Source organism: Methanomassiliicoccales archaeon, from assembly GCA_035527755.1.
Lineage (GTDB): Archaea > Thermoplasmatota > Thermoplasmata > Methanomassiliicoccales > UBA472 > UBA472.
On the sequence record DATKZX010000004.1, the window covers coordinates 57,002 to 113,235 of the forward strand.

Here is a 56,234-nt window from a genome sequence, read left to right on the forward strand (position 1 = left end):
TCCCCCCATTATTCGAGACCGGGGTAGAGCACATACATGTGGGCCTACATGACAATGGGACAAAATAGATCCATCCAGATGATTCCGGCCCGACAGCTTGACCCCTTCGATAACCGCGGGGTGTTCCTTGTCCTGTCCGTTGTCGATCAGCACCGCCTGCGCCCTGAGATAGCTCTCAGGAGTACCGCAGTCCACCCAATATCCGGAGAAGCGGTGGCCATAGAGCCCTTTCTCCAGGACCAGAGGGAACACGGACCTCTCCAATGAGATCACTCCTTCACCGATTAGGTCCACGATCTCCGGTTCGAAACAGTATATTCCGGCATTTATGAGGTCGGACCTTGCCGTTCCCGGCGTCGGCTTCTCTTGGAAATCGATCACGCGATCGTTCCGCAGACCTACAACTCCGAAGGCTGTGGGATCGGGCACCTGCCATAGCGCCAATGAACCCATCCCGCCCTTTGCTCTATGAAAGTCCAGAAATCCCTGCATGTCCAACGAGCTGACGATATCTCCATTGCAGCACAGGAATGTCCCATCCAGATACTGGCGTACGTTCCTTATCGCCCCTCCAGTCCCTAGGGGCTCGGTCTCGTTCACCAGTACTACCTTCCTTCCGCAGTCGTTCCTACGGAAATATTCCTCCAGGGCGTCCTTCATATAGCTGACAGCCAGGACAACTGTGTCGACCTGCTTCGGCAGGGAATCTATGATGTGCATGACCAGCGGTCTGCCGAGAAGGGGTACCAAAGGTTTTGGCGTAGAATATGTTAAAGGCCTCAACCGGGTGCCCATGCCCCCGGCCAGGATCAGTGCTTTCATTAAAGGTATCAGAGAGGGGAGATGCTGACGACGTTGTTCCCCCGCAGGATGACCATGCCCAATCGTCGGACCTGGTCCGCATTGCGTTCCTCGGTATCTTCCAGCACCATGTTCATGTACTCGTCGTAGCCGGTGAGCTTTCCTTCCAAGACGCGGCTGTCTTTGAGCAGGAGTGACACCTTCTTGTTCAGGGTCTTCTCCATTAGCGCTAGAGGCATTACCATGTTATCACTCTGGTAGGCATTGTACCCCTTTCATTTAAACCTTTTCGCCTGGTAACGACAGAGCCATCATGCCTTAAAGGCCAATGGCCCATCGCCTAAGATGTCGTTTCGAACGTAATCGACGTAATCCTCCTGCAGGACCAGGTCTGAAACGCTCACCAAGCTCACGCCACCTCTGTATGACGACCACGCCAGGGGGGCGGTGAAAGGAGGTATACGGGTGATGGCCCAACCGTCCAGGGCCCTAGTGTTCACTGTTTTATTTTTAATTCCATCCACTCCTTTATTTCTTCCTTCCTAGTACTTCCGATGCCGAAATATTCTGAGAACTTGCGGTTTGTGCTGAGGGATAGCGTCTGTCCCACACGCTTACTGGTGATCAGACCGGTCTGCCTCAGTATCTTGACCCGCTCATAGACACCGGACCCCAGCATCTTTGCCAGATCGCTCTGCAATATCGGCTGATTGTAGGCGATTATGGCCACTGTCTTCAGTACGTCCGGGGACAGTTCCTGCTCAGCGAAGGGCAGGGAGTAATGGTTGAACTCCGAACGCAGCTGCATGGAATAGCGCTGGCCGATCTTGACCACCTCTATGGCCGAACCGCGCTCCTGATACTCGCCCTCCAACCGCTTTAGTTCACGCCTGACGGCGTCCGGGCTGAGATCGCACATGTCAGCAATATCGCTGGCCCGCAAGGGCTGCGATGCAGCGAATAACACGGCCTCCACAGCTCCCTTCTCCAACTTACATCACCATTTCCATCGAGGGCAGGGACACCTTGACCTCCTGTCCGTCGACCAGCTGGCCTATGTCCCAGGGCAACTTGATCTCCAGATATATCTGACCGTATGGCAGCTGGTCCTGCCACAGCGATATCTTGCCAGTACGTGCCAGGAACAGCAGGGAGACGAATACTTTGATGCGGTCCTCCTTATCACCCTCGAACAGGTCCTCTAGGGCGATGGGGCCGTTGCCGCACCTCATGATCCGGGCCCAGGTGTCAGTGATGTCCTGTTCCTGATCGTCGTTGTGGCTTTTTCCGTCGAACTTTCCTTGCGCCTTAAGCAGTTGCTCCCGAACCCTCTGCCGGTGCAGTGCCACCTCCACCTCCTGTTGGGCGGTATCAAAGGCATCCAACAGTTCGACGAGCGATACTGGACGAGAGCAGTGGTGGCGTACGACCTCGGTCAGTTCCACGCCCTCCGGCACGGTCATTTCGATGTCCGGAAGGGCCGGTTCCACGAACTGTTCCATATTGTCCATGTCCCAATCGGCGAAGAATACCTCCTCGCGGCGATCGTTGAGATTCAATACCTCCTTGGACTGCATGTGCAGAATGCTCCAGGCCATGTGCATGAGCTTGCCTGCTACGATGAAATCGACCTCTTCCGAGTGCATCTTCTGCCCATAGAGCTGGGCGAACTTCATCAGGTCCACGTCCCAAGGATCGAGGTCGTTGCTCAGCACAAGCTCGAAGACCAGCTGCAGCGAGCGGTCTAGAGGTTCCCGTCCGGTCAGCTGCAGTTCGTCCTCGGCCGAGTGCAACAACCCCAAGTAGCGGTCTATCTTCTCCCCACCGCGTCCCTCGTCGATCAAAGCCTTGTGGAACATCAGGTGTCCCAATACGTTGTCCAAGCTCCCACTCTCAATCATTCCCCATCCCTCCTAACCTTCTCCTCAGGTAACCCGATCACGTTCTCCAGCTCGCTGAGATCGCCGATGTTCGGCTTGACAATGACACAGCTGATACCCCCGGCAGGCTTGGTCACGCCGATGATGTGGTCGGCCTTTTTCAGAGTGACCTTTCTTAGGGATATCTGCACGAACTGAGCGGTGGCACTGCTCTTCTTAACCCGGTTTGCCACCATCTCTGCGTTTACTGCATCCAGGAACATGTCCACCTCATCCAGCAGATAGAATGGTGAAGGCTGCCATTCCTGGAGCGCGAAAATGAACGCCAAGGCGGTCAGGCTCTTCTCTCCGCCGCTCAAAGCCTCTAACCTCAATACCTTACCGTTACGTGGCCTAGCCTTGATTATCAGACCGCCCTGGAACGGTTCCTGCGGATTTTCCAATAGAAGCTCCGCCTCCCCGCCCCCGGACAGTTCCGCGTATACCCGACGGAAGTTTGTGTTGACAGCGTCGTACACCTTCACCAGGTTGACCTTCTTCTTTTCGTTCAGCTGGCCTGTCAGTGCCATCAGTTGGTCCCGCTGGTCCTCCAATCTCTTGGTCTCGCCACGTAGCTCGACGTGCCTGGCCTTCTTATTATCGTAATCTTCAATGGACCTCAGGTTGATCGCCCCCATACCATTAAGGGCGTTCTCGCATAGCGCCATCTCGGAGCGGATGTCATCCAAGGATGGTAGAGGAAAATGGACCGTAAGGTTGTGCTGGGCGATCTCCTGCTGCAGTTCCCTCAACCTCTCTTCCCCGGTCTTCAGTTTAGTGTTCAACCCGATGAGGAAGTCATTGGAGGTCTCTAACTTGACCAATACCTTTTCCCTGTCTGCCTGGGCCTGTCCCTTGTGACCGAGCAGCTTCTCCTTGGCGTCCCTCAGGTCGGTGATCTCCTGACCCATGGAATCCTCGATCTTCTTCAGGGCGGACAGCTCGATCTTGAACTTGTCCTCCCTCTCCCCGGCGACCTTCGCCTGAGAACCTAGCTGGCGCAACTTTTCCTGCCACTGCGCCTCCTGCTCGGACATTTCCTTCGAACGCTGCTCTCGAGCATCGTTCCTCATCTTTAGAGATTCGTGGTCGGAACGCTTGGTGGATAGTGATTGAGAGGTGCTTACGATCGCAGCCTGTACCTCTCTCAATTTCTGCGAAAGTTCCGCAGGAGCGATCTCCAGCAACCGATCGGACTGGACATCCCGTTCTTCCTTGACCTTGACCAGTTCCCCATCCAACTTGGTGACCTGCAGGCCAAGCTCGGCTGCTTGCGATAGAGAGCGTTCCCGCTCCGCTTGCTTGGCCACAGCGCCCTCGGTCACCCTCTTCAGGCGAGCCTTTTGTTCGTTCAACTGCTTCTGCAGACCTTCCAGCTCGATGCCTTTGCCCCGATCGGCCCCGCTGATCTCCCGGATACGGGACTCCAGATCGGCCACCTCTTGCCGCAGGGTGAGCAGCTCGGTACCCACCTTGTCCGCCTGGTCTGTGGCCTTCCTCAATTCATCGGCCACTTCGTCCGTTTTGCCCTTTCCGGAGCCGAACTTGAGCTTACCGCCCGCAACGGTCCCGCCCACCATCGCACCCGAGGCCTCTATGAGCTCCCCGGTGACAGTGACCAGCCGCACGCCGCCCATGAGCCTTCGGGCCTGCTGAAGGGTATCGACCACGACGGTGTCCCCAAAGACGTACCAAAATGCGGCACGATATTGCTCATCGAACTTGATCAGGTCGATGGCGAAACCGGCGGCCTCCCTCTCGGCTAACAGGGCTTTGCCTCTGGGCTTGCCATCCAGCATCTTGTTCAGCGGAAGGAATGTAGCGCGGCCGAGGTCGCCACGTTTCAGATAATTGATGGCGTTGGAGGCCACTTCGTCGTCCTCTACGATTATGGACTGCATACGTCCGCCGGCAGCGGTGTTTAGAGCCACCTCGTACTTGGGGTCCACATCGGCCAGTTCGGCGATGGTGCCGTGAATGCCTTTCATCTCGCCGCGGTCCCTGGCCTCGAGTAGGCTTTTGACCGCCCGGTTATAACCGCGCGCCACGTTCACCGCGGCCTCTTCTTCGGCCTTCAGATGATTGTATTCCCGGGTAAGATTGCGCACCGCCTGCTCCAGCTCGACCGCCATTTTAGTGAGCTGTCCTTCCCGGTTCTTTTTAGAGTAAAATTGCTCCTGCATCGATTTCAGAGAGCCGGAGGAGTCTTTCCCCTGCTTACCCAGCTCTTTGATCCTCCAATCGAGGTCCTTGACCTCGAATTCCGCAGTTCCCTGATCGGTGCGCAGGACCTCGAGCTCGGCACCAAGGTCCTGGGATAATCTCTCCAGCCTCTCCTTCTCCAGTTTCTTGGCATGGAGTATCTCGGACATCTCCCGGATGCGCTTGTCCTGCTCCTTTACTTCCTTTTCCAGTACCGATAGTTCACTATCATAGGAGCTGAGCTCGCCCTGAAGCTTTTCCTGCTCCGACTGTAACTTCTTAACCTTGGCCTCCAAGGTCATGAGGTCGGCCGCGGCTGCGGAAAGGGCTGCGATCTGCCCCTCCTTATCTTGGAGCATCACCTCTCTTTCCTGAAGCAGCTCCTGGACCTCCTCTTCGACCTCGGTCATCTGATCTCGGGACCGGTCACGCTGGTCGGCCGCTCTGGCCACCTCCACCCGCAGCCCGTCCATCCTCTCCTTGAGGTTCAGGAACTCGTTGCCGCCCTTGGCCTTCAGCTCCTCCTCCTTCTTTTGGAACTGCTCCTCGATGGAACGTATCTGAGCCTCCAGCTCGGTCCTTCGCACTTTTAAGGCCTCGATCTCCTTGTTGTAGGATCCGATCTGCTCGCCTATGGTGCGTATCTCCAGCTCCGCCCCTTCCTTTCGCTTATGGGCCAGACGGGCTTTCGCCAGCGCCAAACGGTCCTTCATCTCCAGGTACTTGAGCGCAGCTCCACGTTCCTGTTCCAGCTGACGGATCTGCTTGTCCAGTTCACCGAGGATGATGGCGATGCGTTCGATGTTGTCCTGTGCGGAGCGTTTCTCCCCATCGGCCTTTAGTATGTCCTCATCGAACTTGGCGATGCCGGATATCTCATCCAGGACCCGTCTCCGTTCCAGAGTGGACATCTCTACGATACGGGTGACATCGCCCTGCTGGACCAGGTTATAGCCTTCGGCGCTGATGCGAGAGCTGGAAAGAAGGTAATCGAACTCCGTCAGGGTGGATTTGCGATCATTGACGTAGAAGTAGGAATTGTAACCATCACCGGAATCGGACAATTTGACATACCTGGTCAGTTTGACCATGTCCTCGTCAAGCGGTATCATACGGTCGGCGTTATCGAAGACCAGTGATACCCTGGTATGATTGGCGGGCTGCTTCACATTACCGCCGTTGAATATTAGATCGGAAAGTTTGCCGGCGCGGATGGCCTTGGAGCTCTTGGGCCCAAGAACGAAAAGTATGGCATCTGATATGTTAGACTTGCCCGAACCGTTGGGGCCAGTGACCGCGGTGAACCCGCTGAGCATCGGTATGGTCAGCTTCTTACCGAAAGACTTGAAGTTCTCTAATTCGATGTGCTTAAGATACATGCCACACTCTCTGAGGAGTGCGAAGGTGCTCTATCCCACTCGCCTTCGCTCGAGTGCATCCCATCCCGAGTCCGACATGTGTCGGACATATAAAGTATATTTTGTGGTATATAAATAATTTGTCTTGTTGATATTAATACCCAGAGATGCACAAAGAGCATGATCGCTACTACCTGTTCGAAGAGATCTCTCACAGATCCGTAAAACCCCAGACATTGGCCAGTGAAAAGTGCGTGAATAAAATCTTGAAGTGACGATGTGTCAGACAAAACGTACAATGAGGTAGAGACCTCCCGGTCGTCGACCTATTTACCGCCGAACCAGGACCGGGCCACTTGGACCAGGCGTTCCTTCCGGAAGTATTGACGGATCTCGGGGTCATCTATCCGACGTTCACGGTTCACGAACGCAGTCATAAATCCCATAGGCAAGGCCAAGCCCTGGTAATGCGGAGGGAAGCGCAATCCGAAGTACAATCCAACGGTGACGACGAGCAACGGATGGTAATCCAGGCGGTACATTCCTCTCCCCCAGTGGAAATACCCTTTCCAAGCCCCCTCCTTATTGAATCCCAGACGGGTCTCGCAATAGCCCGTGGTGGTAAGCACTTTCTGCCTCTTGCCCATCTTGTATGATTTGACCAGCAGCACCGTGTCGGGGGAGATGCTGACCGGATATCCGCCAACGGATACTAGGAAATCACGTCGGTACAAACGGTTGTCATTGAAGCCGATGATGATGTCCCCTGAGGGCTGGGTCGGCACACCTTGCTTTTGACCGTCGACCTCAAAGCTCTCCTCACCGCAGACTATCACCAGCTCCTCGTCCATATCCAGAGCTTGGGCGAGTTTCAGAAAGTAATCGGTGTCCAGGTCCACCGTGGCGTCCACCTTGGACAGGTATTGGAACGGGTGCCCTCCTTCTTTCTCCAGAATGAAGGACAGCCCATCGTTCACCCCACGAGCGAAGTTCATGTGGCCATGCCCGGGAGCGTATGTCTTTTGAGGAATGACCGATACCCAATTCAGATCTGAGAACAGTTGCTCGGCTGCGGTCAAACTGCCATCAGAGCTCTCACCGACCACGATGACCCAGAGGTCAGGACGTAGCTCCTGCGATAGTACGGTCCGTCGCAAACGGTCCAACTGCTCCCGCTCGTTTCGGATGGGGGTTATCAGGGCCAACCGCTTTCCGGACATGGTCTCTCCATCGTCCGATTGAGCACCTGGGTTCATATAGTTGTCGAGGCCAGGAGATGTTTTTATACATTTAACGTGGATAAAGGGGGGATGCTCGTGTCCATAGTCCTCAAGATCAGGAACGAAGAGGATAACATAGCAGATGCCCTGGATTCCCTAGTGGTTCAGGAAGGTCCCATTGAGATCATCGTCGTCGATGGCAACAGTACCGACGACACCCAGAACATCGTGAGAGAGTACGGGTCCCGCTTTCCGTTCGTGCACCTGTATGTGGCCGGAGGCACCAGAGGGGACAGTCTGAACTTCGGTTTGTCCAAGGCGACCGCCGACATCATCGCCCTGACCGACGGGGATTGCATCGCCAACCCCAACTGGGTGAAGGAGATACGCCACTGCGTTGTCGATAGGGGAGCGGACATGGTGGCAGGAAAGAGCATCAACATCGGCCTGAACGCGTGGGAGAAGCTGGACCGAGTGGAGCTCTACAACAAGGGCTTCGATTGTACCTGGCCCGGATGCAATCTGGCCTTCCGTAGGAAGGTCTTCGAGACGGTGGGGGGCGTAGATCCCTGGTTCATCACCGCCGAGGATATCGATTTTAACATCCGGGCAACAAACGCTGGATTCAATCTGGTGTACAATCCCAAGGCCATCATCTACAATCGTACACGGGGAACGGTCTACGGATTCTTCAACCAGGCGTTCTGGAACGGGGCTGGAAGGAAACAGCTGACCCTGAAGCACGGCTCCCTGTGGACCAAGTACGATCCCTTGCGAATGTTCCGTCAACATATGACCTTCTGGGCCTTGATGAGGCTGGTGTGTGCTTGGATGGGCTACCTGGCCTTCAAGTTGTTCGGGGAACTTCACCCCAATAGCAAAGCCTGACAAGCATTATTAGCCAGTTCGGGTTATTACCCCGGGAGTTTGAATAAAATGGACATCAGTGTCATCATTCCTACCATGAACGAGGAAGAGTCCATCGGCCAGGTCATAGACAGTGTGAAACTGGCCTTGAAAGGCTGGAATTATGAGATCCTGGTGATCGATACCAACTCCAAGGACCGCACCCGAGAGATCGCCGGAGAAAAAGGGGCGACAGTGGTGGAGGAACCCCGGCGAGGTTACGGTCGAGCGTACAAGACCGGTTTCGAAAAGGCCCAGGGGAATGTGGTGGTCACTTTGGATGCCGACTGCACTTACCCTGCAGAAGATATCCCGCAGTTATACAACATGCTTTTTGACCAGGACCTGGAATTCATCACCACCAACCGTTTCGCGAAATTGGAGAAGGGAGCCATGACCACCAAGCACCGCCTGGGCAACTTCCTCTTGACATTCACTTCCAACATGCTCTTCGGGGTCAAGATCAAAGATTCCCAGAGCGGGATGTGGACCTTCCGTAGGGAGGTGCTCGGACGCATCGTCCTCACCGACGATGGCATGCCCATGTCGGAGGAGATCAAGATAGAGGCCTTCCGCAAGGTTCGAAGCCGGGAGGTACCGATCGCCTATAGGTGTCGTGTGGGCGAGGTAAAACTCTCTAGCTGGAAGGACGGTAAGAAGAATCTTATGTTCCTTTATAAAAAACGTTTCGATCGCGCTCACAGGTAGGTGACGGCGGTCCTTAGAGCCTCTCGGAGAACGTCCTTCGCTCCAGGGGTGTAAATGCAGGCCGAGGGATGGTAGGTCACCATCACCTTCAGTTCCAGACCGTTCAGCTCCACATCGAACAGTTTATTGGCCGAATCCTTCATGACCACCTTTCTACCCAGTAGGCCCTCGGCGGCGCTGATGCCCAATGCCAGCACTAGACGTTTATCTGCCAGTTCCTCTAACAGATACGGGCGGCAGGCCAGCGCTTCCTTCGGAGAGGGGCGACGGTTCTCCGGCGGTCGGCATTTCACCGTGTTAGTGATCATCACTTTCTCCCTGTCCAGGCCGGCCTCCTGCATCAGCTTGTCCAATGTTCTTCCCGCCCGTCCTACGAAAGGTCTTCCGATCTCGTCCTCGTTGGCCCCGGGAGCCTCCCCTACCAGAGCCACCTTCGACAAGCGATCGCCCGATGGCGGCACCACTTGAATACGTCCATGCCATAGGGGGCAAAGACGACATCCCGGGTCCAGCGACATTTAGTTCCCCAAAATATCGCTGGCGGCGATCAGGGACCTCATGTCCACGCCCATCTTGTGCAGGACCTCCCTTCCACCCTCCTCACGATCCACAACCGAGAAGACGGTGTCGACCACCGCTCCCGCTTGGCGGAGGGTGTCCACGGCATATACCGCTGAACCGGCCGAGGTGATTACGTCCTCCACCACTAGGACCGTCTCGCCCGGGGAAAGTTGCCCTTCGATGAGCTTGCTGGTGCCATGGTCCTTCTTCTCCTTGCGTACCATGACGAAGGGTATGCCGGTCCTCAGGGACAGGGCCACGGCCAATGGGATCGATCCCAGGGCGACCCCGGCGATCCGCTGGAAGCCGTGGTCAGGCCCCATGTCCTTGGCCATCAGCTCCGCTGTTAGCCCCAGGACCTTGGGGTCGGTGGTGGCCCTCTTGATGTCGATGTAGTATCTGCTCTTCTTGCCCGATGCCAGGGTGAAATCCCCGTATAGGATGGCCCCACAACCTACCAGCGCGTTCTTCAATTCCTCGCTCATATGATCACCAAGGGACCTTCTTCAGTCCCAGCTTGAAGCCGATGATGTTGACCCCCCGATGCAAGATCGGGGTTATCAGAAGCACTGCCAGTAAAGACACCCAGCCATCGTTCCGCCAGAAATTGTCCAGGAACCAGTCCGGGAACAGCAGCAGCACCAACAGTATCGATCCCAACAGGAAGTTGTATTGGTCCATCAGCGGTGCCTTGTTCCCTCGACCGATGTTCAACCGGCGCTTGATCATGGACCCGACCAGGTCCCCGGCCAGAGAACCCACCGCCAGCACTATCACCACTACCAGGTTGGTGGGGAAGCTGCCGAATCCGAAGAAATCCAAACGGTCGAACGGGAACGCCAAGTAAAGCTGGATTATGCCAAGGGATATCCCGGCGCAAATGCCCCCTATCAGACCGCGCCAGGTCTTTCCGTCGCCAAGCAGGCGCTTTCCCCTCCACGAGCGTCCCATATCCACTGGCAGGCCGCCACCGAACACCACCGCTGCCGAGTTGGGCAGGAAGGAAGGCAACATTAGCCAGAATCCTAGGAGAGCCAGTAGGAGGAGGTCCATAGGCGCGAATTCCCCCAGCCGGTTATGAACCTTTCGACCCCTCTCTTTCGCGGAAGAACTGCTGGATATCCTGCAGCGGCCTTTCCGTGGGCACCAGGTCCAAGCGGTCGGAGAACTGGGTTATGCGGCGGTCCAGGACCAGAGCGGCCCCTACGTCGCTCTCCGTGCGTATCAATCGTCCAATGGCCTGCTGCAGCTTTCTTATCGCCGGTCCCTTCACTGTGTATTCCCAACCCTTACGGAACCTCAGTTCGTAATAGTGCAGAAGCGCCCTCTGCCGGGCCGTGGGCCTGGGATATGGAATGCCGATGACAATGGCCAGTTCCAACTCGTCCTCGGGGAAGTCGATGCCTTCGCTGATGCGTCCTCCCATCACTGCGAATAGGACCTGACCTTCGATCCGTCCTTCTTTGAAGCGGGTGACCACGTCCATCAGCTCCAGCTGGGCCATGCCCCTCTCCTCGAGATGCACCTTACGGGAAATGCGTCGGGAGACGCCGTCATTGACAAAACGGTCCATGAGCGAATACGATGGAAAGAACACCACAGTGTTCCGGCGCACACCGTTGCATACCTGGACAACGTGATCCTCGATGGTAGCGACCATGTCCGGGCCTGATTGCATCTCCTCGTACTTGGTGGACACGTCCTCGACGTAGAACACCCGGCGATTCTCCTTGGGAAAAGGCGTGGGGAAGATCATCAGACCGGTCTCCAGGGGCAACCCTATGGAGTCGCGGTACTCGTTGAGGGGAACGAGCGTTCCGGACATGTGAACGCTGCCTCCGCACCCTAACAGTGATGATGTGGTCACCACCGGATCTATGCAATATGCCCTCAGGCAAGGATTATCGCCGCCCATGACCAGTTTCACGAAGCAATCCTCGTCCAGGGTGAACCAATAGCTTAGGAACGCCCCCAATGAATAAGTGAGGGAACGGGGAAGGCGGCCTTGGGAGAAGCGGGACTCACGGATGATCTCTCCCTGCTCCATGAGCAATTTGGACATGGCCATGAGCGAGTGGGAGGATGCTGTGAAAGTGGACATGAGATTCTCCTCCAGGAACGAAGGGGGGATCAGACCGTCCTCGTCTATCAGGTAATCACGCAGCGCTTCGTCCAAAACGAGGGAGCATGCCTCGCACACGTCGTGGACCCTGACGCCCTTGGCCAATTCGGGGTCCCCGAACTCCTCCACCTCCTTGATCACCATGTCCAGCATATATCTGGACAGCTGGAAGCTCTCGATCTCACGGGTGTAATCTGGGAGATTGTGCGCTTCGTCCACAATGAGCAGCACATCCTCCATGGAACAGTCCATCCAATCCATGAGGGAGTTGCGGATGAAGGGCATGAAGAAATATGCGTATGGCGCCGCAACCACCCTGGCCTCTTTGACCAGCTCCTTCATCACCTCGTGCGGGCAGATGTTCAGCGAGTCGCAGTGATCGATCAGCTCCTCGGCCGTGGGCAGCGTACTCCTACAGTGGTCCAATAACTGGTTCATATCCAGTTCCTGAAGCCCTTTGAAGAATCGGCAACCACCAGGTCGGTCTTCCAGCACCCTTCGTCGCTTGTCCCGGCATATCCTTGAGAGCTCCTCTGGCGTTCCGGCGCTCAGCTCCTTGTCGCGACGGACGAGAGGGCAGGTGCCCCCCCGACCCTGTATGGCCACACCGAAAATGGGAGCCTTCTCGTTGATCTTACGCAATTCCAGGATGACCTGTTTCTCTTGAGAGTTCGTCCTGGTCAGATAAAGTACTTTTTTGCCACTGGCCAGGGCCGCTTGGAGCGTTCCGGCCAAGGCACAGACCGTCTTGCCGCTCCCAGTGCCGCTTTCGAGCACCAGGTGCCCTTGGTCCAGCATGGTCCGCTCCACAGTCCTTACGAACTCAGCTTGGTTGGGACGGGGAGCATAAGGGAAAAGTTCCACGTCCGTCAGATGACAGCTTGGATAAATATGGTTGTCATAGGTTCACCGAAAGTGAACCCGGCCCTTCGATCACTTGGCTCTCTGCCAATGGTCGTCGGGGATCTCGTCGTACACCGACGCGGAGTCGTCCAGCATCGCGCCCATTATATTGTTGGCGTTGATGAGCTGAAAAATTCTTTCTTTTCGGAATAGCCAATAATGAATGCGCCATTCCCGCCCGTCGTACAGAGTGGTCTCTTCCCTCTCAGTGGTAAGTATTCCGGTGTCCTCCAACTGATAGAAGGCGTCCCTGTCCTCCGGTTCCAGGATATTGTCGATTATCCTCTCGCTATAACCAAAGAAATTCAAAACGTGTTGGGCCATGGACCGGGCCTGTTCATCGGGCATGCCATCGCGGTCTATCCCGTTCTTAATTGCCAAGGACAGGTCCTCGACGGTCAAAGTAGTGCATTTTCCATCAAAACATATTTCAAAAGAAGCTTCCAAATCAGATCCTCCATTGCTTCCCAAAATCTCCAAATTCCCTGCACTCACATTTTCCACAATGGTGAAGGGGGCCGATTTTCGCGCCCCCTTGCTACCTAAAGGAAAAGATCGAGATGTACCACTTTTAATGCCTCTCATCTAGAAATCCCTCAGTATAACGCTGATGTTGAAATGCAATTGAAAAAAACTCACACTTTCTACATTATTTATAGTTTTGTTATTCGCCAAGAACCTCGGGTCGCCTAATATATATTATTATTTTATATATAATTAAAAAACATATTAAAATATTGCTAAATTAAACATTGAATGGCCTATGCACAAAATATACATATCAAAGGTTGTAGAATGTTAGCAGAATTTTCGGTCATACCGATAGGCTCAGGGACGAGCCTTAGCATGTACGTAGCGGAGTGTTTACACATTGTGAACGATAGTGGGTTACGATATCAGTTGACCCCCATGGGCACGATGATCGAAGGGGATGACGAGAAGGTCATGGCCGTGATATTGCGTTGCCACCGACGGGTTTTGGAGATCAGCGACCGGGTGGCGACCAACATTAAAATTGACGAACGAAAGGGACGTCACGACGAGATGGAACGAAGAGTGAGCAGCGTGATGGAGAAACAGGCCTGGCAATAGAAGAAAGGGTTTGGAAGGTCGAGGGCGGTTACCCTCAGATGTTCATGTATTCCCTATTGCGCATGTGGCTGAGGACCAGGGATCGGGCGTCCTTGAAGTTCGGCAGGGCTTTGAGCTCCTCCACCACCTTCTTGCCCACTTCCTGATCGACGGATATGAGCATCAGCGCCTTGCCACCCTTGTCCGCCCTTCCCACGCCCATGCGGGCGATGTTGATCTCCCGCTGTCCCAGCAGGGTGCCGATCTTACCGATCATGCCCGGCATATCGTCGTGCTTGGTCAATAGGAAGTCGCCCTCCAGTGGCATGTCCAGGTCGAACTCGTCCACACCTATGATGCGGCACAGGTCCGAGGGGAACACGGTACCGCGCACCTCTGCCTTGTTGCCGTTGGATGATATGCGCACCACCAGCATGTTGGTGTAATGGCTGCTCTCGTCCACCTTGGCCTCGACGACCTGTATCCCCTTATCCCGGGCAATGCTGCTGGCATTGATGATATTGGTGTTCTCGCCCACCATGAGGGACAGTACACCGACCAGGGCCGAGACCGTCACCATTCGGGTATCCAGGTTGGCTATCTCCCCGTGGCATTCCACCTCGATCTTCTTGATCGGTCCGTCAGAAAGCTGGACGCAGAATGCTCCCATCTTTTCGGCCAGGCTCATGAAGGGGGCCACCTTTGGGTCCACCCGGCTTATCGGGACATTGACCGCGTTGGTGATCTTGTTGTCCACCAGGAACATCTTGACATGTTCGGCCATCTCGATGGAAACCTTCTCCTGTGCCTCCTTCGTAGAGGCACCGAGATGCGGAGTTACCACCAAGTTATCAAGGGTCATGAGCTTGGAGCCTTTCGGCGGTTCGGTCTCGAACACGTCGAGTGCCGCTCCGGCGATGCGGCCGCTCTTCAGCGCCTCGTACAGCGCATCCTCGTCTATTATGCCGCCGCGGGCGCAGTTGATGATGAGCGCCGAAGGTTTCAGCATCTCCAGCTGGTCCTTGCCGATGAGATGGTGGGTGGTAGGGGTCAACGGCGCGTGTATGGTGACGAAGTCCGCTTCCTCCATGACCTTCTCCAACGGCAGTATCCGTACGCCCAGCTTGACCGCCATCTCCTGAGATATGAACGGGTCGTACCCGACCAGTTTCATCTGGAATGACTTGGCCCGCTTGGCCACCTCACCGCCGACACGCCCGATACCTACGATGCCCAGGGTCTTACCCAGGAGTTCGACACCGGTGAACTTGCTTCTCTCCCACTTCCCAGCCTTGACCGACGCATCGGCCCGCGGGATGTTGCGGGCCAGGGTCAACATCATGGCCATAGTATGCTCCGCGGCCGAGATGATGTTGGCAGAAGGAGTGTTCATGACCAGGATGCCGTGGCGGGTGGCCGCGTCCACGTCCACGTTGTCCACGCCCACGCCGGCCCTGCCTATCACGCGGAGCTTCTTACCGGCATTGACCACCTCGGCGGTCACCTTGGTGCCGCTGCGGACGATCAGCCCGTCGTACTCCCCTATGATCTTGAGCAGATCCTCGTGCGGTATCTTCGGTCGAACGTCGACCAGGACACCGGAGTCTCTGGTAAGCATCTCCAGGCCTTCTTTGGAAAGTTCATCGGTGACTAATAACTTCATGCCATCTCCTCCATTACCTCATCCATCACGTTCAGCAGGTCCTGTATGTCTTTCTCGGACAGGTCACCCATGTGGCCAACGCGGAACGTCTCATTCTTTACGCTACCATATCCAGGCGATATCTCAAATCCCTTTTGCCTCAGGCGCTTATCGAACTCTTTGAAGTCCATGCCGTTCAATTTCACCACGGAAATGGTGTTTGAACGGTAGCCCTCCTCGGCGTAGAGGCCCAGACGTTTGGAGGCCCATTCCCTGACCATGTCAGCCATCCGCTGATGGCGGGCGTAGCGGTTCTGCACCCCTTCCCTCAATATCTTGTCCAATTGGTAGTCCAACCCATACATCAGGGATACTGGTGGGGTGGTGAGCGGAAGGTCCTTGTCCGCCAGTCTCTTGTACTGCATCAGATCTAGGTAGTAACCGCGATACTTCACTTTGGCCGCCTTTTCCATAAGGCGATCGGAGGCGCAGACCACAGCCAATCCGGGTGGTAGGGCCAATGCCTTCTGGCTACCGAACACTAACGCATCCAGGTCCAGCTTGCGCGGCTTCAGGTCCACCGCACCAACCGAGGTCACTCCGTCGACCATGATCAGAGCCTCGCTCTGCTCCCTGATGCCCTCAACGATCTCGAATAACGGATTCAGTACTCCGGTGGATGACTCGTTCGATACTACGGTCACCGCCTCCACGTCCTTCTCCAACTTACCGGCCACGTGTTCTTTGCGCAGGGCCTTTCCCCACTCGGCGCTGATCTTCTGCACCTGTTTACCGTTCTCTTGAGCGATCAATTGCCAGCGGTCCCCGAAGGAACCGTTGGACAGCCCGGCCATCTTGTTCTCCACTGCGCTTCGCACGCAGCCCTCCAAGAACCCGGAGGCCGAGGCCGGGGCTAGGAACACCTCTGTGTCCACGTCAAGGACCTTGCGGATCTTCTCCACGACCCCGTGCTGAAGGTCCTGGTAGTCCTTGCCTCGATGGACCATCATGGGTCTGTTCATAGAATCGAGAGTGTCCGGAAATACCTCCACCGGACCAACCGTGAAAAGTCTCCTGTTCAATTGAATCCCCTCATAGTGAACGCTTACCATCAAATATGTTTTGCCTGCCGGAACCCTCGGCAGACCCCGATGTCGGTCGGGTGACGTTAGAGGGTAAAAAACAGGATTTGAAATATGTTTCCATGCCCGCTCACTGGCGCAGTAGGCGGTTCAACCGGGCCACGGCCTCGTCCACATCTACTGAATCGATGCCGTAATGGGTCACGAAGCGCACTCGACCGATGCCGAACTCGAAGACCTGCACCCCGATCTTTCCCAATCTGTTGACACAGGTCTCAGCGCTCATTCCAGTACCAGTGATATCAGCCATAACGATGTTGGTCTCGACCGCATCCATATCGACCTCAACACCAGGAAGTGATGACAGCCCCGATGCCAGCCTCTTGGCGTTACTATGGTCGTCCCTGAGCCGCCCTACCATCTTCTGCAACCCCACGATCCCGGGGGCGGCGATGATGCCGGCCTGTCTCATACCCCCTCCGACCATCTTTCGGTTCCTTTTTGCCTGCTCGATGAACTCCGCGTTCCCCACAACCATCGAGCCTACCGGGCATGATAATCCCTTGGACAGGCAGAAACTTAGACTGTCCAGATGCCTCATGTAGTCCTTGACATCGACATCCAGGGCTACAGCGGCGTTGAATATTCGGGCGCCATCACAATGGACCTTGAGGCCATGATCGTGGGCTACCTTGGCCACGGCGGCGACCTCTGCCGGGGTCCACACCGATCCGCCTCCGCGGTTGTGTGTGTTCTCTATGCACACCAACCGAGAGATGGGGTAGTGCAGGTCGGGGATCCGAATATGCTCCTCCAACTGCTCGGGTGAGAACTTACCTCTGGTCCCCGGTATCAGACTGGGGATCGCACCCACCAATGCCGCTATGCCCCCCAGTTCGTAATAGTAGATATGGGCTTCCGATTCCATAAGGACCTCGTCCCCTCTCTGACAGTGGGACATCAGTGAGACAAGGTTGCCCATGGTACCGCTGGCCATCAGTAATGAGCCTTCGGTACCGAACATCTCGGCTGCTATGGCCTGCAGCTGGTTGACCGTGGGGTCCTCGGCTTCCACGTCGTCCCCCAGCTCGGCGGACGGTATGCTATCCATCATCTCCTTGGTAGGCAAGGTGAAGGTGTCGCTCCTAAGATCAATACGGCGCAAATCAACCTCTCCAGCCAGCGCGATAAGGGGCAGTGGATAAATAGTTAGCGACCCGCCTCTATGAAAGGTTGATATGTGCCCTGATCGGTACATTGTTCCCATGAAAGTGGACCTCGTGGATATTTTGGCCTGTCCGGCCTGCAAGCACCACCCATTGAAATTGACGGTGGAGCGGGAGGCTAACGGGGAGGTCATCGATGGTATGTTGGCCTGCGCGTCGTGCGGTGCGCGCTATCCGATCGAGGAAGGCATCCCCAACCTCCTACCGCCAGAATGATCAAAGTTTGGCCAGGGCGACCTTGATGCGGGACATCCCTTCCCTGATATCATCTCGGCTGGCAGCGTAGGACAACCTGAACCTGCCCTCTCCAGCTGGACCGAAGGCGGAACCGGGAGTGATCGCTACGTGCGCCTCTTCTAAAAGATATGCGGCCATTTCCTCAGAGGACATATCGAAATCGTAGGAGGGCATCATGTAGAACGCCCCGCTGGGCATGGGGCAGTTGAGCGCCGGAATATCGTCCATGAGCGAATACACGAGATCCCTTCGGACCTTGAACTCCCCCTTCATAGCCTGGACCGAAGCCTGCGGCCCGTTCAAAGCCTCTATGCATGCCTGTTGCACGAACGACGTCACACAGGTGATGGACTGGGTCTGTAGCTTGTTCAGCTCTTTGAAGATGGGCGCAGGTGCCACGGCCCATCCGGCCCGCCAGCCGGTCATGGCATAGGTCTTCGAGAAACCGTTGACAGTGATGGTGCGATCGAACATGCCTGCCAACGAGGATATGGAAAGGTGCTCCCCCTCGAACACCAATTGATCATATATTTCGTCGGCCAGGACGAAAAGGTCGTGATCATTGGCCAGGTCCGCTACGCCCTTGACGTCCTCTTTTGTCAGCACGGCACCGCAAGGATTGGAGGGGGAGTTCAGCACCACCAACTTCGTCTTTTTGGTTATCTGTTCAGCTAAACTCTCCGGCGTCATGCGGAAAGCCTTCTCCGATGACAATTCCGCATAGCGTACCTTCCCGCCAGCAAGTTTAGCGCAAGCCTCGAAAGTGCCCCAGGCAATGTCCGGTATCACGACCTCGTCGCCGTCGTCCACCATGGCCAGCATGGTCATGAAGATGGCCTGCTTGGTCGGGGTGATAAGGACATTGGAAGCCTCACAGGGAATATTATTGATCCAGCGGCACCTTTGGGACACCGCCTTGCGCAGTTCGGGAATGCCGGCCGAGGGCGTATAGTAGGTGAAATCGTTGTCCAAGGATCGCGCGCAGGCGTCCTTGATGTTGTCAGGGGTATGGAAATCTGGCTCCCCCATCGAGAACGAGATGATGTCGACCCCTTCAGCCTTGAGCTTACTGACCAGGTTGGCGATCTTCACCGTCCCGGATTCGGGGACGTTCTCCATCCTTCTCGCGAACATCACGCCGAGGAACGAGCCCAATATCTTTATGCTTTTCTCAATGCCTGATGCCAATCATCCAGGGGTATTGTAGGAAAAGTGATAAATAACGCCCTGCAGGTAAGCCGATTTGGTGAGTAATATGGTGTTCAAGTTGGACCTATCCGGACTACGCCACGGAACGGACCTGGTGAAACGAGGGTTCGCCAAGATGCAACAGGGCGGTGTGGTCATGGACGTGACCAACGCCGAGCAGGCCAAGATAGCCGAAGAAGCTGGTGCCGTGGCCGTGATGGCTTTGGAGCGGGTCCCGGCAGATATTCGTGCACAGGGCGGAGTGGCTCGCATGGCCGACCCGGTCAAGATACGGGAGATCATGGACACGGTAACCATACCGGTCATGGCCAAGTGCCGCATCGGGCATTTCGTTGAAGCTCAGATACTGGAATCATTGGGCGTGGACATGATCGACGAATCGGAGGTACTGACCCCGGCAGACCCGTTCATGCACGTGGTCAAGAAAGGTTTCACAGTACCTTTCGTATGCGGAGCCAGGGACCTTGGGGAAGCCCTAAGGCGCATCGACGAGGGAGCGGCAATGGTCCGGACCAAAGGGGAGCCGGGCACCGGTAATATCATCGAGGCGGTCAGGCATCAGCACATCATCATGGGCAAGGTAAGGGAACTGAAGGGCATGAACGACTCGGAGCTAGCGGTCGTCGCCCGACAGATCGAAGCCCCATTCTATCTGGTCAAGGAGGTTGCCAGTCTGCAACGCCTTCCGGTCATCAATTTTGCCGCTGGTGGAATTGCCACGCCGGCCGATGCAGCGCTGATGATGCAGTTGGGAAGCGATGGAGTGTTCGTAGGTTCGGGCATCTTCAAGAGCAACGATCCGGCCGTCAGGGCCAAGGCCATCGTCGAAGCGGTCACCCATTTTGATGACCCTAAGGTGATCGCCGAGGTGTCTAGGGGATTGGGGGAGGCCATGCACGGCATTGAGATCTCCACCCTGTCCAAGGAACAGCGGATGCAGGAACGCGGCTGGTGATCATTCCAGGGCGCTCAGCGCCTGGCAAAGGACCAGTGGCACGGTGAGAAGCTCACCGCCCAGGGAGACGACCTCGTCCGCCCTCTGATAAACGGGGCTGAGGAAATCTCCCTCGGTGAACCCGCCGATGACCGCCGTCCAACCTTCCTCTTTACTTTTTAGAACCTTCGATAGATCGGACCGATGTCCCCTAGGCGAGAACACCAATACCTTACGACCATCCACGACCTTCTCGAACGAGGCTTCCAGAAGGCGTATGGAAGCTTTTCCCTCACCTATGGACCCGTTTCTCATCAGCGGGTCGAGGAGCTGGAGGAACTGGAGGTAGTTGGCCGGTACATTTGCTTCTAGGCCGAAAATGAGCAGTTTGTCCTGCCTGGTATGCACCATCACCTCCAATCCTTTCCTCCGTAATGGAGAACGGAGGGACATACTGAGGAATGAATGGACCACATCGGGTCTTCCCCGGCGCGTGTCGGTCAAAACATCCTTCGGCCCGCCCCGGTACCGGTCCAGGAGGATCGTTCGGTCCCCTGACCGATACCATTCCATCTCGGCATCGGCCAGGAGCAGGGTGATCAGGAGATCACTTTGCCCATCGTGTCGGTCTTGACAGCGTCGTTGATCTCCCGGGAGATGCGACGCCCAGTGCTCATTCCCACTTCCACCAGGTCAGAGTAGGGAGAACCGGAGATGAACGGGTTGGAACCGGCCACGATCCTGGAGGATATCTCGAATATCTTGAACTCCAGTTTATCAGTTACGATGCCTTCCAGACAGAATGGTCCGATCATGCCTCCGAAAAGCTCGTAAGCGCGCTTCACCACCTGTTCGCCCATGTCGAACACCTTGGGCAATAAGCTCTCCCTGATGACCACTGGCACATTGCCAGTGACGACGAACGAGGGAAACAGCCCTAGCCTCTTCAGTTCTTCGGACGCCCCCAATTTGTACAGTTCATCTATGTTGCTCTCATCTCGTCGGTCCATGGACATGAGCTCAAGGGAGCCGTCCCTAACTCGGAACCCGTCCTGTTTGATAGGCGAGTAGAAGTAGTGCAAGTAATACCTGGTGCCTAGGATATACTCCTGGATAGTATACTCCTGCTCCATATCCAGTCCCATCTTGAACTCGTTGTAGTCCTTGGCTATGAAGAATCCCCGGCCACCCTTGGCCCCGTGGTATTTTACCAGTACCGGTCGGTCGATGGTCTTGGGATCCTCGATGACGTTCGGCATGGCGATGCCTGCCGTCTCCAGCCATTCCCTCATACGATCCCGATTGGATTCCCACCTCAGAACGTTCCTGTTGCCGAAGGTGGGCACGGGCATGTTCTCGAACTTGTCGGTACCCATATACTCCACGAAGGAGCCGTGCGGTACGATGATGACATTGCGGGCTAACAGCTCATCGACGTTGTCGATCAGATCATTGTAACTATCCAGTTTGATGAACTCGTCCGGCTTGGCCAAGGGAAAAGCATCGTAGTAACGGAAATTATCTTTGACCGTCAACCCCAATGTTTTGAAACCTTCTTTCTTGGCCCCGTTAAAAATTTGCAGGGAAGAGTGTGAGCAGAGGGTGGCCACAGTGAGCTTGTCCTTGTCGTACTCGTCGAGTATCTTGAGAATTTTGCCTTTCGGGACCATTACCTCAAAATTTTCCTGACGAATATAAACCTTTCGAACCTCCTCAATTGAAGAGTTGAATACCTAGGAATTCGAAGAAAACATATACGACCGTCGCGCGGGTAAGCCCGGCCAGGAAGTTAACTAGACCGAAATAGCGCACGTTGAGGGTCTTACCTTCCTTGTTGAATATGGAAAAAAGATACACAGGAACGGTATCGACCATCAAAGGGACGCTCAGAATAACGTACAATCCGATGTAGCTGAACTTCTCTACGAACCTCTCGCATGCGAAAACGAATTTACAATACCATCTCCAACGGTCGCAGAGCTTGCGGATCGGCCCTTCTACGTTCACTCCGATATAGAACACCAATATGCTGCCGACCCCCTTCCCGGCGGCCAGGATCAGGGCCTTGACCACGAAGGGCGTTTCCGGGCTCAGGAAAAGTCCCAGCTCTACGGGTATGGGCAGGATTATCGTCGCCGCTATGGCGTAAATAAAGAATACTGACCCATAGATTATAGGATCGCCCTGGAGCTGCTCCAGGGACGACCATATATCCTCAATGATCCCCATCGGACGAGTAATATACTGCGATTAGAAAAGGTTATTGGAATTCAGACCTCGCCATAATAATTGCTGGGTTATCACAATAATGAGATATCTTTTTATGTTCGTATGGCAATTATGCCAGGGGAGACTTCAATGGTTCCAGATAAAAAGGTGGGAAAGGCAAAGGACGAAGATTGGTTCGCCAAGCTTGATGCCGAGCTCTCGGCTCGTACCGATGCCATCTCTAAGGATAAGGAAGAGATCAACTTCCAAAAGACCACTATTAATCGGACTATCATAGGTGATATCTGGAACGTATTGAACCGTTTCTCCAAGATCAACGTCCAGTTGAACATGGAACCCACCTATAGCGAATTCGCCCAGTTCGAGGAGTTCCCCAATAAGTGGCGTTTCAAGACCGAGTACGATTTTGAAGCGGTCTCCAAGGTCCAATTGGTCGATCGAACCCAGACCCAGGGGCGCATGGGGGATTCCCTCAAGATCATGTATTACGCCGTGGATTCCACGCCCTGCCTGCGCGTAGTCTTCGACTATTGCGAAGGTGAACATTATTACAAATATGCTGGTTGGAAGCGGATATTCGGGCAGTTCGTGGTCTACGATTCCCCTCTGTCGAAGTTCGACATGAACCGGTTCCACGAGCACTTGGGCGATGTCGTTCTGGCATGGTATGAATCCCACCTGCGCAACAATCGGGACATACTGATCTCTCACCTCAAGGAGAAGTATGAACGCGGTGAGACATTCACTGAGTGAGCCATTTTCAATCGGCTCACGATCATCAATTTTTTACTGGCCTCTGCAAAAATGAGGCATTTATCTTCTCATTTTCAATTGTCGGTGAATAATACTATTAAACGTAATGGGCATAATGAGCCTGCCTAATTATCAAAGCAAAGGAGGCATTAAATGGACAAAGAGGAACTCACACCCCATGTGGAAGAAGTTGCCAGGGTGCTCGGGGAAAAGGCAGACAAGGAAGCGATAGAGAAAGAAATGGAGACCTACCTGACCTTATACAGGGTGTCCCTGGAGACGGCCAAGCGTAGCATCGTCAAGAACTTTGGCGGAGATCCTAACGCCCTACAGAAGGGGACCCGGAAGACCGTGGAGACGCTCACTGGAGCGGAGCAGTCGGTGGACCTCATGGTGAAGGTCCTCACCGTCAATCCCAAGTCGATCGAGGTCGGTGGAGCCTGTAAGAACATTGTCTACGGGTTGCTGGGCGATGAGACAGGAACGGTCCCTTACACTGTTTGGGAGACCGACCGTGTACAGCTGAACGAAGGATCTACCGTGCTCATTCGTAACGCTTATACCAAGGAGTACAAAGGATCACCACAGCTCAACCTGGGCAACCGGGCCACCGTTGAGGTCACTGAGGAGAGCCTCGCCGTGGTCGGAGCACCCGCCAGCGGTGCTGGGTCCCTTGAGGCCAAGATCTCCGAGCTGGGCGAGGGCATGAACTATGTCATCGTCTCTGGTAAGGTAGTTAGCTTGGAAGAGAAGGAGATCACCGCTTCAGGAGAGAAAAAGACCATCCTGACCGGTGTGCTGACCGACGACACTGGCAGTGTGGAGTTCACTGTCTGGGGGCAGACCAAGCTGAACAAGGACGATGAGGTGAAGATCATCGGCGCCTACGTCAAGAGCTGGAGAGGCATGCCCAAGCTGAACTTGGGCGACCGAGCTGAGGTCCAGGTGCTGGCAAAGGGATCTTTGGGAGACCTTACCTTGACCAAGGTTCAGACCCTTGAAGAGATAGAACGTGCCGGTGGAGCAATGGACACCTTGGTCCGCGGGACCTTGGTGGATGTGCGTGAGGGCAGTGGACTTATCATGCGCTGCCCTGATTGCCGTCGGGTACTGCAGAAGAGCACCTGCCGGGTACACGGAAAGGTCAAAGGCGTGGACGATCTGAGGATCAAGGCCATCCTGGATGACGGCACTTCTTCTTTGAACGTGATCTTCGCCAAGGAACTGACCGAACAGATGATCGGCGTGACCATGGACGAGGCTATCAAGCTCACCACGGAGGAGAGGAACCCGGACCTGATCAAAGAGATGGCCGAGGAAAAGCTCTTCGCCCGGTCCTTAGAGGTCCGGGGCATGGTGCGCAGTGACGACTTTGGTCCAATGATGATGGCAAAAGAGGTGCACTTCGTAGAACAGGACGTGAGGGAGGAGGGCGCAAAGCTCCTAACTGAACTGGAGGGATTCAATTGATCTCCAGGGAAGTTGCGTGGAGGATATTCGCCGCCGAGTTCAATTCCTCGAGCTACGAGATCAAGGGAGAGGGCGAGAAGGCACCTTCCTTCCTCATCTCGCCACTGGGTGCCAAGATCAACCGCGTATTCATAGTGGGGGTCCTCACCGACAATGAGAACGTAGGCAACGAGAACGAACCGGTGTGGCGGGCCAAGATCACTGACCCTACCGGTACCTTCTACCTTACCGCCGGACAGTATCAGCCTGAGGCAAGCATGGCATTGGCCAAGCTGCAGCCCCCTTGCTTCGTCGCCGTAGTGGGTAAGTTCCGCACCTACTCTCCGGAAGAGGGCAAGTTGTACGTGTCCATCAGGCCGGAAAGGATCGGCAAGGTGGAAGCGGCCATCCGGGACAATTGGGTCCTGGAGACGTGCAAGGCTTCCTCTGACCGAATCTCCGCCATGGAAGAGGCCATGAAGCTGGGAGAGCCTGACGCCGATAAGCTCATGCAGATCGGATTCAGCCTGCCACTGGCCGAAGGCGCCGCGCTCAGCGTCAAGCATTACCACCCTGATGACCTCACACGCTATCGTGCCATGGTGGTGGACGCGCTCAAGTTCCTATTGCCCGAGTACCAGATCGGTCCGGACATGTCAGCGGAAGCCGCGGTCCCTGAAGAGATCGAGATAGCCGAGGAGGACGATGTTGACAAAGAAGCATTGGTCCTGGCCATGATCGAAAGCTTGGATTCTGGCCGAGGAGCGGCTTGGGACGAAGTGGTCAAGAAGTCCAAGGAACAGGGCATCGAACGGGAAGAGCTCGACACGATCGCCAACTCTCTGTTGGACAAGGGATTCGTCTATGAGCCAGTATTGGGCAGGATGAGAAAAATATAAAAAAAATGGGAAAAGGTTTCCCAAACTTTTTTTTCTTTTTTTACCGGAGCTGTGCCATCAACTGGTCCTCGAACTGCCACTGCGCCTGGAAGTGATCGTTTAGGTCCTTGATGATGATATAGTACCAGTAAAACACGATGATACTGATGAGCAAGGTGGCGATCAGGAGTATGACGTTGGGCCTCTCCTTGAGGGTGCTCCAGGAAGGCGTCATCACATTGATGCCCAATTTCTGGCAGGCTACTTGAGTGTACTGGGTGAAAGCGTGCCATCTCTTGTCGTGGTCGAACGGGAACTCACCTAGGAAATACATGACCACCAGGTTGAGAAGGGGTATCAAACTGATGATGGTCCAGAGGACGGGGGTTCTCTCCTTCTCCTTGTACATTGCTTCCTGGTTGATGCTTTCCAAAGCGGATATCTCGTTGGCTATGAGCTGGGCTCTCTGAGTCTCCGCTCCCTTGTCCTTCAGATATGATATGATGGCCATGCGTAGGGCCATTTCCCTTTTGCGATGCTCGTCCATTCTCTTGAGCAACTTATAATTTAGGACCGCATAGAGGATAATGCCGATCGGTATGGCAAGCATGATACCGTAGATACCTATCACTAACACCAATACGACACCGATGATCAAGGCAATGACGATCGCAAGGATCGGCCATAGTGTCCATATTCCGCTCATGATATCATCGGTCATATTTCGGTTCTGTATCGCTCCGGCGATCTGACCTTTGGCACCGCCCCCATAGGATTGTCCTATTGGCATCTGACCAGGAGCGCCAGGAGGCGACTGCTGCCACCCACCCTGCTGGGGCGGTTGCTGATAGTTCTGCTGAGATGGCTGCTGCCACCCACCCTGCTGGGGCGGTTGCTCAGCAGAGGTTTGCTGAGGAGAGCTTATGCTCCGGCCACAGCCCTGACAGAACTGGGCGTCGGCCGAGGCCAACTTCCCACAATAAGGACATGTCTTGGTTCCGTCCATGTAAATCTTCTCCTTAAATTGGCCCCCTGGGGGGGTCTAGGCCGTATATGGCTTCTGGTATATATTTAGAATTTTGCCAGGGGAGAACAAATTACTTTTCGATCACCAGGGCGGCGTATCCTACCACCTGGTCCATCGGATGTATGTCTCCAGAGTTTCCATAATGAAGTAACCGTGCCTTACTGCCGTCGCATGCAAGTAGCATAGTGGCCACCGGACCGTATCCGCACATGCTGATGTCCCTTGCCATGACCGTATTGATGACCCCTTCTGCATCCAGCTCCAGTATGCGGTCCAACACGCGCCCGTCCTCCTGCTTGGCCGTGGATGCGGGAACATAATGTGAGAGATCTGAAGATGCCAGATACAAAACGTCCTTCCCAGAGCAGGCCTCCTTCAGCACCTTGGCCGTCTCCCGGGCCATTACGATATCCTGTTGCCCCATTACCAGAGGAACGATCTTGATATCGGGTGACAGGAATTGTAGGAAGGGGAGCTGAACCTCCAGGCTGTGCTCGTACAGATGAGCTGAACGATCTATCTCCACCACACCCCTTAATCGGGATAGGATCTCTTGATCCACCTTGACCGTGCCGAGCGGTGTCTCGAAATCCTCGTTGCATGCGGATACCGCCCTACCATATCCAGTATGATTAGGACCGATGATGACCACCGTCTCAGGTAACCCGTCTCGAGCCATCTCGGCGTATACGTGAGCGGCTACTGGACCGGAGAACATCAGGCCAGCATGCGGAACGACCGCCCCTACTATCACACGTTCCCCGTCCTTGACCACCTCAGGAAGTGCCCCGGGGCCGAACGGAGAAAGAAAGCATCTCTCCACCTCCTTCAGCAGGGCGGCTCTTGATGCTGAGTAGAATTGTCCGGCGACGGCCGCGTGGCGTACCATAAATGAAAATAAGGAAAGGGAGTTGAAAAGGGTTGGGGTTTACAAACTGGCTTCGAAGTCGTCGATGCCTAGCTTGAAATCCTCGTCCCTGACCATCTGTCCGCGCTCCTTCAGGATCTCGCGGGTCAGTAGCCAGTATACGCAGGCCAAAGAACGTCTCCCCTTATTGTTGGTCGGGATGACCAGATCGACGTTCCTAGTCTCGTTGTTGGCGTCACACAGGGCTACGATCGGGATACCCACGTTCAAAGCTTCGGCGACAGCCTGCTGGTCAGCAGCCGGATCTGTCACCAAGATGACGTCGGGCTCGATGTACCTGCCGAGCACTGGGTTGGTTAGGGACCCGGGAATGAGCCTCTCCTCGAAGTACATGGCGCCAATGGCCTTGGACATTATTCGAACGGGCTTTTGCCCGTACTGTCTGGCGGATACCACCAATATACGGTCGGGCTTGAACCTCGAAAGGAACTTTGCCGCGGCTCTGATGCGGACGTCGGTTTGTTTGACGTCCATTACATACAGGCCATCGGTCCTGACCTTGAAGATGAAATCCTTCATGTCAGCACTCTTTTGCTGGGTGCCAATGTGGACACCGGAGGTCAGATAAACGTCCTCCGGTACGAGAAGCTCGGTCTTGGACTCGTCGCTCATTTTAATAACCTCATGTGTCGCGCTTTACAGTTATTGGGATAATTCCCCTATCGAACTCCAACTGAGAAATGATAATTGGGTCGATCATCCCTTCGGGGATCTCTAGAAGCACAGGCGCGCCTAATGAAATCTGCAGTGACCTGGCACCGATGATGCGCGCCTTCTCAAATCTAGTATACTTCATGAATTCACCATAGGGGGAAGTGTCCCCATATTAGCGAGGGGCTTATAAATTTTTTCACGACCTGTTTGAGACACGCCAGACACGTTTTTCACCGCTTTTGTTGGAGTTACCTGACCGTCCCTGCTCTCACGGAATCCTTCCCCCTTTATATACATTGCCCTAGCGGTATCTTTTAGCGGTGTGGGGTACCAGACCACCTTCCTTAAGGATGGTGAGAAGGAAATCAGGTAATGGTTCGAACTTTGCCGTCATGCCGTTACCCTCGTTGGCGATTATTCCCTTCTCCAAATTGATCAACGCGACATCCCCCTTCTGAAACATCGATAGGACGTCGCATTCAATGACCGGTAGCCCGACGTTTATGGCGTTACGATAGAATATGCGGGCGAAACTGGGTGCTATTATCGCCCCAACTCCGGCGTACTTGAGCGCCAGTGGGGCTTGCTCACGGCTGGACCCACAACCGAAATTTCTTCCGGCCACGATTATGTCGCCGTAAGCGACATTCTTGGCGAACGTGACGTCTAAATCCTCCATCGCGTGCTTGGCCAGGTTCTTGGGGTCATAGTCATCCAGATACCTGCCTGGAATGATCACGTCGGTGTTGACATGATCTCCATATTTCCAAACATTCCCCCTCATTTCCACACCTCCCGCGGGTCGGCAATGGCTCCCTCGATAGCGCTAGCGGCCACCGTGGCCGGTGAGGCCAGATAGACCTCAGAGTCAGGAGAACCCATCCTACCCCTGAAATTGCGGTTGGTGGTGGCGATACACCTTTCTCCCGCAGCCAATAGACCTTGATGCGCGCCCAGACACGGACCGCATCCAGGGTTGGTGACGATCGCGCCTGAACGCACCAGTGAAGACAGTATTCCACTGTCCGCCGCCCATAGGTACACTTCCTTAGAAGCAGGAACCACGATCAGCCTTACGCTATCGGCGACCTTGCGGCCGTGCAACACCCTTTCAGCCGCCAACAGGTCCTCGGCCCTGCCATTTGTGCATGAACCGATGACCGCCTGGTCAATCGGGATGCCGGTCATCTCCTCTACCGGTTTTACGTTGTCGACAGAATGAGGATATGCCACCTGGGGCGATAGCCCCTGTAGGTCGAAATCGATCTCCTTTTCCACCTCTGCGTCGGCATCTGAGACCACTGATTGCCATGGTGTGTCCGTCCTTCCTTTCAGGTAATCCTGGGTCTTGTCGTCTGGGAATGTGACGCCGGCCTTGGCCCCCATCTCCATGCTCATATTGCACATGGTCATGCGACCGGATACGGACATATCGTCGACGACCGGACCGACGAACTCGGTACAACGGTAATCGCAACCGTCCGCTCCCATGCTTCCGATAAGGTGAAGAATGACGTCCTTGGCCGAAACCGGCCCCTCCAGTTTCCCGTTCAAGTGGAACCTCAGGGTCTGGGGGACCTTCATCCACAGCTCCCCTGTGGCCCAGACCGCGGCCATCTCCGTAGCGCCGATACCTGTGGAGAAGGCTCCGAACGCGCCATAGGTGGTGGTGTGAGAATCGGTGCCAACTATCAGCATTCCCGGGAGTACGTGCCCTTTCTCCGGGAGTACCTGGTGGCAAATTCCCTCCCGCAGGTCATAGAAGTTGGGCAGACCGTCCTGCCTGACGAAGTTCCGGACCGACTGGTGGCCTTCGGCGGCCTTGGTGGTGTTGGCTGGAATGCGGTGATCGAAAAGAAGAACGATCTTTTCCGGGTCCCAGACCTCTTTAGCCCCGATCTCTTTGAAGGACCTCAATACGAGAGCGGCGTTCTCGTGGGACATTGCCAGATCGATTTTGGCCGATACTATATCGCCAGGGAATGCCTCCTTTCCGCTGGCCCGGGTTAGAACCTTCTGGGCGAAGGTCATGGCTGCCATGATGTCTCCAACTGTATCGCCGAATATAGTCGTTTCTAACATCTTTGAAAATAATTACAAATACTGGGAAATTAGTGGAAATCATATGGGGAAGAGCAGTAGGTGGTTCGTTTCCCGCTTGCTTGTCAGTGCCATCTGCCTAGCTCTTGCCATAGTTCTGTTCTTAATAGGTAATGGTTATCTTAACCAAAACTTGCTGGGCATCATGGCTGTCTTCTACTGGACATTGGGGGTGGTATTCCTGTTCTTTGCCATCATAGTGTGGTTCTACCGCAGGCCTAGTGGTTCCAGTACCTTTACTCATGAACGTCGTGGGTCCCCGAAGACCGAACACGAACTGAACCGGGATTCCGAAATTCAACGGCAACGGGAATTGGACGTCGTTCGGATCGATTCGCACATGGTGGATAGAAAATGGTAATGTCGCCCGGATGCCTGGGAGGCCCGTGTGTTCATCGGCGCTCAACTATCATGTTACCTCGATATCTTGGGGAGGGTCTTAGACATGAAAAGATGGGTGAGTTGGCTATGGTGGAGATTGGCGGCATCATTGATCTTGTTCCCACTTTCCTACGCTTTATTCATATTAGGATTTGATTATTTATTCTTTGGACCCTGGCTGGCTAGCGCTATTTGCTTCTTAGCTGGGATCGTTGTCTGGTTCTATCGTAGTCCTGATCTATACTATCCTGAAAAGGAAGGTCGGATTATGCCCATGACCGAGCATGAAGCCCGATAGGATTGGGAGAGATCAAAGCAAGACGAGCTCAACAGGATAAGGTTATCCGGATACTGGGTAGACTGACGGTAGTACGGCAGATTTAGAGGGCCAAAAGATTGATCCTTTAGAAAAGAGAGGGGATAGTCATAAATCCGCTCCGGGTGTTCTTTTCTTGACTGGAATGAAGATCACTGTCTACGGTGGGGCGGGTGTTATCGGTGGCAACAAGATCCACGTGAGCTTCGGGGACCAAGGGCTGTTCTTTGATTTCGGCGAACCTTTTGATGTGAGTAAGAAATATTGCACGGAGTTCATCAAGCCCCGCGGGGCTCGGGGGCTTAGGGACTACCTCCGAATGGGGATGCTACCTGCGCTGGACTGCTATAGACCCGACCTGTACCCTGGCGATCTATCCTCTTCGGACATGATCCCGGTGCGGACGGATGCGCTCTTTCTATCTCACGCCCATTTTGATCATTACGGACATGTGGGCTTCCTTCGCCAGAACATTCCGATCGTGGCCAGCCCCATGACCTATGCCATCCTTCGAGCCTACAGCGAGACGGGGAGGGCGAACGCCCCGACCGAGCTCTTTGACCACGTGGTGAGAACGGAGAAGGAGGGGGAGCCAAGGGTCCTCATCTCCCCCCGTGGAAAGGTAAAGGAGGTAAAGGGCCGGTGCTGGGTGCTGACCGGGGATGTCATTGAGGACGACCCTGCTTGGAAGAAGGGGTCGGTGTGCGATATCATCAGAGGTGACGGGAAGATAAATGACATCGAGTACCAGGCCTTCCCGGTAGACCACTCGGTCTACGGCGCCACCGCTTACGCCGTTCGCCATGGGAACGAGGATTGGGTGGTCTACTCCGGAGACCTGAGAATGCATGGCGCGAGAGGGGAGATGAGCGCTGCGTTCGCCGATGCCGCGGGGGAACTGAGCCCGAAGGCCCTGATCATAGAAGGTACCCGTATCGGCCGGGTCTCGGAGGAAAAGGAGATCACTGAGGCAGTGGTGAGGGAGAACTGCCGGGCGGCGGTCGAGGAGGGAAAGGGGCTGACCATAGCCGACTTCTCGGCCAATAACTTCGAGCGCCTGGACACGTTCATAGGAATCGCCAAGGATGCTGGAAAGCGCATGGTGGTCACCCACAGGGACGTGGCCTTCCTGAAGAGCATCGCCAAGGTGGATGGCAACGTGCGCAAGGACGATCTTTGGGTGTACCGATCGCTAAGCTCAGAGGACATCGAGGCTGTGAACGGTCTAAAGGACAAGGGCTGGCAGGTGGCCGACCCGGACGATATTGCCAAAGACCCTGAGGAATACATGCTTTGCTTTTCATTCTGGGACATGACCAAGCTGCTGGACCTGGATTGGAACGGAGGAACATACATCTACTCCAACAGCGAGGCCTACGATCTCAAGCAGGTGGACAATCTGCAGAAGCTAATGAACTGGATAGACCTATTTGGTTTCAAATGCCGGGGATTGGACATGGTCGATGGACAATTAGAGTTCGAGAGGGGCTTTCACTCCTCGGGACATCTTTCCCTGCCCCACCTTTGGCAGATCATAGATACGATATCTCCGGAGGTGGTCATACCGGTCCATTGTTCCGACCCGGAGGCCTTCGCCAGATCATGCCCCGTGGAGACGATCGTACCGGTCAAGGGCCAGCCTATATCTCTGGGCCGTCGTTGATCGATCGGACGAATCGGTCCACATCGAACTTTCTTCGAGCGCCGTTCAAATTCATATATCGGATCTTCCCGAAGATCGGTCGCTCGGCCCAAGCCCTGTCGTGCACCCCTCCGATGCTCCAAGCCGCGCCAGTATAACCGTTCGGGTCGCGCCCGTCCATCTCATATCTATCGTTCAGGGATATGACGATGCGTAAGGCCTCTTCGGGCGTCTCCGTCCATTCCAAGATCTTCTTGGCCCAGTACATACGTAGCCATCCGTGCATCTTTCCCTGTTCGACCATCTGCTTCTGGGCCGCGTTCCAAAGTTGGTCGTGGGTTCTGGAATGCCCTAGTTCTGCCTCGTCGTACAAATATTCGCGGCGATCGCCCATGTGCTCCCTCAGAGTTGCCCTGGCCCAAGCTGGAAATCCATCGATCGAATCGTATCTGAGATTGTAATGACAAAAATTGTCTGAGAGCTCTCGACGGACTATGAGCTCTTCCAGAAAAGCCTCTCTATCACCTTGGGGAGCGGATGATCCCCTGACCGCCAAAGCCACCGCTTGAGCTGATATCATGCCAAAGTGCAGGTAAGGGGATAACCCAGATTGAGCGTCTAAGTTAGGATCGTTACGACCGAAGCTATAACCTTCAAGGCGCTTGGTGATAAAATCGTTCAGGACCATGCGCGCCTCGGATTCGCCACCACGCCAATGCTTTTCCTGATACCGTCCAAGTTGGTCGAACGCTCCTTCGATGTTCACCTCCGGCACATCACCTGGCCAGGAAGGAAATTTTAGGGGGAATGGAGGGAGATGATCGATGTATTCGGAAATATGGGCGGATATCTTTGGACGAAAGGTGGATGCAGCATAATCCTGTTTTGGAGATGCCCTCCAGCATGGTACAATGTTGTGCGCGTCCACCTCTTCGAACCCGCACTCGCTCCTTTCCATCGATGTTTTTCTCCATGCCCTCTTCTCCCTCAGAGGATCGAAATCGGTTACGGTCAGAGATATCTCCCATTCCTCCAGGAAACGGGGGAGGGCGTTCTCCGGTTCTCCCTGTAGCAGGAATAACGGCAACCCTACCCTTTTGGCATTGATTGCCAATTCCCTCAACCCCTGCAGCATGAAACGATAATGCCTCGGACCGGCCAATGAGAAATGAGGAGCGAGACAGAACACAATTCCTAATGGGCGCCCTTCCTGGTGGGCCCTGGCCCATGCATGGAACAGCGCCCAATTGTCCTGCAGTCGCTGGTCCCGGCTCATCCAATAAACAACTGGGCCAGCACCCGAGGAATTACGTGCTGATCGCCATCGGCCCTCGTAACCAGGAACTGTCGCCTGCATGCGGTATAGAATTCTCCCCCGCGACCTTAATGCCTCCTCAGACCGTTCCATTCTGCCAACCTTTTGAGTTGACGGTATGGGCGGTCCAAGATCAGAGCCAATAGGACCAAGGGCAGAGGGACGATGATCGGAAAAGGCGAATTCCATGCGAGCGCCAAGGATAATCCAACGGCCATGGATCCTACGGCCAGTGGTGTATGCATCAGGGCGTGTCTCCTGCGTGCAAGGGACATTTGTTTACTAAAAAGAGGTGGCTGACTGGCGTCGAGGACCGCCGCGGCGACCGCCGCCGATCTGAACGAAGCTTGGACCATGATCTCCTCCAGGTCCTTCTTGGGCTTGGTCCTGACGATCGTTCCTCGAACGAACTCAGGTGAGGAGACATATTTTTTCAACCCCACTTCAATGGCCTTTTGCGGAACGGTTAAACCGGCCAGCTTCTTCTCGCGTCGTTCGTGGGTCAGCCCCATTAACCCCTTTGATGTGGACTTGTCCTGAATGTAGTGGAGAGCCATCCCTAGATGCCTGTAACCCTGGTAGGTATCATTGCGCAGGAACGATTTTCTGGCCATCCAGACGTGAATCATAATGACCCGGTCGGATGCTCTGTGATGTCTTACACGATAGGAATGCCCCGGCCTGTTGGCCCTCTCCCCGTGGCGGTCCGGCTCCACCAGCCCATCCAGGAATGACCTCCTCTCTCCCTCCGACATCTGGAACCGATCGGCGATAGCGTTGCCGATGGAGAGATGAGAACGCCATTTCATGAAACCCGTTACAAAGAGCCAGTATATAAGTGATGAATAAAAAAGGAAGAATGTCAGGACATTTCATCCTGACGAGGTTAGGTTCACTTGGAGAGAAGTAAGAATTACTTCTTCTTGGTCTCAGCCTTCTTTTCCGGCCTCTTGTTCTTATCCATTCGTAAACCACCTCCAGTCCCTGCTGGGGATGAGAGAAATAATTGGGTAGGATATACCTAAGGAATATCATCATACCACGTTCCTATTATCATGAATATAATATTAAATAACAAAAGTGCGAGATTTTAGGCTGTTAAGTAAGAGATATCGATCCAGTTAGAAAAAATTTCAATTCGACAATATTTGTAATGATGTAGGCAATACATTAGATATCACCACTTTATTGATTGATTTTTTCGTTGATTGTCGAAAATTGTCCTAATTAATCATTGTTAATTACAAAACGCTTATCTAACCAAATGATACTGATGCCGCCCAATCGGGCTAACGATCAGGAGAGTTTTACAACGTTCGAGATGTTCGCCGTGGGGGAAGAGTTAGCCCTCCTTAACCTAGCCTTCCTGGTTGCTACCTATGCATTTCTGGGAGGGGCTATAAAATATATCGATCAGGTCTACGATGAAGACATGGGGTCCATCACCATGGCCAAGATATTGGCTGTGCTATCTGGACTCCTTATGGGCGCGAGCATGATCATAGACGGAGGATTCTCGACCGCGTTCTTCATGGCCATGCTCATTAGTTTGGTGCTCACTAAAAAGATCGATAACTGGAGCTTCCTGACGGGGACGATGGTGGCCTTGGCCACCTTCATAGTTGGAGCATTGATCTGGGGGGCGGAGCTGTTGCCCATACCCATAGTGATCTTCCTCATTGCCGGGGCGATCGATGAGATTGCGGACTCCTTCGCTCACAGAAGAGGTCTGGGGCAGGTGGCAGAATATATACTGCACTACCGACCCTTCAGCGATCTGGCCCTGGTACTGTTGATCGTCATCATGCCTTTCGACTGGCACTACCTAGCGCCTTATTTCGCCTTCACCCTATGCTACCTATTCATGGGCGGACTGGAGGATGGACAGATGGCGGAGTCTTTCAAGGGGATATTACGCCGGGCCTCCCAGTTGCGTCCCTGATCTTTGCTAGGAACGTGACACGAAAACGATTATATCGTAGGCGCTGCCATCTTTTAACGATGGATATGGATGATAAGGAATCGATCATGCAGGAACTGCGCAGCATCCCCATCGTGGGAGAGAAGGTAGCGGAACCATTGTACCTTCTAGGTATAAGATCGGTCAAGGAACTGGTGGATAGGTCCCCCGAAGATATGTATGGTGAGTTACGCACCATGAAGGGCTATTATGTCGAGCCATGCATGCTAAACCAGTTCAAGGTGGCGGTCAGCATGGCCGCCAAGATGAAGTAGGGATGCCTGCGGCCGATCATATCTGGCATTCGATGTAGTGCTCCCCCACTTCCTCTTGCCCCTCCCAATCCTCGGCCGTCTCAGCCCCGGATTGTCTAGATCGGTGGTTGTCAGTACTTCCTGCCTCGTCGGTCAGTTGCGGGAATAGGTCACCACGGCTCTCATGGCGCTCCGCTGGATATCTCCTCATCTGTGATTCGCTGACGAAGGTAGGCATATCACCCTGGGGCCATTCTTCATCCACCGGAGAGAATATCATCACCAGGCTTGCCATGATGATCACGAGAACGATGGCGGCCGCCAAGAGACGCCTGACAGCAGGGTGCTCGGGCATGTTAATATCATTCGTCTATCATTGTTTGAACCCCGCCATATCGTTGACCTGGTGGTCAACATCGATCTCGGCGAGTTGTAGACCAAGGTATAAGGCGTTTCTAGCGTTCTCCCATCCCGATGCAGCGCCATTATTTCGTTGCCAAGATGCCTGATGAACCGGGGGCATTGCATAGGGCGGCCGAGATCGTCAAACGGCACGGTGGGAACATCGACCGGATCCAATACGACAAGAGGATCGACCCCTATACTGTGTTCTTCGAAGCCCGCTGCTCCGACGAAGAGTACCTGGCCATGAAGACAGAGCTGGATGCCATTGGCTACCTTCAGGGGCAAATGATGGTTCCCAGCTTTCTCAAGTTCCAGGTGATATTACCAAACAGCAGTGGCGCGTTGTTCGATTTTCTTAATTACACGACCGCCGCAAAGTGCAACATCGATCTATTGGACTTCGATGATCGCGGCAAACACCCGGAGCGTCTGACCGTTTCTCTGACGGTGGAGAAGGCCCAGATGGTGGACCATCTCCTGGAGGACCTCAAGTCCCGTTATCCGTTGGAGATATTGGAATATGATACCACTGGTCAGCACCTGGACGACACGGTGTTCTACATTCGCTTCGCCCAGGAGCTGCGGGGACTGCTCGGACATGCTGAAGATGCGTTCCTGTTGAGATTGCTGTCCGATATCAACCACGTTGCGCAGGAACTGATGAACATGGGCAAGGACCCCAAGCAGGTCTTCTCGGACGTCCTGCGTAGCGGGAAGGACCTGAAGATGACCAGTGGGAAGAGCTTTTACGCCGACCTGCAGGAGCTGGACCTGGAGGGAGCGAGATTGCTCTGTGTGCAGATGCCTTGCGGGGGTAACTCCTACCTGTTGTTGAAGGGGGCGGACGTGACCATAATCGATACCGGCTTCGGAATATACTTCCGTGATCTGGACCTGCTCATGGAAAGAGAGGGATGGGGCGGCATGGGCATGGTACGTCAGGCGTTCATAACCCACGGAGATGCCGATCACTCCGGTTCTGCCGGACTGTTGAACGCGGAGGTCTGGATGCATCCTGATACGGTGGAAGTGATACGACAGTCCAACCGAGCCTATGGTTCGGAGAGCGAAGGGTCCGTACTGGCTGAGATCTACACCAAACTGATCAATCTCTTCTCCGCTTTCTCCGTGAACGAAGAGCCTAGGACGTTCCACACCGAAGCATTAGGAAAAAGGGGCGACTTCACCATATTGGCCAGAACGGATGTGGCTGGCATGGGATGCGAGGTCCTCGAAGGGTTCGGCGGACATACACAGGGCCAGGTGTTCTATTTCCTTCCCACCCAGCTCGTAATTTTCACCGGTGATAGTCTGATCAACTTTGATAGCCTGACCGAAGAGCGCAAGGAGTTCGCCACACTGGCCAAGAACCTCATGACCACGGTGAACGTGGACAGCGTGAAGGCCTCCAAGGAACGCAAGGGTCTGCTGCGACTGATCGATGAGGTGGAATCGGCCAGGAACGATGGCCGAAAGTGCCTGGTCTGCAGTGGACACGGGGCGATCTCCGTGCTCGAGAACGGCCGATTGGTACAGCACGGGAACGTTCGACGATATACCTCGGAATAAAAAGGGAGAGGGAAAATGTTTGGAACGGTCTAATTTCCCACCAGGGTCCCGGCGAACACCTGCCATGCCAACGCGGTCTTGGCCACCAGGCTGAGCACGATGTAGATGTACTCCCCATAGAGGTAGTCCTGCCATTTCCCCTTCTTCCTATATTGCAATATCATGTTTATGGCGAATATGTTGAAGAAGAAGGCTATGGAAATGAAAATACCGTAAACGAAGGCTGGGGGCGATCCACCTCTGACACCGGTGAAGTACATCACTAAAGCGATCCATGGGACCAGACCGGCGAAGCACCCGAATATGAACGAGGTCCAATCGGTTCTCTTGGTGTTCTGGTTGTGCAGCTCCATCATGTACCCGAACAGGTTCATGCAGGCATTCAGCGAGAACAACAGCATGATGGATACAAAATCGAACATGCCACACAGCCAAGCGATGACCACCAGCATGAACGAGGAAGAAACCGCATATTCGAACCAGCGGGCCTTGTTGATGTTCATCTTCAGGTTCTTTACATACCATTTATAGCCGAAGGTCGAGATCGAGAAGTGAGCGATCGCCGACATGAGCAGGAATAGCGCAACCATGGGACCAAGCGGCACGGAGAAGAGCTCGAGCGCAGCTCCGGGGCCTCTCGGCGGGAAACCCCCCGCCGCATCTATGAACGAGGTCGTGAAGACCATCTTTACACTGTAATCTGCGATTGCCAACATGATCGCTGCTTGAATGAAGTGGAATGCCCCCATCACCGCATTGAAGCGCCTCAATTTTTGGAACTTGACGTTATCAATATCATTACTATCCACGATAACCCCTCTAAGAATATCATGCATTCAATTGGTATAAATAAATTCTAATAAATCTATTGAAATGGCAAGTATTATTAATCCTTTGATACGAACTGGCTAAGACCATTCCCTTTAAAACATCTAAAGCGGAGAAAACAGGCTGATGGTCCATTCGGAGATCATTGACCAGCATCAGTGGGAATAGAAAATTGGGGGCCGAAGCCCCCTTATCGTTCGCTACCTTTCAACCCCTCAGGGTGCCAGACCACACCTGCCAAGCCAATATGCTCTTGGCGAACAGGGACAGGATTATGTACCCCCTCTCTCCGACCAGATAATCGGCCCATTTGCCCTTCCTCCGGTACTGGAATACCATGTTCAACGGGAAGATGTTGAACGTGATGAACAAGGACACGATGATAAGGTAGACGAATGAGGGTATGGTGTCCGAGTAGGGAGCGATGGCACCTACGAAATACCAAATGATGACCACCCAGGGAACGAGTCCGGCGATGCATCCGACGTAGAATGGGGTCCAATCCACCTTTTCCCGGTCCTGGTTCCTCCTCTCCATGAGCATCCCGCAGAGGTTCATGACCATGCAGGAGAAGAATATGAGCAGCAGAGCCCCGAAGTCGAATATGCCCACCAGCAGGGCGATGATGACCAGCATCCAAGAGGCGCTGAACGAATATTCGATCCATCGGGCATAGTTGATGTGGTTCTTCAGGTTCCTCACGTACCAAGGATAGAGCCAGGGCGAAGCCAGCAACCAATGGGCGATAGCGGATATGAACAGAAAGGCCGCCACGGATGGGCCGATCGGCAAGCTGTATACCACATCGGTCTTGTTCATCAGCGTCTCGGTCAGTTCATCGTAGAAAAGGAAATTGGATGTGATGTTGATGGAAACGGAATTGCTGACCAACAACATCAAGGACGCTTGGATGAAATGGAACAAGCCCATTATAGCATTGAAGTTCCTCAATTTTTTGAATTTAGTATCATCTGTATCGGCTTCTGCCATAGAAACCCCTCATAAAATAGGATTTACAGCGTATTTAAATGACTTGTTTCTGAAGTGAGTCCCTTTCAAAAATAATATTAATGTACTTTCCCCTCACACTGTCGATTGTTATGAAAGAGAACATTCTACGAGAGGTCATAGAGACCAAGAAGTTCCTGTTCTATGGTGGAAAGGGTGGGGTAGGCAAGACCACCATGGCCGCGACCACTGCAACCTGGCTCGCCGATCACGGATACAAGACGCTGATCGTAGCGACCGACCCGACCATCAGCCTCTCGGCCATTTATGGCCAGCATATCGGTGAGACGGAGATAACCAAGATCGGTACGGAGCGCAATCTGTGCGGATTGAACATCAACCCCAAGAAGGCCATGGGAGTCTTCCAGACCAGGTTGGAGGGCATGATGCAGGGCTTCTCCACCATGTTCGGCAGTGAACTGCTATCCACACCGTGCACTGAGGAGATCGCCGCTTTCGACCAGTTCGTCAGCTTCTTCGAGGATACCGAACATGACAAGGTGGTCTTCGATACGGCACCAACAGGTCACACCCTAAGAGAGCTGTCCATGCCTTTCGACTGGTCGGGATACATCTCCAACCAGATCAAGAATCGTCGAGAGCTGTCGGAAGCTTTGGGCTTCGTTTACGATGAGCAGATGGTGGCCGATCTGGAAGTTGAGAAGGCCCGTTACGACCGTTCGGTCAAAGGGCTTTCGGACACCAGCATCTCCGCCTTCAACCTAGTGCTGCTGCCGGAAAAGCTGCCCATCGAGGAGACCGCCAGAGCCATCGAGGACCTTTCGGGTTTCGGCATCAAGGTGCGCTCGCTCATCATCAACGAGGTCATCCCCAAGGAGGTCCTTCAGGGCAACTGGTTCTTAGAAAGGAGAAGGGCAACACAGGACAAGTACCTGAAAGAGATCGAGGAACGGTTCTCGTCCATAACCCGCAAGGAAGTGCCTCTTCTCGACACCGACGTTTATGGGATGGACATTCTGAGACGGGTGGGAAGAGGTCTGTATGGCGAATAAATTGAAGTTGACCATCTTCTCCGTTTCCTGCTGCCACCCCCAGTATGCAGCCTACGACAAGCAGTACGTGGATAGGTTGAAACAGGCCTTGCAGGAGACCGGATTGGAGGCAGACCTTAATTTGATCACTGCAACAGAAGCGCAATTGGGCGTCCAACACTATTACCTAGCAGAGATCCAGCCTTTGTTCAAAAAGTACGGTTCGGCCGTCGCGCCTGCTCTTTTCATCAACGAACGCCTGAAGCTCTACGGCGGAGTGCCGACCTTGGAAAAGCTGAAAGAAGTGATGATGGAAGCCGCAAATGACCAGTCCCTGATCATGTGGTGAGACATGCCGGAACTGCCGGAGGTGGAGACCGCCCGTCGGCAGTTGCATGAGGAACTGGTCGGCCAGCGGATCGTGAGGGCCGATGCTTTGGACCTGAAGATGCTGGTAGGCGGTAACGCCAAGGAGTTCAGTTCCCGCCTGGAGGGAAGGCTCATCGTAGGCACCGACCGCCATGGAAAGCATCTCTTTCTACTGCTTGATCACGGAGCCTTGCGCATACACTTGGGAATGAGCGGTAGCCTTCACCCGTTCAGATGCGGAGGGGAGACCTCCCATCAAAGAATGGTCCTGGATCTAGACCGTGGCCGGGTCATTTTCGATGATCCGCGACGGTTCGGACGCTTTCAGGTCGTGGAAAATGTCATGACGTTCGTCTCGCAGAAGGGATTGGGACCGGATGCGCTCAGCATCGGAGAGGGGGAATTTCACCGTAGAATATGCAGAAGAAGGAGGGCCATCAAGGCCGTGCTGTTAGACCAGAAGGTGGTCGCGGGCATAGGGAACCTTTACGCCGACGAAGTGTTGTTCCAAGAAAGGCTAGCACCTATGGCATTGGCGTCTCAGATCCCACAGGACCGGCTGATGGGAGCGTGGAGCAGGATGCGAGAGGTGCTTGGTACCGCCATCGAGGCAGGGACCGAATTTGAAAGGTTTCCTGCTGACTATCTGCTTCGACAGAGGAATAGGGGAGGACCTTGCCCCAGATGCGGCCAGGAGCTTAGATCGGCAAAGGTCGGAGGTCGGACCACGATCTACTGTCCCTTTTGTCTATTAAAATAAGCGAATTGAAGAAAATGAGTTTTTTATAGCATAAAGATTGTTGTAATGCTCGGTGGGGAATGGACGAAAGTCTGGTCACTATAGTAAATCTCTTACTTTGTCTGGTCATCATGGCCATTGGTCTATTGGGCTACCGACGGAGCCGGCATGCGCTACCAATGATATTGGCCCTGGTCTTCGGACTGTTCGGGTTGTCCCACGCCCTGGTGCTGATAGGGATATCGAGCGATCTGGAACCCGCGGTGTTCATCATTCGTGGGCTGGCCTATGGACTGGTCATCTATCTCCTGTACCGGTACGTAAGGGTCTTGGACATCTTTTGACGGTTCTGATCGAGACCGTTGACCCCGCGCACACCACATGTTTAATACCGCTCGAAAGGAGTGTTTCAATAGGTGATGTAGTTGGTAACACCATCTGAGGAGATCACCAAGTTAGGCGATATCGCCAGAAGGCACGGAGCTGTTGCCGCCCCCCTAAGCGCGCACGAAGTGGTGGTGGCTGACTGGGTCAGGTTCAAATGCCGCTACGGATGCAAAGGGTACGCTAAACACCTCTCCTGCCCCCCATACGCCCCTGACCCCGAGGAGACCCGCGGGATGTTAGCCGAGTACGATCACGCCTTGTTGCTCAGATTTGACGGAATACCGGGAAGGGAGAATGCCCGGCCGGAGGACGTGCCCGAGGATTTCCACCCTTGGTATAGAGATCTAATACTCTGGGTGAACAAGACGGTACACCTCTTAGAGAAGACCGCCTTCTATGATGGGTACTACAAGGCATTCGGTTTTGGGGCCTACCCATGCATATATTGCGAGCATTGCGTGGCCGAGGAGAGCGAAGGGTCGGTGGACGAGAGCGTGCGTCGAAAATGCCGGCATATGGACCTGGTCCGCCCGAGCATGGAGGCGGCCGGCATGGACGTCTTCGCCACCGCAAGGAAGGTGGGGTGGTCCTTGAGCACCATACCCTGCCAGGATATGCAGTATGGCAAGGTGATCAGATTAGACATCAGGTCAGTAGGCCTGGTGCTTCTGGAATGATGCCTCGAACAGCATAGGAGCGGCTGCTCAGCGTAAAATAGTAATGGATGGTAACGGTTGTTGTCCTGAGGACGCTAGTGACATGGCTGAAGAGAGCGACGGTCGGTCCGGGGACAAAAATGGATCTTTGCCCAAGGAAGTGGCTGCCGGACTAAAAGAAGCGGGAGGGCTGGAAGGTCTGCGGTCCGTCATGCCCGACGAAGCGATCTTGAAGCCCCTGGCCGAGCGGCATCAGGCCCTTTCCGATCCATTGCGGCTCTCCATCCTGTACTTTTTAAGAGGAAGTGAACTGTGCCCCTGCGTCCTGAAAGATATAACCGGATTGAGCGATTCCAAACTGTCCTACCATCTAAGTATTCTGGAGAAGGCTGGCATGATCGTATGGCGTCAAAGCAAGAACTGGCGGGTGTATAGCCTGACCGATCTGGGTAAGGCCTCCGTACCCTGATCTAAACTGAATCGAACACGGTCTTTAGGGGTAATATATAAATCGAAGGCGAACCAATCGACAGTCCATGACAACAAGCGGTGGATCTTCTGCCGGTTCTATGGAACCTCTTTATGCTAAAATAGAGGAAGCCGCCATGCAGGCAGGCTCCGATATGGTCGGCTTTGCCAACATGACCCCGTTGAAAGGATTGCTGGTCGGGGACCCTACAACCTTCGAGTTACCTTTCGCGGTCACCTTTGCAGCGGAGATACCCAAGGTGGCGGTTCAAGCTTCCATGAACAAGCCCAGCGAGGAGATGCGGGAAGCCTACAAGATGTGCAACAAGAAGCTCAAGGCCACCGGAGAAAAGGTGGTGGAGATCCTGACTGCTGCCGGTTACAAAGCACGCTTCATCGACCCGGCCCAGAGAGTGGTCCCTGAAAAGCTGCTGGGACCGATCTCCCAGAAGGCCATCGCCACACAGGCCGGAATGGGTTGGATCGGTAAGAACGGTTTGCTCATCACCGAGAAGTTCGGCCCCCGCCAGAGAATGGGCGCAGTGCTGACCGATATGCCAGTTACCAGAAAGGTCGCCTTGATAAACAACCAATGCGGCGAATGCACTGCCTGCATCGACAACTGTCCAATGAAGGTGTTAAAGGGTCCGGAGTTCGAGCACCACCCTGAGTCCCGTGACCTGGTCATAGACTGGGCAAAATGCGGGGATTACGAGAAACGCCTCATCGGTGACGGCAGCAAGCCTGAGAAGGCCTGCGGACGGTGCATAGCTAGATGCCCCTTTTCATTCCCGGAGAAGTAAAACCTATTAGGGGGCCTGACCCCCGTGCCTTCAATTTTTTTAAGCACGTTCTAGCCGAATGCTTCGGACCTTCAGCAATACCAATGTTCCGTTCAATATCATGGCCACGGCGTTCCAGAGGATCACGGGCAGGTCTTGTATGACCAGACCATACAGCAGCCATAGGGAAAGACCGACCATAAGGAGAACGGGCATGGTCAAAGAGACGTCTTTCATGCTGCCAGTGCGATACCCCTTGATGACCTGCGGGACGAAACCCATGGTCGTAATGAATCCTGCGGTCAGTCCTAGCAAGACGGACATGTCCATGACCCTTCATTCGTTCTTTAATATTCACACTTTCGTCGATCAACGGTTCGGACATGGGACCGGGTCTTCTCTTATACGTTTATAAAGGCCACCGGAAAAAAATGATCGATCGGGAGATATCCCTTCGTTCGGACCCAGAGATCCGATGCCTCTGGATGATAATGGTTGGTAAATACTTAAAATAAGACCTATAAATTTCCTCACCTATGTCCTCATCAGAATCATCCCCCAAGACCGCGGGGGTCCTATTCAACTTGACCATTATCATCTCCGCCCTCGGAGTGTTCGCAGCGATATACTTCTGGTTCGATGACGTGAAAGAAGCTGTTTACATTGCTAGCTTCACCCTGGTCGGCCTGATCGGGATAGTCAGCTTCCTCCGGCATTCGATATTCTACAGATCGGACCAGGCGCGGATGGGTTGGCATCAGGACCGGCCGGAGTTCCAGATAGAAGTGGGCTTTTCCAACCTGGCCATCGGTGTTGCCGCCATCGTCGTTGTCGCACTTGATCTCGGATTGATCGCCAGTGCTGTGTGCCTCCTCACCTATGGAATATATCTGGGAAGCGCCACCGTACTGCACGGCGTAGAGTTCGCCCGGAGGAATAGCGAAAACAGGAACCCTGCGAAGATAATCAACTCCGCCTTCTTTTCGATGATACTGATAGCCTTGGCCGTACTGGCATTGATGGAGGCAGGCGCGCTTTGAGAATCGCACATAATGGCATCCAAGCGTTCAATGATGTGACAAAAAAAGCACCTGATCGACGTCCTGGTCCTCTTTAGAATAATAAGTATTGATCATTTATTGCGGTTCGACATCGAACGTCGCACCGCCCCCTTGATCACGCGTGGCCGCCTCGAGGATTGCATCGAGGTTCACCCCGGTCATCTTCTCCGACAGCTTCCAGACCCTCCTAGCCAGATCGTTATCCTTTCCCCGTTTATGCGGTTCTACCAGGACGGGACATCCTTTGAACTCCATCCAGCCATCGGGACCGAAGTAGTCACCGTTGGTGGCGTTCGGGTCCAAAGCAGCCCGCAATGCAGGCATAGCCCCTTCGTTGAGGCCGTGCATGAATGGTTTTAGACCCTTGCGCATAAGTTTTCCGTTTCTATACAGAGGGGTGTCCACCAGGCCGGGATGACAGGTCAAGCTGATAGGCGCGCCCAAACCCATCTGGTCCAGCCTCCTGTGCAGCTCCCGGGAGAACAGCAGGGTAGCCAGTTTGCTCTGCTTGTAAGCCCTCCACGCCCTGTAGGACCTTTCGGAATTGATATCCTTGAAGTTGATCCGGCCACCTCGATGCACTATGCTCGATTGGGTGATCAAACGGGAATTGGGCGTGTTCGATAGGATACCCAGTAAATGTGCCGTGAGGACGAAATGCCCAAGATGGTTCACTCCCCACTGAGACTCGAACCCATCGTTGGTCCGTCCATAGGGGGGTGTCATTATCCCAGCGTTGTTGATGAGCAGGTCCAGGGAGATGTGCCCTGATCTGAACCATTCTGCGAACCGCTCTATCGAGCGCAGGTCGCCCAGGTCTAATCCCATCGCCGTGGGCGTCGCCCTTGGGATGGACCTTCTTATCTCCATGGCCACGGCCTCAGCCCCTTCCAGATCGATATCGGCCAGTATGACGGCCCCTCCCATTGTCGACAGTGACTTGGCGATGTGCGCCCCCAGTCCGGAGGCCGCGCCGGTTACGATGACGGTCTTGCCGTCGATGCGCGGCACGTTCTCGTCACGCCAATCCCATGCGCGTTCTGGCATGGTGGTGTGGATGTGGTGGTGAGATGATAATCGTTTCCGGGACACTTCCCGGCAGTATGCCCTGAACCCCTCGGGCTCATGGATAAGAATGATGGCGGGCCCGTGGGGATTCGAACCCCAGTCTTCGGCTTCGAAGGCCAAAAGGATATCCAGACTACCCTACGGGCCCATCCGTTGCCGCATATGGGAATGGGGGAGATAATACTATTGTCGGGGCTGAACGCCATCAACAAGCAGCACAGAGGGTGTTCGGCATACCTTGAACAGGTTCATCACCGCATGACAGGGGCAACAGGTGGCTACGGCTATGATATCACCGACCTCGCTACTTTTCACCAGGTTCCTAAGGGATTTCAGGTCCTTTCCCAGGATGGCTCCGTATGCATCGACCTTGATCGTCCTGAGCACCGCATGGCCGATCGACATGTCGTCCAGCACGGCTTTTAACACCTGGTAAAGGTTCGCAACAAGGGAGTGCCCGGTGAGAGGGCAAATTTCTTTTTGCTCGCAATCCTCAGGGCATTTCTTCGACCCTTTGTTCAGTGTCATTAGGACCGTCCCGTTGTCGGGGTCCATGGTGACATTGCCTAGTCCCCCCAATCTGGCCACCAATTTCTTTTCCAGGAAAGAAGAGCCCCTGGGCGATAACCCACCCCCACCCCAGGCCATCGCCAATCGTCCCGCAGTGTGTCCGGGCATGCCAGGGACCAACAGGTCAACGCTTCCCTTTTCCAGAACAGCTACGGCCGTACTAATGACATCCCCGCATAACAAGAGTGGTTTAGCCTCGTACCATAGCTCGTCGATGGAACCGCACACCCGGCATCGATCGGCCACCAGGCAATGTTCGTCTGCGTCCAGGACAGCCACTCGATAGTCCTCCGAGAGCAGCTGGCCCAGCACCTTGGCGCATATCCTACCTCCTCCCAGACATAGGACCCTGGCTGGAACCTCCCCGTTCAATACCTTTCCATCCATGGTCTGGTCTGACACCTTTACCGATACCCCTATCGGTTTTAGGTAATCTTAATAATCTGTTTCCCTCTTCCGCCGTTCATGAAGCGGGTCACCATGGGCCATGGGGCGGGAGGAGAGATGATGCAGGAGCTCATCGTCAAGTCCATTGCGCCTTTCCTACCCAAGATAAGGACCGAGGTGTCACTGGAATCCTATGACGATTCCGCCGTGGTCGATGGTGTGCTTTTTACCACCGACGGGCACACCGTAAAACCCATCTTCTACCCCGGAGGGGACATCGGGTCCCTGGCGGTCAGCGGCACGGTGAATGATATAGCCGTCATGGGGGGAAAGGCCCTGGCATTGTCCAACACCATGATCCTGGAGGAGGGGTTGGAGATCGAGGTCTTGGAAAGAGTGATGAAAAGCATCGGCCGATACTCGGAGATCTCCGGGGTACCAGTGGTGACCGGGGACACCAAGGTCATGGAGAAGGGAGCGATAGACGAGATGGTGGTGGTGGCCTCAGCCATTGGCAAGCGACACCCCTCTATGGATCACAATCTCGAGGTCGCCTCGTCCTATAGAAAGGTCGATTCCCGCTGGCTCACTGACGACAACGTGAGGGATGGGGACATCATACTGGCCTCCGGTACGATGGGCGATCATGGGATCGCCCTGCTCTCATTCCGCGAAGGTTACGGCTTCGAAAGCGAGGTGCAAAGCGACTGCGCCCCCCTCAATCACATGATAGGAAAATTACTGGGGGTAGGAGGGATGACCTCCATGAAGGACGCCACCCGCGGCGGCTTCGCCAACGCCATCAATGAGTGGTGCAGTAAATCCAAGATCGGAATAGAACTGGTGGAGAAGGACATCCCTATTGCAGAGGCTGTGCGCAACGCCAGTGAGATGTTGGGGCTCGATCCATTGACCATCGGGAACGAGGGGAAGGTCATCATAGCCTGCGTTCCGGAAATGGCCGAAGAGGTCCTGAAGGCCTTGAGGGCCGACGAACATGGCAGGAATGCCGCCATCATCGGGAAGGCCAGCAAGAACACGAAACACGTCATGATGCGAACTGAGGTTGGTGGACGGCGCATATTGGAACCGCCTGTGGGCGACCCGGTCCCGCGCATCTGCTGATCTCGAACGCATGACATTGCCTATGACAGCGTATCTTCAATGAGCAATATCTTCGTCGTTACCAAATAAAAGTGCCTCTTTTCAGGTCATTAACCCCTGAACATGGATCATTCAGACGGTGATCCTTTTCAATGACGGGGTTACGATTCTCCCCCATATTATCTATGTCTTAACAATAAATAATTTTTATTTGTACATATAATTATAATTATATGTCGTGTAATTGATTCGTAGGCGATTGCCTTGTCGAATTATTCCGCCATCGCGCGAGAGATGAAAGACATCCTGGGCTTGAAACATGAACCCGTAGCCATCACCCTTATTAAAGAACGAAGCGCCATGCCTGCGGATTACCCTGTACCGGAGACACCTCTGAGGCATTGTGCGACTATTATGAGGGCGCGCAAAGGCGAGAAACTCTTGGTTCCGGCGGACAAGCAAGCATGCCCTGTAGGAGCCTCGGCCATGGGTCTGGTCCCCGTTCCAGAAAAGGTCGCGTCAGGCGATTTCCATTACAATATGGGCATGTACAAGGATTCTGCTGCGGCCAAAAAGACATTGGAGGCCAGACCAGCATTCCCGATGGGTAGCGTGGTCGCGGTGGCGGCGGCACCGTTGGGGCAGGCGACCTTGGAACCCGATGTGGTCGTGATCACGGCCTTGCCGGAGCAGGTATTCTGGCTCATACCGGCCTCTTCCACCTATGAATATGGGGGTCGGGTCACGGTGGAGATGGGAGCGGTCCAGGCCAGTTGCGCCGACTCGACCATCATGCCGATAGTGAGCGGAAAGACCAACATCTCATTGGGATGCTTCGGTTGCCGCAAGACCACCGACATAGCTCCGGAGGAAATGCTGGTCGGGATCCCATTCAAGAGATTTGATGAAATTATGGCCGCATTGAGGGCCATGGGGGCCGGCCCTATCCCGAAATCAAGGGCGAAATAATCCTGGAAGGGAATTGAATGGACGAAAAGGACCAGCGTAACCAATGGAACCTGACCTATACCGGCAAGAACGATTTCTTCGGCCCCGAACCGAGCGACCTTGGACGCCGAGCCGTGAACATCTTCAAGAAGTCCGGAAGTCGAAAGATACTGGAACTAGGCTGTGGCCAGGGACGCGATACATGTCTGTTCGCCAGAGAGGGGTTCAAGGTCATCGCTTTGGATTACTCTGAATCGGGCATATGTCAGATTAGGGAAAGAGCCGAAAAGATGTGCTTGGACCCGAACTTGGAGTGCGTGGTGCAGGATGTGCGTGCCGGAATACCGCTTCCGGACGCATCCGTGGACGCAGTGTACTCGCACATGCTATTCACCATGGAACTGTGGGAGAAGGAGATATCGTTCATCCTGAAGGAATGTCGCCGGGTGCTAAAACCAGGGGGGCTGAACCTTTATTCAGTGCGCAACGACCATGATCCGCACTTCGGCAAAGGGCCGAACAAGGGTGAGGACATGTGGCAGAATCCCATTGGCTTCGTGGTTCACTACTTCTCAGAAGAGAAGATAAGGAGATTGGCAGTTGGCTACGAAATCGTTCATATCCAGGAATTTGACGATCCTTCGCCTCCCTTCACCAAGAAGCTGTACGAGGTTCTGCTTCGGAAGACCTGATCACACCGCTCCAGCGATCAGGTAGCAGATCACGAAGGCGATCAGTCCGACTCCAGCCATCCTGAGGCCCTTCCACCAAGGGTTCCTCTCGCTCATGCGCCCCATGAAGAATCCGGTGACGAATAGTATGGCGATGGCCAGGACCAGGGATGTCTCGGCTGCCACCACCAGCGTATCCCCTCCCATGAACAGGAAGGGTGAGACGATGATCGCCGAGGCCATGAGTGGGGCCAGCGAGTTCAACACCGCGATGATGATGGCACTGGCTTTGGAAGCCTTGCCCAGATTGGTATCTTCCACCGGGCGCAGCATGGCCCGCCCTATCTCGTCCAATCGCCGGGCCTGCTCCAAGCTTTCCGCCTCGTAGACACTGGTGCCAGTGGATATGGACAGCGCTACGCAGCTGGTGATGATAGTGGAGATTACCAGCCCCCTCTCTGCATCGGCGGTCAACGCGGTACCGATTATGATTCCCAGCACCACGAACGTGGTGTCGAACATGGTATTGATAAAATATCTTCTTAGAGCGGGGCCGGTCTCCGGCAGGCTCATGGCCTGCTGGAACCAGGAGCCTCTGCGGTCGTTCTTGGCCACTGGATGATCACCATTTAGAGATTATGTAATGGGAGAGGCGGACTAAAGCCTTTTCGTATGCTGATGGGCGCCCCATCGATCACATCCATCTGAAATGGGTTCAACATTATAATCCATTGATTTTTACAATTAATGATGATGATCAATCAAAACCTTATATAATCTTCAAAGAAATGCTTTTTATAATTCGCCCTGCGGAACTACTTTATGGGGGGGCGGGAGGAGATATTTGATGATGAACAATTTGAAAAAGATGATCGCTGTGGTTATCGCTTTTACCATGCTGTCTGGAGCCTTTTTGGTTATGATCCCGGATAGTGGACAATCGTCACAGGCGAATTCGGAGCCATATGCTGACCAGATACCGATCTACGCAGAGGAGGACATTAGGAACAATGGCATAGATGACCTTGTGAACCCCGGGTTCGACCTGAGCATGGAGGCCCCAATGGCGGATAACATACCCGTCGATACCTCCAACGTTTACATTACCCAGGATATGTATGACGACAGTTTTTACATGGAGCTAATGACCAAACGCGGCGAGGGGGTTCACTGCGAAGTATGGGTCGCTGATGACCTAAATTTCAGCAGCCCTTCCGATCCTCGTAACTCCAAGGTCAACATAACTGATGATCAGGTCCTTTATATCATGGAGGAGTTCGACACTACCATCTACCCTGTTATGACAGACACGTTCATCGAGGCACCAGCTCTGAACGGGACAGATCCTGATATATCCCTGTGGCAGTGGTTGTTCTGGGACGACAGCCTCACCGTTGAAGACATCAGCGATATGCTTTACCCGACCAACGACACGGGCAAGATGATGATCATGATCTTCAACATCCGGGATGACAGCTACTATGACCCCGACTACACGGGAGGGTACATAGCCGGATTCTACTGGAGCTTCATACGTGACCTGTACGACAGGAACGTCATGCACATCGATTGCTATGACTGGGTCAACAGGACCGGTGTACAGTCGGATGTCCCTGACTCGGGCCACTATTCCTACGTGTACGAGTCCACCGTAGCCCATGAGTACCAGCATCTCCTGCACGCCGAGATGGACGGACAGGAGGAAAGCTGGATCAACGAAGGGCTTTCCATGATGTCCGAGTACCTTTGCGGTTACCCGTTGTCCACCAGCCACATGGCCTGGTTCATGGCGACCCCGGATAACTCCCTGACCATTTGGGGAGATCAGGGTGGCATCAACATACTGGCCGACTACGGTCAAGTGCTGATGTTCATGCTGTACATGTACGATCATTACGGTGGCACAGAGATGCTGCAGACCATCTTCACTAGCCAACTTCAAGGCATCGATGGCGTGAACGAGGCCTTGAGGGACATGGGCTACAATCGGATGAACTTTGACAGCGTCTTCCGGAACTGGAGATTGGCCAACCTTCTGTGGACCGATGAGATCGGCGCTGGATTGTACAACTACAAGAGCATCACCTGGGCGGAAATTGGGCAGGAGTTAAAGATCATGTCCTGGGACGCCGATTGGGGAATGCAATCGGGCAGCGAATTTGGAGAGACCTACACCAAGGAGGGAGACCCCACTGGTGTCTACATGCTTGATGCCTACGGTACCGACTACATCGACCTCTACGACATTGGAGGGATGGAAGCCCTCTACCAAAAGCTGGTCTTCGATGGTGATGACTCCGCCACCGTATCTGGTTGGGAGCTGTTTGGCGGAATGGGTCCGTCATACTGGTATTCTCACACTGGCGATGAGATCGACAACCTGTTGATCATGGATGTTGACCTGACGGCTGCAGCGGCCGAAGAAGGAGAATATCTCCACTGGTTGAACATTACCACAGGGTGGGATATGGAGGATTACTGGGACTTCGGGTTCGTACAGGTGTCCACCGATGATGGCCTTACCTGGACCTCCCTGAACGATACCGGCGATTACTGCACCGAGGAGGTCGACTCTGGCGCCATGCAGTCCATCGTCGACAATCTACCCGGGATCACCTCGTGGACCATGGAAGATGTGGAACTGAGCTTCGACCTCTCGGCCTATGATGGTCAGAAGATCATGGTGGGATTCCGCTACATGACCGACTGGGCCACCTCCTTCGAAGGCTGGTGGATCGATCAGGTGTTGGTCGATGGTGCCGAAGTGCCTCTGGACGATCTATACCCAGCAGCGGGACCTGAGGTCGACTTCATGTTGACCATCTTCGCCCCTGGCAACGAGAACGTGGGTCCAATGGTCATGAACATCCCGGTGAGGGACGCGACAGAAGTGGCGCAGAGGCTCATGGGAGCGTTCATGCTCCATGACGAGATCATCATCCTGATCTCGCCGACCGAGGGTCTCGTCGACTATGAGTTCGGTGAAATCTACCGTGGAAACATGATGTTCAGGTAGGTTCAAGCCACAAACAAACCTTTTTCCCTTTTTCTTTTTATAATCCCTGAACCATGACCGTTGCTGAAGGGCCCATGGTCTAGCGGTCATGACGACTCCCTTACACGGAGTAGGTCGCCGGTTCGAATCCGGCTGGGCCCATTCAATTCTCTCTTTTCAGTTCTAATCTGCGTTATCAATCGATTATTCGTATATATACGAACGATTATTATGCTGAGGGAACATGGCTGACGAACAGGTGGAGAAAAAACCGTGCCTGTGGCACGCGACCGACGGTCGTTGCGCAAATTGCAAGGCAAGACGGTATCGACTTGATGCTCTTGGCATGAAGGACGAATACGGCGAATGCAGCGGTCAGAAGGATTACTCCACTTGCGAATTCTACAAAGCGAAGCCTGTGCCCAAGTGAATGTATAACGAGGAGATCAAAGCGTGGTGGACATCGACCTGGGCGGTATGCTAAAAGGACTGAGGTCCCTGAAAGTCGAAGATTGCAGGGCAGCGCTCGAGGAGACCATGGAACTGCTGACCTCGGGTCTTGCCGACCGGGGATTGCTGCAGCCACTGATCGCCCTGACCGCATCAGAGGACGACCAGGTGCGCCGGGACGCCTCCTGGTGCATAGGGAAGCTGGCCTTGATGAAGCTGGGAGATCCCCGTTCGATAGGGGCACTGCTGCCTTTGGCGATGGACCATGACATGGATGTGCGGGAGAACGCCGCCTGGGCCCTGGGAGAACTGACCGGATTGGGCATCGGGGATACCGTAACCATAGAGGCGCTCAATATCCTGCTAACAGACCCGGAGAAGCAGGTGCAAGGTATGGCCGCCTGGGCCCTGGGACGCATGGCCGATAAGATGAGGGTGACCTCGCCTTCATCCGTGCCCCTGTTGAAAATGCTGCTTCAGGATAAGAGCGAGTTCCTGCGCAAGGGAGCTGAATGGTCCATGGAGCGTATTGAAAGATTACAACCGCGTTGAGATCTATAGCGCCCCGTCGTCATTTCAGCGACATGGTTAAATCATAGCGCCCCTAATTCGCTAAAGAATGCCCATTGATCGTATCCTCAAGGTAGGACTGGTCCAGATGGCCATGTCCTTGGACGTTGAAGCTAACTTGCGCAAAGCGATCAGCATGTCCAAGGAGGCGGCCGATCGTGGAGCACAGGTGGTCTGCCTGCCGGAACTGTTCACCACCCTGTACTTTCCAAGAGAGGAGGACCCCGAAGGCAATGCGGACAGGAGCGCCGTGCTGAACACCATACCCGGCATGGTGACCGAGGAGCTGTCCAGATTGGCCCAGGATACGGGAGCGATCGTCATCGGCGGTTCCATCTATGAGGCAGCGGACGAGGGGCTGTACAATACCGCCACCGTTTTCGAGAAGGACGGCCGTTATCTGGGTAAATATCGTAAGACCCACATCCCCCATGATGAGTATTTTTACGAACAGCACTACTTCGATGCCGGAGATACTGGGTTCCAGGTCTTCGAGACCTCGGTCGGACGTCTGTCGGTCCTCATCTGTTACGATCAGTGGTTCCCTGAGGCCGCCCGGTCCGTAGCTCTCATAGGGGCGGAGATGATATTCTATCCCACGGCCATCGGCACGGTACTGGGAATTGAACAGACCGAGGGCGATTGGCAGCAGGCCTGGGAGAACGTCATGCGGGGGCACGCCATCGCCAATGGCACACCGGTGTGCGCCGTCAACAGGGTCGGCATCGAAGGAGATTCGGAGTTCTTTGGCGGGTCCTTCATCTGCGATGCCTTCGGGAAGACCCTGGCCAGGGGAGGACGGGGCGAAGAGATCGTTTTGGCCGATGTCGACATGGACCACGGCCGAAAGATCCGCGAAGGTTGGAGGTTCTTTCACAACCGCCGCCCGGAACATTATGGCCGCCTGGTGCAGAGGACAGGTCCTTGAGGTGATGGTTCGATGAAAACGCCCTGTTCGTTAGGATATTACATGCCGGCCGAATGGTCTAAACATGAGGCTACCTGGCTTTCCTGGCCGAAGAACCCGCTGACCTTTCCCCCGGAGGTGCTGGGGGAGGTGGAAGAGATCTTTGCTCATATGACCGCCGCCCTAAGCGGCGCTGAACTGGTGAAGATACTGGTGGACGACGCCGAGGCCGAAGAGCATGCTTTCAAGAAGGTCGCCAAGGCCGGGGCGGACATGGGCAAGGTCCGGTTCCTGCACATCAAGAGCGCTGACGTTTGGATCAGGGACTATGGCCCGACATTCCTCCTGCATCGACAGACCGGAAAACGAGCGGCGGTGAAATGGCAGTTCAACGCCTGGGGAGGCAAATACGACGACCTGCTGTACGACGATGTGACCGGTAAGGATGTCGTAGAGAGCTCTGGAAGCAAGTATTTCGAGCCAGGGATAGTAATGGAGGGCGGTGCCATCGACGTTAATGGTCAGGGCATGGTATTGACGACGGAGCAATGCCTGCTCAATAAGAACCGCAATCCTCATCTCGATCGTCATCAGATCGAGGAATATCTGCATCGATACATTTCCACGACGGATGTGGTCTGGTTATCGTCTGGCATCGAAGGTGACGATACCGATGGCCACGTGGACGATTTCGCCAGGTTCGCTAGCAGTACGGCGGTCCTATGCGCCCACTCCGATAAAGGGGAGAACGCCCCGGTCCTATGCAGGAACTGGAAGATATTGGAGCAATGGAAGGACCGCGCTGGACTGGAATTGCAACGGTTGCCCATGCCAGCGCCCCTGTACCTGGAAGAGGAGGAACGGAACCTTCCGGCCAGCTACGCCAACTTCTACATCGGGAACAAAGTGGTGCTGTTGCCGGTCTTCAACGACCCCCAGGACCGCAATGCGATCGATATCGTGAGCTCTTTCTTTCCCGGAAGGGAGATCGTACCTATAATGGCCAGAGAGCTAGTGTACGGCTACGGCGGCATTCACTGCGTGACCCAGCAGGAACCGGCGGAACGGGATTGAGGGGTCATCTCCTTTAGAAGGGAGCCGCGGTGAGGGACATTATAAATTAAGCTGCGGTCAATCTATGATTCATGGCGTCTTCCAAGGTCTACTTCACCGATATGCACACTTGCCAGGGCAACAATCTTCTGGACAAGATGGAACGGTTATTGAGCAGGGCCGGACTGAACCGCATGGACCTGGACGGGAAGATGGTGGCCATCAAGATCCATATGGGAGAGCCGGGGAACATAGCTTAC

At 54.4% G+C, this 56,234-nt stretch carries 64 protein-coding genes and 2 tRNA genes (2 of these 66 running past the window's edge); 31 read left to right on the plus strand and 35 right to left on the minus strand.

Going from position 1 to position 56,234, the window contains the following annotated elements; all coding sequences use genetic code 11:
• The 7 genes from VMW85_01620 to VMW85_01650 form a co-directional block, all read right to left on the minus strand.
• On the minus strand, window positions 1–822 hold the 5' portion of the coding sequence (locus VMW85_01620; GenBank protein HUT26734.1) for an NDP-sugar synthase. The gene continues 153 nt to the left of window position 1, outside the view; only the first 822 of its 975 coding nucleotides appear in the window; its start codon is at window positions 820–822; its stop codon lies off the left edge, out of view.
• Between the two features lie 8 nt (window positions 823–830).
• Window positions 831–1,046: an LSM domain-containing protein gene (locus tag VMW85_01625; GenBank protein ID HUT26735.1), complete on the minus strand. Its 216-nt coding sequence runs from the start codon at window positions 1,044–1,046 to the stop codon at window positions 831–833.
• Window positions 1,047–1,112: 66 nt separating this feature from the next.
• Window positions 1,113–1,301, minus strand: coding sequence for a hypothetical protein (locus VMW85_01630; protein ID HUT26736.1), 189 nt, complete (start codon window positions 1,299–1,301; stop codon window positions 1,113–1,115).
• Window positions 1,298–1,777: an SMC-Scp complex subunit ScpB gene (locus VMW85_01635; protein HUT26737.1), complete on the minus strand. Its 480-nt coding sequence runs from the start codon at window positions 1,775–1,777 to the stop codon at window positions 1,298–1,300. The genes VMW85_01630 and VMW85_01635 overlap by 4 nt, the downstream gene beginning before the upstream one ends.
• Before the next feature lie 16 nt (window positions 1,778–1,793).
• On the minus strand, window positions 1,794–2,702 hold the full coding sequence (locus VMW85_01640; protein HUT26738.1) for a segregation/condensation protein A: 909 nt from the start codon (window positions 2,700–2,702) through the stop codon (window positions 1,794–1,796).
• The gene (smc, locus tag VMW85_01645) at window positions 2,699–6,301 is read right to left on the minus strand and encodes a chromosome segregation protein SMC (protein HUT26739.1); all 3,603 of its coding nucleotides are present in this window, start codon (window positions 6,299–6,301) and stop codon (window positions 2,699–2,701) included. The genes VMW85_01640 and smc overlap by 4 nt, the downstream gene beginning before the upstream one ends.
• A gap of 305 nt (window positions 6,302–6,606) precedes the next feature.
• Entirely contained in the window at window positions 6,607–7,536 is a 930-nt protein-coding gene (locus VMW85_01650) for a glycosyltransferase (protein HUT26740.1), read from the minus strand.
• A gap of 54 nt (window positions 7,537–7,590) precedes the next feature.
• Here VMW85_01650 and VMW85_01655 point away from each other — a divergent pair, with 54 nt between their 5' ends.
• Together VMW85_01655 and VMW85_01660 are read left to right on the plus strand one after the other, a co-directional pair.
• On the plus strand, window positions 7,591–8,388 hold the full coding sequence (locus VMW85_01655; protein ID HUT26741.1) for a glycosyltransferase: 798 nt from the start codon (window positions 7,591–7,593) through the stop codon (window positions 8,386–8,388).
• Between the two features lie 48 nt (window positions 8,389–8,436).
• Window positions 8,437–9,114 (plus strand): glycosyltransferase family 2 protein, encoded by a 678-nt coding sequence (locus VMW85_01660; GenBank protein HUT26742.1) that lies wholly within the window; start codon window positions 8,437–8,439, stop codon window positions 9,112–9,114.
• On the opposite strand, the gene VMW85_01665 is transcribed toward VMW85_01660, so the two are convergent.
• The 5 genes from VMW85_01665 to VMW85_01685 all read right to left on the minus strand — a co-directional run bounded on the left by VMW85_01665 (window position 9,105) and on the right by VMW85_01685 (window position 13,147).
• The gene (locus tag VMW85_01665) at window positions 9,105–9,632 is read right to left on the minus strand and encodes a uracil-DNA glycosylase (protein HUT26743.1); all 528 of its coding nucleotides are present in this window, start codon (window positions 9,630–9,632) and stop codon (window positions 9,105–9,107) included. The two genes, VMW85_01660 and VMW85_01665, sit on opposite strands and share 10 nt — an antisense overlap.
• Window positions 9,633–10,160 (minus strand): orotate phosphoribosyltransferase, encoded by a 528-nt coding sequence (pyrE, locus tag VMW85_01670; protein HUT26744.1) that lies wholly within the window; start codon window positions 10,158–10,160, stop codon window positions 9,633–9,635.
• A 4-nt stretch (window positions 10,161–10,164) separates the two neighbouring features.
• Entirely contained in the window at window positions 10,165–10,728 is a 564-nt protein-coding gene (locus VMW85_01675) for a CDP-2,3-bis-(O-geranylgeranyl)-sn-glycerol synthase (protein ID HUT26745.1), read from the minus strand.
• A gap of 22 nt (window positions 10,729–10,750) precedes the next feature.
• Window positions 10,751–12,661 (minus strand): ATP-dependent DNA helicase, encoded by a 1,911-nt coding sequence (locus VMW85_01680; GenBank protein HUT26746.1) that lies wholly within the window; start codon window positions 12,659–12,661, stop codon window positions 10,751–10,753.
• Between the two features lie 69 nt (window positions 12,662–12,730).
• A complete protein-coding gene (locus VMW85_01685; protein ID HUT26747.1) occupies window positions 12,731–13,147 on the minus strand; it encodes a DUF6015 family protein in 417 nt (138 codons plus the stop codon).
• A 348-nt stretch (window positions 13,148–13,495) separates the two neighbouring features.
• On the opposite strand from VMW85_01685, the gene VMW85_01690 reads away from it, so the two are divergent.
• Window positions 13,496–13,792: an MTH1187 family thiamine-binding protein gene (locus VMW85_01690; protein HUT26748.1), complete on the plus strand. Its 297-nt coding sequence runs from the start codon at window positions 13,496–13,498 to the stop codon at window positions 13,790–13,792.
• 34 nt (window positions 13,793–13,826) lie between these two features.
• On the opposite strand, the gene serA is transcribed toward VMW85_01690, so the two are convergent.
• The 3 genes from serA to VMW85_01705 all read right to left on the minus strand — a co-directional run bounded on the left by serA (window position 13,827) and on the right by VMW85_01705 (window position 17,660).
• Window positions 13,827–15,434, minus strand: a complete 1,608-nt coding sequence (gene serA / locus VMW85_01695) for a phosphoglycerate dehydrogenase (GenBank protein ID HUT26749.1) — start codon at window positions 15,432–15,434, stop codon at window positions 13,827–13,829.
• Complete coding sequence (locus VMW85_01700; GenBank protein ID HUT26750.1) at window positions 15,431–16,495, minus strand: alanine--glyoxylate aminotransferase family protein; 1,065 nt, start codon at window positions 16,493–16,495, stop codon at window positions 15,431–15,433. Before VMW85_01700 ends, serA begins: the two co-directional genes overlap by 4 nt.
• 130 nt (window positions 16,496–16,625) lie before the next feature.
• Complete coding sequence (locus VMW85_01705) at window positions 16,626–17,660, minus strand: GntG family PLP-dependent aldolase (GenBank protein HUT26751.1); 1,035 nt, start codon at window positions 17,658–17,660, stop codon at window positions 16,626–16,628.
• A 100-nt stretch (window positions 17,661–17,760) separates the two neighbouring features.
• Here VMW85_01705 and VMW85_01710 point away from each other — a divergent pair, with 100 nt between their 5' ends.
• Window positions 17,761–17,937, plus strand: coding sequence for a methytransferase partner Trm112 (locus VMW85_01710; protein ID HUT26752.1), 177 nt, complete (start codon window positions 17,761–17,763; stop codon window positions 17,935–17,937).
• Here the strand turns inward: VMW85_01710 and VMW85_01715 are convergent, their stop codons facing one another.
• The gene (locus tag VMW85_01715; GenBank protein ID HUT26753.1) at window positions 17,938–19,146 is read right to left on the minus strand and encodes a pyridoxal phosphate-dependent aminotransferase; all 1,209 of its coding nucleotides are present in this window, start codon (window positions 19,144–19,146) and stop codon (window positions 17,938–17,940) included.
• 67 nt (window positions 19,147–19,213) lie between these two features.
• Here VMW85_01715 and pdxS point away from each other — a divergent pair, with 67 nt between their 5' ends.
• Window positions 19,214–20,122, plus strand: a complete 909-nt coding sequence (pdxS, locus tag VMW85_01720; GenBank protein ID HUT26754.1) for a pyridoxal 5'-phosphate synthase lyase subunit PdxS — start codon at window positions 19,214–19,216, stop codon at window positions 20,120–20,122.
• Here the strand turns inward: pdxS and VMW85_01725 are convergent, their stop codons facing one another.
• The 3 genes from VMW85_01725 to VMW85_01735 are packed head-to-tail and all read right to left on the minus strand — an operon-like array spanning window position 20,123 to window position 22,330.
• Entirely contained in the window at window positions 20,123–20,704 is a 582-nt protein-coding gene (locus VMW85_01725; protein HUT26755.1) for a hypothetical protein, read from the minus strand.
• On the minus strand, window positions 20,701–21,771 hold the full coding sequence (locus VMW85_01730) for a formate--phosphoribosylaminoimidazolecarboxamide ligase (protein HUT26756.1): 1,071 nt from the start codon (window positions 21,769–21,771) through the stop codon (window positions 20,701–20,703). Before VMW85_01730 ends, VMW85_01725 begins: the two co-directional genes overlap by 4 nt.
• Window positions 21,772–21,814: 43 nt before the next feature.
• Entirely contained in the window at window positions 21,815–22,330 is a 516-nt protein-coding gene (locus VMW85_01735; GenBank protein HUT26757.1) for a hypothetical protein, read from the minus strand.
• A 129-nt stretch (window positions 22,331–22,459) separates the two neighbouring features.
• Here VMW85_01735 and VMW85_01740 point away from each other — a divergent pair, with 129 nt between their 5' ends.
• The 3 genes from VMW85_01740 (at window position 22,460) to VMW85_01750 (ending at window position 25,431) form a co-directional block, all read left to right on the plus strand.
• Complete coding sequence (locus VMW85_01740; GenBank protein ID HUT26758.1) at window positions 22,460–23,083, plus strand: hypothetical protein; 624 nt, start codon at window positions 22,460–22,462, stop codon at window positions 23,081–23,083.
• A gap of 153 nt (window positions 23,084–23,236) precedes the next feature.
• A complete protein-coding gene (locus VMW85_01745; GenBank protein HUT26759.1) occupies window positions 23,237–24,553 on the plus strand; it encodes a hypothetical protein in 1,317 nt (438 codons plus the stop codon).
• Complete coding sequence (locus VMW85_01750) at window positions 24,550–25,431, plus strand: glycerol dehydrogenase (GenBank protein HUT26760.1); 882 nt, start codon at window positions 24,550–24,552, stop codon at window positions 25,429–25,431. The genes VMW85_01745 and VMW85_01750 overlap by 4 nt, the downstream gene beginning before the upstream one ends.
• Before the next feature lie 40 nt (window positions 25,432–25,471).
• Here VMW85_01750 and VMW85_01755 read toward each other — a convergent pair whose 3' ends face one another.
• From VMW85_01755 to VMW85_01780, 6 genes are all read right to left on the minus strand, one after another.
• The gene (locus tag VMW85_01755) at window positions 25,472–26,416 is read right to left on the minus strand and encodes a zinc ribbon domain-containing protein (GenBank protein HUT26761.1); all 945 of its coding nucleotides are present in this window, start codon (window positions 26,414–26,416) and stop codon (window positions 25,472–25,474) included.
• Window positions 26,417–26,507: 91 nt separating this feature from the next.
• Window positions 26,508–27,326 carry an AmmeMemoRadiSam system protein B gene (gene amrB, locus VMW85_01760; GenBank protein ID HUT26762.1) on the minus strand — a complete coding sequence of 273 codons (819 nt, stop codon included), beginning with the start codon at window positions 27,324–27,326 and terminating at the stop codon, window positions 26,508–26,510.
• A gap of 39 nt (window positions 27,327–27,365) precedes the next feature.
• On the minus strand, window positions 27,366–27,977 hold the full coding sequence (gene rpsB, locus VMW85_01765; GenBank protein HUT26763.1) for a 30S ribosomal protein S2: 612 nt from the start codon (window positions 27,975–27,977) through the stop codon (window positions 27,366–27,368).
• Between the two features lie 10 nt (window positions 27,978–27,987).
• Window positions 27,988–28,161 (minus strand): DNA-directed RNA polymerase subunit K, encoded by a 174-nt coding sequence (locus VMW85_01770; GenBank protein ID HUT26764.1) that lies wholly within the window; start codon window positions 28,159–28,161, stop codon window positions 27,988–27,990.
• A gap of 159 nt (window positions 28,162–28,320) precedes the next feature.
• Window positions 28,321–28,803 carry a 3-isopropylmalate dehydratase small subunit gene (locus tag VMW85_01775; GenBank protein HUT26765.1) on the minus strand — a complete coding sequence of 161 codons (483 nt, stop codon included), beginning with the start codon at window positions 28,801–28,803 and terminating at the stop codon, window positions 28,321–28,323.
• Entirely contained in the window at window positions 28,800–30,059 is a 1,260-nt protein-coding gene (locus VMW85_01780; GenBank protein ID HUT26766.1) for a 3-isopropylmalate dehydratase large subunit, read from the minus strand. The genes VMW85_01775 and VMW85_01780 overlap by 4 nt, the downstream gene beginning before the upstream one ends.
• A gap of 85 nt (window positions 30,060–30,144) precedes the next feature.
• Here VMW85_01780 and VMW85_01785 point away from each other — a divergent pair, with 85 nt between their 5' ends.
• Together VMW85_01785 and VMW85_01790 are read left to right on the plus strand one after the other, a co-directional pair.
• Entirely contained in the window at window positions 30,145–30,480 is a 336-nt protein-coding gene (locus VMW85_01785; protein HUT26767.1) for a hypothetical protein, read from the plus strand.
• Window positions 30,481–30,952: 472 nt separating this feature from the next.
• Window positions 30,953–32,479: a hypothetical protein gene (locus tag VMW85_01790; GenBank protein HUT26768.1), complete on the plus strand. Its 1,527-nt coding sequence runs from the start codon at window positions 30,953–30,955 to the stop codon at window positions 32,477–32,479.
• Here the strand turns inward: VMW85_01790 and phrB are convergent.
• Window positions 32,457–33,866: a deoxyribodipyrimidine photo-lyase gene (phrB, locus tag VMW85_01795; GenBank protein HUT26769.1), complete on the minus strand. Its 1,410-nt coding sequence runs from the start codon at window positions 33,864–33,866 to the stop codon at window positions 32,457–32,459. The genes VMW85_01790 and phrB overlap by 23 nt on opposite strands.
• Window positions 33,842–34,582 carry a hypothetical protein gene (locus VMW85_01800; protein HUT26770.1) on the minus strand — a complete coding sequence of 247 codons (741 nt, stop codon included), beginning with the start codon at window positions 34,580–34,582 and terminating at the stop codon, window positions 33,842–33,844. The genes phrB and VMW85_01800 overlap by 25 nt, the downstream gene beginning before the upstream one ends.
• Before the next feature lie 455 nt (window positions 34,583–35,037).
• On the opposite strand from VMW85_01800, the gene VMW85_01805 reads away from it, so the two are divergent.
• Both VMW85_01805 and VMW85_01810 read left to right on the plus strand, forming a co-directional pair.
• Window positions 35,038–35,715 (plus strand): hypothetical protein, encoded by a 678-nt coding sequence (locus VMW85_01805; protein ID HUT26771.1) that lies wholly within the window; start codon window positions 35,038–35,040, stop codon window positions 35,713–35,715.
• Between the two features lie 59 nt (window positions 35,716–35,774).
• Window positions 35,775–36,008, plus strand: a complete 234-nt coding sequence (locus VMW85_01810) for a helix-hairpin-helix domain-containing protein (GenBank protein ID HUT26772.1) — start codon at window positions 35,775–35,777, stop codon at window positions 36,006–36,008.
• A 16-nt stretch (window positions 36,009–36,024) separates the two neighbouring features.
• Here the strand turns inward: VMW85_01810 and VMW85_01815 are convergent, their stop codons facing one another.
• The gene (locus VMW85_01815; protein HUT26773.1) at window positions 36,025–36,342 is read right to left on the minus strand and encodes a hypothetical protein; all 318 of its coding nucleotides are present in this window, start codon (window positions 36,340–36,342) and stop codon (window positions 36,025–36,027) included.
• Between the two features lie 146 nt (window positions 36,343–36,488).
• On the opposite strand from VMW85_01815, the gene VMW85_01820 reads away from it, so the two are divergent.
• Complete coding sequence (locus VMW85_01820; GenBank protein HUT26774.1) at window positions 36,489–37,961, plus strand: MBL fold metallo-hydrolase; 1,473 nt, start codon at window positions 36,489–36,491, stop codon at window positions 37,959–37,961.
• Window positions 37,962–37,990: 29 nt separating this feature from the next.
• On the opposite strand, the gene heR (VMW85_01825) is transcribed toward VMW85_01820, so the two are convergent.
• Window positions 37,991–38,770, minus strand: a complete 780-nt coding sequence (heR, locus tag VMW85_01825; GenBank protein HUT26775.1) for a heliorhodopsin HeR — start codon at window positions 38,768–38,770, stop codon at window positions 37,991–37,993.
• A gap of 226 nt (window positions 38,771–38,996) precedes the next feature.
• Entirely contained in the window at window positions 38,997–39,779 is a 783-nt protein-coding gene (gene heR / locus VMW85_01830) for a heliorhodopsin HeR (GenBank protein HUT26776.1), read from the minus strand.
• Window positions 39,780–39,889: 110 nt separating this feature from the next.
• Here heR (VMW85_01830) and VMW85_01835 point away from each other — a divergent pair, with 110 nt between their 5' ends.
• The 7 genes from VMW85_01835 to VMW85_01865 all read left to right on the plus strand — a co-directional run bounded on the left by VMW85_01835 (window position 39,890) and on the right by VMW85_01865 (window position 44,211).
• Window positions 39,890–40,810, plus strand: coding sequence for a TRC40/GET3/ArsA family transport-energizing ATPase (locus VMW85_01835; GenBank protein ID HUT26777.1), 921 nt, complete (start codon window positions 39,890–39,892; stop codon window positions 40,808–40,810).
• Window positions 40,800–41,138 (plus strand): thioredoxin family protein, encoded by a 339-nt coding sequence (locus VMW85_01840; protein HUT26778.1) that lies wholly within the window; start codon window positions 40,800–40,802, stop codon window positions 41,136–41,138. Before VMW85_01835 ends, VMW85_01840 begins: the two co-directional genes overlap by 11 nt.
• 3 nt (window positions 41,139–41,141) lie before the next feature.
• Complete coding sequence (locus VMW85_01845; protein ID HUT26779.1) at window positions 41,142–41,918, plus strand: DNA-formamidopyrimidine glycosylase family protein; 777 nt, start codon at window positions 41,142–41,144, stop codon at window positions 41,916–41,918.
• Window positions 41,919–41,977: 59 nt separating this feature from the next.
• Complete coding sequence (locus VMW85_01850) at window positions 41,978–42,241, plus strand: hypothetical protein (protein ID HUT26780.1); 264 nt, start codon at window positions 41,978–41,980, stop codon at window positions 42,239–42,241.
• A gap of 81 nt (window positions 42,242–42,322) precedes the next feature.
• Window positions 42,323–42,961, plus strand: coding sequence for a DUF2284 domain-containing protein (locus VMW85_01855; protein ID HUT26781.1), 639 nt, complete (start codon window positions 42,323–42,325; stop codon window positions 42,959–42,961).
• Window positions 42,962–43,043: 82 nt separating this feature from the next.
• Entirely contained in the window at window positions 43,044–43,409 is a 366-nt protein-coding gene (locus tag VMW85_01860; GenBank protein HUT26782.1) for a metalloregulator ArsR/SmtB family transcription factor, read from the plus strand.
• Window positions 43,410–43,545: 136 nt separating this feature from the next.
• Window positions 43,546–44,211, plus strand: a complete 666-nt coding sequence (locus VMW85_01865; GenBank protein HUT26783.1) for a 4Fe-4S double cluster binding domain-containing protein — start codon at window positions 43,546–43,548, stop codon at window positions 44,209–44,211.
• Between the two features lie 39 nt (window positions 44,212–44,250).
• Here the strand turns inward: VMW85_01865 and VMW85_01870 are convergent, their stop codons facing one another.
• Window positions 44,251–44,514: a SemiSWEET transporter gene (locus VMW85_01870; GenBank protein HUT26784.1), complete on the minus strand. Its 264-nt coding sequence runs from the start codon at window positions 44,512–44,514 to the stop codon at window positions 44,251–44,253.
• Between the two features lie 212 nt (window positions 44,515–44,726).
• On the opposite strand from VMW85_01870, the gene VMW85_01875 reads away from it, so the two are divergent.
• Window positions 44,727–45,230 carry a DUF6790 family protein gene (locus tag VMW85_01875; GenBank protein HUT26785.1) on the plus strand — a complete coding sequence of 168 codons (504 nt, stop codon included), beginning with the start codon at window positions 44,727–44,729 and terminating at the stop codon, window positions 45,228–45,230.
• Between the two features lie 96 nt (window positions 45,231–45,326).
• Here VMW85_01875 and VMW85_01880 read toward each other — a convergent pair whose 3' ends face one another.
• From VMW85_01880 to VMW85_01890, 3 genes are all read right to left on the minus strand, one after another.
• Window positions 45,327–46,298: an oxidoreductase gene (locus tag VMW85_01880; GenBank protein ID HUT26786.1), complete on the minus strand. Its 972-nt coding sequence runs from the start codon at window positions 46,296–46,298 to the stop codon at window positions 45,327–45,329.
• A gap of 92 nt (window positions 46,299–46,390) precedes the next feature.
• Window positions 46,391–46,467, minus strand: a tRNA-Arg gene (locus tag VMW85_01885).
• A gap of 35 nt (window positions 46,468–46,502) precedes the next feature.
• A complete protein-coding gene (locus VMW85_01890; GenBank protein ID HUT26787.1) occupies window positions 46,503–47,291 on the minus strand; it encodes a hypothetical protein in 789 nt (262 codons plus the stop codon).
• A gap of 63 nt (window positions 47,292–47,354) precedes the next feature.
• On the opposite strand from VMW85_01890, the gene hypE reads away from it, so the two are divergent.
• From hypE to VMW85_01905, 3 genes are all read left to right on the plus strand, one after another.
• Window positions 47,355–48,401 carry a hydrogenase expression/formation protein HypE gene (gene hypE, locus VMW85_01895; GenBank protein ID HUT26788.1) on the plus strand — a complete coding sequence of 349 codons (1,047 nt, stop codon included), beginning with the start codon at window positions 47,355–47,357 and terminating at the stop codon, window positions 48,399–48,401.
• Between the two features lie 273 nt (window positions 48,402–48,674).
• Window positions 48,675–49,349, plus strand: a complete 675-nt coding sequence (locus tag VMW85_01900; protein ID HUT26789.1) for a DUF169 domain-containing protein — start codon at window positions 48,675–48,677, stop codon at window positions 49,347–49,349.
• Between the two features lie 17 nt (window positions 49,350–49,366).
• On the plus strand, window positions 49,367–50,020 hold the full coding sequence (locus VMW85_01905) for a class I SAM-dependent methyltransferase (GenBank protein ID HUT26790.1): 654 nt from the start codon (window positions 49,367–49,369) through the stop codon (window positions 50,018–50,020).
• Here the strand turns inward: VMW85_01905 and VMW85_01910 are convergent, their stop codons facing one another.
• The gene (locus VMW85_01910) at window positions 50,021–50,614 is read right to left on the minus strand and encodes a VIT1/CCC1 transporter family protein (GenBank protein ID HUT26791.1); all 594 of its coding nucleotides are present in this window, start codon (window positions 50,612–50,614) and stop codon (window positions 50,021–50,023) included.
• A gap of 232 nt (window positions 50,615–50,846) precedes the next feature.
• On the opposite strand from VMW85_01910, the gene VMW85_01915 reads away from it, so the two are divergent.
• The 7 genes from VMW85_01915 to VMW85_01945 form a co-directional block, all read left to right on the plus strand.
• Entirely contained in the window at window positions 50,847–53,015 is a 2,169-nt protein-coding gene (locus tag VMW85_01915; GenBank protein ID HUT26792.1) for a hypothetical protein, read from the plus strand.
• A 68-nt stretch (window positions 53,016–53,083) separates the two neighbouring features.
• A tRNA-Val gene (locus tag VMW85_01920) sits at window positions 53,084–53,156 on the plus strand.
• 82 nt (window positions 53,157–53,238) lie between these two features.
• On the plus strand, window positions 53,239–53,424 hold the full coding sequence (locus VMW85_01925; GenBank protein HUT26793.1) for a hypothetical protein: 186 nt from the start codon (window positions 53,239–53,241) through the stop codon (window positions 53,422–53,424).
• A gap of 23 nt (window positions 53,425–53,447) precedes the next feature.
• Window positions 53,448–53,996, plus strand: coding sequence for a HEAT repeat domain-containing protein (locus VMW85_01930; protein ID HUT26794.1), 549 nt, complete (start codon window positions 53,448–53,450; stop codon window positions 53,994–53,996).
• Window positions 53,997–54,063: 67 nt separating this feature from the next.
• On the plus strand, window positions 54,064–54,942 hold the full coding sequence (locus tag VMW85_01935) for a carbon-nitrogen hydrolase (GenBank protein ID HUT26795.1): 879 nt from the start codon (window positions 54,064–54,066) through the stop codon (window positions 54,940–54,942).
• A gap of 12 nt (window positions 54,943–54,954) precedes the next feature.
• Window positions 54,955–55,995, plus strand: coding sequence for an agmatine deiminase family protein (locus VMW85_01940; protein HUT26796.1), 1,041 nt, complete (start codon window positions 54,955–54,957; stop codon window positions 55,993–55,995).
• Window positions 55,996–56,066: 71 nt separating this feature from the next.
• On the plus strand, window positions 56,067–56,234 hold the start of the coding sequence (locus tag VMW85_01945; protein HUT26797.1) for a DUF362 domain-containing protein. Its footprint extends 942 nt past the window's final position; only the first 168 of its 1,110 coding nucleotides appear in the window; its start codon is at window positions 56,067–56,069; its stop codon lies off the right edge, out of view.

Excerpts from the sequence above, each read along its gene's own strand:
- VMW85_01625 (HUT26735.1), bottom strand. The coding sequence starts at position 1,046 with ATGGTAATGCCTCTAGCGCTAATGGAGAAGACCCTGAACAAGAAGGTG.
- VMW85_01640 (HUT26738.1), bottom strand. The coding sequence starts at position 2,702 with ATGATTGAGAGTGGGAGCTTGGACAACGTATTGGGACACCTGATGTTC.
- smc (HUT26739.1), bottom strand. The coding sequence starts at position 6,301 with ATGTATCTTAAGCACATCGAATTAGAGAACTTCAAGTCTTTCGGTAAG.
- VMW85_01650 (HUT26740.1), bottom strand. The coding sequence starts at position 7,536 with ATGAACCCAGGTGCTCAATCGGACGATGGAGAGACCATGTCCGGAAAG.
- VMW85_01655 (HUT26741.1), top strand. The coding sequence starts at position 7,591 with ATGCTCGTGTCCATAGTCCTCAAGATCAGGAACGAAGAGGATAACATA.
- VMW85_01660 (HUT26742.1), top strand. The coding sequence starts at position 8,437 with ATGGACATCAGTGTCATCATTCCTACCATGAACGAGGAAGAGTCCATC.
- VMW85_01665 (HUT26743.1), bottom strand. The coding sequence starts at position 9,632 with ATGTCGCTGGACCCGGGATGTCGTCTTTGCCCCCTATGGCATGGACGT.
- pyrE (HUT26744.1), bottom strand. The coding sequence starts at position 10,160 with ATGAGCGAGGAATTGAAGAACGCGCTGGTAGGTTGTGGGGCCATCCTA.
- VMW85_01675 (HUT26745.1), bottom strand. The coding sequence starts at position 10,728 with ATGGACCTCCTCCTACTGGCTCTCCTAGGATTCTGGCTAATGTTGCCT.
- VMW85_01690 (HUT26748.1), top strand. The coding sequence starts at position 13,496 with ATGTTAGCAGAATTTTCGGTCATACCGATAGGCTCAGGGACGAGCCTT.
- serA (HUT26749.1), bottom strand. The coding sequence starts at position 15,434 with ATGAAGTTATTAGTCACCGATGAACTTTCCAAAGAAGGCCTGGAGATG.
- VMW85_01710 (HUT26752.1), top strand. The coding sequence starts at position 17,761 with ATGAAAGTGGACCTCGTGGATATTTTGGCCTGTCCGGCCTGCAAGCAC.
- pdxS (HUT26754.1), top strand. The coding sequence starts at position 19,214 with ATGGTGTTCAAGTTGGACCTATCCGGACTACGCCACGGAACGGACCTG.
- VMW85_01730 (HUT26756.1), bottom strand. The coding sequence starts at position 21,771 with ATGGTCCCGAAAGGCAAAATTCTCAAGATACTCGACGAGTACGACAAG.
- VMW85_01735 (HUT26757.1), bottom strand. The coding sequence starts at position 22,330 with ATGGGGATCATTGAGGATATATGGTCGTCCCTGGAGCAGCTCCAGGGC.
- VMW85_01740 (HUT26758.1), top strand. The coding sequence starts at position 22,460 with ATGGTTCCAGATAAAAAGGTGGGAAAGGCAAAGGACGAAGATTGGTTC.
- VMW85_01745 (HUT26759.1), top strand. The coding sequence starts at position 23,237 with ATGGACAAAGAGGAACTCACACCCCATGTGGAAGAAGTTGCCAGGGTG.
- VMW85_01755 (HUT26761.1), bottom strand. The coding sequence starts at position 26,416 with ATGGACGGAACCAAGACATGTCCTTATTGTGGGAAGTTGGCCTCGGCC.
- amrB (HUT26762.1), bottom strand. The coding sequence starts at position 27,326 with ATGGTACGCCACGCGGCCGTCGCCGGACAATTCTACTCAGCATCAAGA.
- rpsB (HUT26763.1), bottom strand. The coding sequence starts at position 27,977 with ATGAGCGACGAGTCCAAGACCGAGCTTCTCGTACCGGAGGACGTTTAT.
- VMW85_01770 (HUT26764.1), bottom strand. The coding sequence starts at position 28,161 with ATGAAGTATACTAGATTTGAGAAGGCGCGCATCATCGGTGCCAGGTCA.
- VMW85_01775 (HUT26765.1), bottom strand. The coding sequence starts at position 28,803 with ATGAGGGGGAATGTTTGGAAATATGGAGATCATGTCAACACCGACGTG.
- VMW85_01780 (HUT26766.1), bottom strand. The coding sequence starts at position 30,059 with ATGGCAGCCATGACCTTCGCCCAGAAGGTTCTAACCCGGGCCAGCGGA.
- VMW85_01785 (HUT26767.1), top strand. The coding sequence starts at position 30,145 with ATGGGGAAGAGCAGTAGGTGGTTCGTTTCCCGCTTGCTTGTCAGTGCC.
- phrB (HUT26769.1), bottom strand. The coding sequence starts at position 33,866 with ATGGAACGGTCTGAGGAGGCATTAAGGTCGCGGGGGAGAATTCTATAC.
- VMW85_01800 (HUT26770.1), bottom strand. The coding sequence starts at position 34,582 with ATGAAATGGCGTTCTCATCTCTCCATCGGCAACGCTATCGCCGATCGG.
- VMW85_01805 (HUT26771.1), top strand. The coding sequence starts at position 35,038 with ATGATACTGATGCCGCCCAATCGGGCTAACGATCAGGAGAGTTTTACA.
- VMW85_01810 (HUT26772.1), top strand. The coding sequence starts at position 35,775 with ATGGATATGGATGATAAGGAATCGATCATGCAGGAACTGCGCAGCATC.
- VMW85_01815 (HUT26773.1), bottom strand. The coding sequence starts at position 36,342 with ATGCCCGAGCACCCTGCTGTCAGGCGTCTCTTGGCGGCCGCCATCGTT.
- VMW85_01820 (HUT26774.1), top strand. The coding sequence starts at position 36,489 with ATGCCTGATGAACCGGGGGCATTGCATAGGGCGGCCGAGATCGTCAAA.
- heR (HUT26776.1), bottom strand. The coding sequence starts at position 39,779 with ATGGCAGAAGCCGATACAGATGATACTAAATTCAAAAAATTGAGGAAC.
- VMW85_01835 (HUT26777.1), top strand. The coding sequence starts at position 39,890 with ATGAAAGAGAACATTCTACGAGAGGTCATAGAGACCAAGAAGTTCCTG.
- VMW85_01840 (HUT26778.1), top strand. The coding sequence starts at position 40,800 with ATGGCGAATAAATTGAAGTTGACCATCTTCTCCGTTTCCTGCTGCCAC.
- VMW85_01845 (HUT26779.1), top strand. The coding sequence starts at position 41,142 with ATGCCGGAACTGCCGGAGGTGGAGACCGCCCGTCGGCAGTTGCATGAG.
- VMW85_01850 (HUT26780.1), top strand. The coding sequence starts at position 41,978 with ATGGACGAAAGTCTGGTCACTATAGTAAATCTCTTACTTTGTCTGGTC.
- VMW85_01860 (HUT26782.1), top strand. The coding sequence starts at position 43,044 with ATGGCTGAAGAGAGCGACGGTCGGTCCGGGGACAAAAATGGATCTTTG.
- VMW85_01865 (HUT26783.1), top strand. The coding sequence starts at position 43,546 with ATGCAGGCAGGCTCCGATATGGTCGGCTTTGCCAACATGACCCCGTTG.
- VMW85_01870 (HUT26784.1), bottom strand. The coding sequence starts at position 44,514 with ATGTCCGTCTTGCTAGGACTGACCGCAGGATTCATTACGACCATGGGT.
- VMW85_01875 (HUT26785.1), top strand. The coding sequence starts at position 44,727 with ATGTCCTCATCAGAATCATCCCCCAAGACCGCGGGGGTCCTATTCAAC.
- VMW85_01880 (HUT26786.1), bottom strand. The coding sequence starts at position 46,298 with ATGCCAGAACGCGCATGGGATTGGCGTGACGAGAACGTGCCGCGCATC.
- hypE (HUT26788.1), top strand. The coding sequence starts at position 47,355 with ATGAAGCGGGTCACCATGGGCCATGGGGCGGGAGGAGAGATGATGCAG.
- VMW85_01900 (HUT26789.1), top strand. The coding sequence starts at position 48,675 with ATGAAAGACATCCTGGGCTTGAAACATGAACCCGTAGCCATCACCCTT.
- VMW85_01905 (HUT26790.1), top strand. The coding sequence starts at position 49,367 with ATGGACGAAAAGGACCAGCGTAACCAATGGAACCTGACCTATACCGGC.
- VMW85_01915 (HUT26792.1), top strand. The coding sequence starts at position 50,847 with ATGATGAACAATTTGAAAAAGATGATCGCTGTGGTTATCGCTTTTACC.
- VMW85_01925 (HUT26793.1), top strand. The coding sequence starts at position 53,239 with ATGGCTGACGAACAGGTGGAGAAAAAACCGTGCCTGTGGCACGCGACC.
- VMW85_01935 (HUT26795.1), top strand. The coding sequence starts at position 54,064 with ATGCCCATTGATCGTATCCTCAAGGTAGGACTGGTCCAGATGGCCATG.
- VMW85_01940 (HUT26796.1), top strand. The coding sequence starts at position 54,955 with ATGAAAACGCCCTGTTCGTTAGGATATTACATGCCGGCCGAATGGTCT.